Origin of the sequence: Candidatus Enterococcus murrayae (assembly GCF_017315985.1) — a bacterium.
GTDB classification, from domain to species: domain Bacteria; phylum Bacillota; class Bacilli; order Lactobacillales; family Enterococcaceae; genus Enterococcus_A; species Enterococcus_A murrayae.
On sequence record NZ_JAFLVR010000018.1, the window covers coordinates 1 to 57,671 of the forward strand.

General features: G+C 38.3%; 52 protein-coding genes, 1 tRNA gene and 3 riboswitches. Of the genes, 47 read left to right on the plus strand and 6 right to left on the minus strand.

Going from position 1 to position 57,671, the window contains the following annotated elements; all coding sequences use genetic code 11:
* Window positions 1-214 precede the first annotated feature (214 nt).
* The 7 genes from JZO85_RS07345 (at window position 215) to JZO85_RS07375 (ending at window position 7,523) form a co-directional block, all read left to right on the plus strand.
* Window positions 215-952 carry a helix-turn-helix transcriptional regulator gene (locus JZO85_RS07345; protein ID WP_207107857.1) on the plus strand — a complete coding sequence of 246 codons (738 nt, stop codon included), beginning with the start codon at window positions 215-217 and terminating at the stop codon, window positions 950-952.
* Window positions 949-1,389 carry a hypothetical protein gene (locus JZO85_RS07350; protein WP_207107858.1) on the plus strand — a complete coding sequence of 147 codons (441 nt, stop codon included), beginning with the start codon at window positions 949-951 and terminating at the stop codon, window positions 1,387-1,389. Before JZO85_RS07345 ends, JZO85_RS07350 begins: the two co-directional genes overlap by 4 nt.
* Window positions 1,390-2,032: 643 nt before the next feature.
* Complete coding sequence (locus tag JZO85_RS07355; RefSeq protein WP_207107998.1) at window positions 2,033-2,284, plus strand: DNA-binding protein; 252 nt, start codon at window positions 2,033-2,035, stop codon at window positions 2,282-2,284.
* Window positions 2,285-2,391: 107 nt separating this feature from the next.
* On the plus strand, window positions 2,392-3,570 hold the full coding sequence (locus JZO85_RS07360) for a tyrosine-type recombinase/integrase (protein ID WP_207107999.1): 1,179 nt from the start codon (window positions 2,392-2,394) through the stop codon (window positions 3,568-3,570).
* A 357-nt stretch (window positions 3,571-3,927) separates the two neighbouring features.
* The gene (locus JZO85_RS07365; RefSeq protein ID WP_207107859.1) at window positions 3,928-5,457 is read left to right on the plus strand and encodes a hypothetical protein; all 1,530 of its coding nucleotides are present in this window, start codon (window positions 3,928-3,930) and stop codon (window positions 5,455-5,457) included.
* A 535-nt stretch (window positions 5,458-5,992) separates the two neighbouring features.
* Window positions 5,993-6,244, plus strand: coding sequence for a helix-turn-helix domain-containing protein (locus JZO85_RS07370; protein WP_207107860.1), 252 nt, complete (start codon window positions 5,993-5,995; stop codon window positions 6,242-6,244).
* A gap of 46 nt (window positions 6,245-6,290) precedes the next feature.
* Window positions 6,291-7,523, plus strand: a complete 1,233-nt coding sequence (locus JZO85_RS07375) for a tyrosine-type recombinase/integrase (protein WP_207107861.1) — start codon at window positions 6,291-6,293, stop codon at window positions 7,521-7,523.
* A 91-nt stretch (window positions 7,524-7,614) separates the two neighbouring features.
* On the opposite strand, the gene JZO85_RS07380 is transcribed toward JZO85_RS07375, so the two are convergent.
* Window positions 7,615-7,686: transfer RNA gene (locus JZO85_RS07380), tRNA-Arg, on the minus strand.
* Window positions 7,687-7,738: 52 nt separating this feature from the next.
* Between JZO85_RS07380 and rpoN the strand changes: the two genes are divergently transcribed.
* The 7 genes from rpoN (at window position 7,739) to JZO85_RS07415 (ending at window position 15,869) form a co-directional block, all read left to right on the plus strand.
* The gene (rpoN, locus tag JZO85_RS07385; protein WP_207107862.1) at window positions 7,739-9,040 is read left to right on the plus strand and encodes an RNA polymerase factor sigma-54; all 1,302 of its coding nucleotides are present in this window, start codon (window positions 7,739-7,741) and stop codon (window positions 9,038-9,040) included.
* A 177-nt stretch (window positions 9,041-9,217) separates the two neighbouring features.
* Window positions 9,218-10,261, plus strand: coding sequence for a sugar-binding transcriptional regulator (locus JZO85_RS07390; protein WP_207107863.1), 1,044 nt, complete (start codon window positions 9,218-9,220; stop codon window positions 10,259-10,261).
* Window positions 10,262-10,296: 35 nt separating this feature from the next.
* Window positions 10,297-11,298 (plus strand): type I glyceraldehyde-3-phosphate dehydrogenase, encoded by a 1,002-nt coding sequence (gene gap / locus JZO85_RS07395; protein ID WP_207107864.1) that lies wholly within the window; start codon window positions 10,297-10,299, stop codon window positions 11,296-11,298.
* Between the two features lie 150 nt (window positions 11,299-11,448).
* Entirely contained in the window at window positions 11,449-12,639 is a 1,191-nt protein-coding gene (locus JZO85_RS07400; RefSeq protein WP_207107865.1) for a phosphoglycerate kinase, read from the plus strand.
* Between the two features lie 61 nt (window positions 12,640-12,700).
* Window positions 12,701-13,456, plus strand: a complete 756-nt coding sequence (gene tpiA, locus JZO85_RS07405) for a triose-phosphate isomerase (RefSeq protein WP_207107866.1) — start codon at window positions 12,701-12,703, stop codon at window positions 13,454-13,456.
* A 115-nt stretch (window positions 13,457-13,571) separates the two neighbouring features.
* Window positions 13,572-14,885, plus strand: coding sequence for a phosphopyruvate hydratase (gene eno / locus JZO85_RS07410; RefSeq protein WP_088932259.1), 1,314 nt, complete (start codon window positions 13,572-13,574; stop codon window positions 14,883-14,885).
* 282 nt (window positions 14,886-15,167) lie between these two features.
* Window positions 15,168-15,869: a hypothetical protein gene (locus tag JZO85_RS07415; RefSeq protein ID WP_207107867.1), complete on the plus strand. Its 702-nt coding sequence runs from the start codon at window positions 15,168-15,170 to the stop codon at window positions 15,867-15,869.
* 43 nt (window positions 15,870-15,912) lie between these two features.
* On the opposite strand, the gene JZO85_RS07420 is transcribed toward JZO85_RS07415, so the two are convergent.
* The gene (locus tag JZO85_RS07420; protein WP_207107868.1) at window positions 15,913-17,532 is read right to left on the minus strand and encodes a SulP family inorganic anion transporter; all 1,620 of its coding nucleotides are present in this window, start codon (window positions 17,530-17,532) and stop codon (window positions 15,913-15,915) included.
* Window positions 17,533-17,764: 232 nt separating this feature from the next.
* Between JZO85_RS07420 and JZO85_RS07425 the strand changes: the two genes are divergently transcribed.
* From JZO85_RS07425 to JZO85_RS07475, 11 genes are all read left to right on the plus strand, one after another.
* Window positions 17,765-18,214: a YueI family protein gene (locus tag JZO85_RS07425; protein WP_207107869.1), complete on the plus strand. Its 450-nt coding sequence runs from the start codon at window positions 17,765-17,767 to the stop codon at window positions 18,212-18,214.
* A gap of 261 nt (window positions 18,215-18,475) precedes the next feature.
* Window positions 18,476-20,083, plus strand: a complete 1,608-nt coding sequence (pyrG, locus tag JZO85_RS07430; RefSeq protein ID WP_207107870.1) for a CTP synthase — start codon at window positions 18,476-18,478, stop codon at window positions 20,081-20,083.
* Between the two features lie 265 nt (window positions 20,084-20,348).
* Window positions 20,349-21,218 (plus strand): class II fructose-bisphosphate aldolase, encoded by an 870-nt coding sequence (locus tag JZO85_RS07435; protein ID WP_088932264.1) that lies wholly within the window; start codon window positions 20,349-20,351, stop codon window positions 21,216-21,218.
* A gap of 279 nt (window positions 21,219-21,497) precedes the next feature.
* Window positions 21,498-22,769 (plus strand): UDP-N-acetylglucosamine 1-carboxyvinyltransferase, encoded by a 1,272-nt coding sequence (gene murA, locus JZO85_RS07440; RefSeq protein WP_207107871.1) that lies wholly within the window; start codon window positions 21,498-21,500, stop codon window positions 22,767-22,769.
* The gene (gene rho / locus JZO85_RS07445; protein WP_207107872.1) at window positions 22,769-24,064 is read left to right on the plus strand and encodes a transcription termination factor Rho; all 1,296 of its coding nucleotides are present in this window, start codon (window positions 22,769-22,771) and stop codon (window positions 24,062-24,064) included. The genes murA and rho overlap by 1 nt, the downstream gene beginning before the upstream one ends.
* A 94-nt stretch (window positions 24,065-24,158) precedes the next feature.
* A complete protein-coding gene (locus JZO85_RS07450; RefSeq protein WP_207107873.1) occupies window positions 24,159-24,422 on the plus strand; it encodes a type B 50S ribosomal protein L31 in 264 nt (87 codons plus the stop codon).
* A 158-nt stretch (window positions 24,423-24,580) separates the two neighbouring features.
* Window positions 24,581-25,579: a DUF6933 domain-containing protein gene (locus JZO85_RS07455; RefSeq protein ID WP_207107874.1), complete on the plus strand. Its 999-nt coding sequence runs from the start codon at window positions 24,581-24,583 to the stop codon at window positions 25,577-25,579.
* A gap of 224 nt (window positions 25,580-25,803) precedes the next feature.
* Window positions 25,804-27,417, plus strand: coding sequence for a PTS transporter subunit EIIC (locus JZO85_RS07460; RefSeq protein WP_207107875.1), 1,614 nt, complete (start codon window positions 25,804-25,806; stop codon window positions 27,415-27,417).
* A 2-nt stretch (window positions 27,418-27,419) separates the two neighbouring features.
* Complete coding sequence (locus JZO85_RS07465; RefSeq protein ID WP_207107876.1) at window positions 27,420-28,751, plus strand: 6-phospho-alpha-glucosidase; 1,332 nt, start codon at window positions 27,420-27,422, stop codon at window positions 28,749-28,751.
* A gap of 81 nt (window positions 28,752-28,832) precedes the next feature.
* Window positions 28,833-29,732 carry a phosphogluconate dehydrogenase (NAD(+)-dependent, decarboxylating) gene (gene gnd / locus JZO85_RS07470; RefSeq protein WP_207107877.1) on the plus strand — a complete coding sequence of 300 codons (900 nt, stop codon included), beginning with the start codon at window positions 28,833-28,835 and terminating at the stop codon, window positions 29,730-29,732.
* Window positions 29,729-31,105: a gluconokinase gene (locus JZO85_RS07475; RefSeq protein ID WP_207107878.1), complete on the plus strand. Its 1,377-nt coding sequence runs from the start codon at window positions 29,729-29,731 to the stop codon at window positions 31,103-31,105. The genes gnd and JZO85_RS07475 overlap by 4 nt, the downstream gene beginning before the upstream one ends.
* On the opposite strand, the gene JZO85_RS07480 is transcribed toward JZO85_RS07475, so the two are convergent.
* Window positions 31,102-31,827, minus strand: coding sequence for a MurR/RpiR family transcriptional regulator (locus JZO85_RS07480; RefSeq protein WP_207107879.1), 726 nt, complete (start codon window positions 31,825-31,827; stop codon window positions 31,102-31,104). The two genes, JZO85_RS07475 and JZO85_RS07480, sit on opposite strands and share 4 nt — an antisense overlap.
* Before the next feature lie 123 nt (window positions 31,828-31,950).
* Here JZO85_RS07480 and JZO85_RS07485 point away from each other — a divergent pair, with 123 nt between their 5' ends.
* The 8 genes from JZO85_RS07485 to JZO85_RS07520 all read left to right on the plus strand — a co-directional run bounded on the left by JZO85_RS07485 (window position 31,951) and on the right by JZO85_RS07520 (window position 39,644).
* On the plus strand, window positions 31,951-32,418 hold the full coding sequence (locus tag JZO85_RS07485; RefSeq protein WP_207107880.1) for a PTS sugar transporter subunit IIA: 468 nt from the start codon (window positions 31,951-31,953) through the stop codon (window positions 32,416-32,418).
* 157 nt (window positions 32,419-32,575) lie between these two features.
* Window positions 32,576-33,256 carry a response regulator transcription factor gene (locus JZO85_RS07490; protein ID WP_207107881.1) on the plus strand — a complete coding sequence of 227 codons (681 nt, stop codon included), beginning with the start codon at window positions 32,576-32,578 and terminating at the stop codon, window positions 33,254-33,256.
* Window positions 33,249-34,262, plus strand: a complete 1,014-nt coding sequence (locus JZO85_RS07495) for a HAMP domain-containing sensor histidine kinase (protein ID WP_207107882.1) — start codon at window positions 33,249-33,251, stop codon at window positions 34,260-34,262. The genes JZO85_RS07490 and JZO85_RS07495 overlap by 8 nt, the downstream gene beginning before the upstream one ends.
* 272 nt (window positions 34,263-34,534) lie before the next feature.
* Window positions 34,535-35,383, plus strand: a complete 849-nt coding sequence (locus tag JZO85_RS07500) for an ABC transporter ATP-binding protein (RefSeq protein WP_207107883.1) — start codon at window positions 34,535-34,537, stop codon at window positions 35,381-35,383.
* Window positions 35,380-36,375 (plus strand): ABC transporter permease, encoded by a 996-nt coding sequence (locus JZO85_RS07505; protein ID WP_207107884.1) that lies wholly within the window; start codon window positions 35,380-35,382, stop codon window positions 36,373-36,375. The genes JZO85_RS07500 and JZO85_RS07505 overlap by 4 nt, the downstream gene beginning before the upstream one ends.
* A 1-nt stretch (window position 36,376) precedes the next feature.
* Window positions 36,377-37,402, plus strand: a complete 1,026-nt coding sequence (locus JZO85_RS07510) for an ABC transporter permease (RefSeq protein ID WP_207107885.1) — start codon at window positions 36,377-36,379, stop codon at window positions 37,400-37,402.
* Between the two features lie 126 nt (window positions 37,403-37,528).
* The gene (locus tag JZO85_RS07515; RefSeq protein WP_207107886.1) at window positions 37,529-38,371 is read left to right on the plus strand and encodes a sialate O-acetylesterase; all 843 of its coding nucleotides are present in this window, start codon (window positions 37,529-37,531) and stop codon (window positions 38,369-38,371) included.
* A 337-nt stretch (window positions 38,372-38,708) separates the two neighbouring features.
* Window positions 38,709-39,644, plus strand: coding sequence for a phosphotransferase family protein (locus tag JZO85_RS07520; RefSeq protein WP_207107887.1), 936 nt, complete (start codon window positions 38,709-38,711; stop codon window positions 39,642-39,644).
* A 125-nt stretch (window positions 39,645-39,769) separates the two neighbouring features.
* Here JZO85_RS07520 and JZO85_RS07525 read toward each other — a convergent pair whose 3' ends face one another.
* Window positions 39,770-40,492 carry a DUF1003 domain-containing protein gene (locus JZO85_RS07525; RefSeq protein WP_242550266.1) on the minus strand — a complete coding sequence of 241 codons (723 nt, stop codon included), beginning with the start codon at window positions 40,490-40,492 and terminating at the stop codon, window positions 39,770-39,772.
* A gap of 341 nt (window positions 40,493-40,833) precedes the next feature.
* Window positions 40,834-40,938: riboswitch (glycine riboswitch) on the plus strand.
* 1 nt (window position 40,939) lies between these two features.
* Window positions 40,940-41,014: riboswitch (glycine riboswitch) on the plus strand.
* Between the two features lie 90 nt (window positions 41,015-41,104).
* Here JZO85_RS07525 and JZO85_RS07530 point away from each other — a divergent pair.
* From JZO85_RS07530 to JZO85_RS07580, 9 genes are all read left to right on the plus strand, one after another.
* The gene (locus JZO85_RS07530) at window positions 41,105-41,494 is read left to right on the plus strand and encodes a GrdX family protein (RefSeq protein WP_207107888.1); all 390 of its coding nucleotides are present in this window, start codon (window positions 41,105-41,107) and stop codon (window positions 41,492-41,494) included.
* 40 nt (window positions 41,495-41,534) lie between these two features.
* Window positions 41,535-42,821: a glycine/sarcosine/betaine reductase component B subunit gene (locus JZO85_RS07535; RefSeq protein WP_207107889.1), complete on the plus strand. Its 1,287-nt coding sequence runs from the start codon at window positions 41,535-41,537 to the stop codon at window positions 42,819-42,821.
* Window positions 42,822-42,844: 23 nt separating this feature from the next.
* Entirely contained in the window at window positions 42,845-43,318 is a 474-nt protein-coding gene (gene grdA, locus JZO85_RS07545) for a glycine/sarcosine/betaine reductase complex selenoprotein A (RefSeq protein WP_242550267.1), read from the plus strand.
* Between the two features lie 18 nt (window positions 43,319-43,336).
* Complete coding sequence (gene grdB / locus JZO85_RS07550) at window positions 43,337-44,638, plus strand: glycine reductase complex selenoprotein B (RefSeq protein ID WP_242550268.1); 1,302 nt, start codon at window positions 43,337-43,339, stop codon at window positions 44,636-44,638.
* Window positions 44,639-44,699: 61 nt separating this feature from the next.
* Window positions 44,700-45,668, plus strand: a complete 969-nt coding sequence (locus JZO85_RS07560) for an NAD(P)/FAD-dependent oxidoreductase (RefSeq protein WP_207107894.1) — start codon at window positions 44,700-44,702, stop codon at window positions 45,666-45,668.
* A complete protein-coding gene (gene trxA, locus JZO85_RS07565) occupies window positions 45,665-45,988 on the plus strand; it encodes a thioredoxin TrxA (RefSeq protein WP_207107895.1) in 324 nt (107 codons plus the stop codon). The genes JZO85_RS07560 and trxA overlap by 4 nt, the downstream gene beginning before the upstream one ends.
* 12 nt (window positions 45,989-46,000) lie before the next feature.
* Window positions 46,001-47,536 carry a glycine/sarcosine/betaine reductase complex component C subunit beta gene (gene grdC, locus JZO85_RS07570; RefSeq protein WP_207107896.1) on the plus strand — a complete coding sequence of 512 codons (1,536 nt, stop codon included), beginning with the start codon at window positions 46,001-46,003 and terminating at the stop codon, window positions 47,534-47,536.
* Window positions 47,537-47,547: 11 nt separating this feature from the next.
* A complete protein-coding gene (grdD, locus tag JZO85_RS07575; RefSeq protein WP_207107897.1) occupies window positions 47,548-48,705 on the plus strand; it encodes a glycine/sarcosine/betaine reductase complex component C subunit alpha in 1,158 nt (385 codons plus the stop codon).
* 410 nt (window positions 48,706-49,115) lie between these two features.
* Window positions 49,116-51,269: an ATP-binding cassette domain-containing protein gene (locus JZO85_RS07580; protein ID WP_242550269.1), complete on the plus strand. Its 2,154-nt coding sequence runs from the start codon at window positions 49,116-49,118 to the stop codon at window positions 51,267-51,269.
* Window positions 51,270-51,544: 275 nt separating this feature from the next.
* Here JZO85_RS07580 and JZO85_RS07585 read toward each other — a convergent pair whose 3' ends face one another.
* Both JZO85_RS07585 and JZO85_RS07590 read right to left on the minus strand, forming a co-directional pair.
* Window positions 51,545-51,982, minus strand: coding sequence for a VOC family protein (locus JZO85_RS07585; RefSeq protein ID WP_207107898.1), 438 nt, complete (start codon window positions 51,980-51,982; stop codon window positions 51,545-51,547).
* A 21-nt stretch (window positions 51,983-52,003) separates the two neighbouring features.
* Window positions 52,004-52,732, minus strand: coding sequence for a DUF2087 domain-containing protein (locus JZO85_RS07590; protein ID WP_207107899.1), 729 nt, complete (start codon window positions 52,730-52,732; stop codon window positions 52,004-52,006).
* Between the two features lie 142 nt (window positions 52,733-52,874).
* Between JZO85_RS07590 and JZO85_RS07595 the strand changes: the two genes are divergently transcribed.
* From JZO85_RS07595 to JZO85_RS07615, 5 genes are all read left to right on the plus strand, one after another.
* Window positions 52,875-53,783 (plus strand): DUF2268 domain-containing putative Zn-dependent protease, encoded by a 909-nt coding sequence (locus JZO85_RS07595; protein ID WP_207107900.1) that lies wholly within the window; start codon window positions 52,875-52,877, stop codon window positions 53,781-53,783.
* A 63-nt stretch (window positions 53,784-53,846) separates the two neighbouring features.
* Window positions 53,847-53,938, plus strand: a riboswitch (TPP riboswitch).
* A gap of 173 nt (window positions 53,939-54,111) precedes the next feature.
* Complete coding sequence (gene tenA, locus JZO85_RS07600; RefSeq protein ID WP_207107901.1) at window positions 54,112-54,768, plus strand: thiaminase II; 657 nt, start codon at window positions 54,112-54,114, stop codon at window positions 54,766-54,768.
* A 115-nt stretch (window positions 54,769-54,883) separates the two neighbouring features.
* A complete protein-coding gene (gene ilvB, locus JZO85_RS07605; protein ID WP_207107902.1) occupies window positions 54,884-56,563 on the plus strand; it encodes a biosynthetic-type acetolactate synthase large subunit in 1,680 nt (559 codons plus the stop codon).
* The gene (gene ilvN / locus JZO85_RS07610; RefSeq protein ID WP_207107903.1) at window positions 56,556-57,059 is read left to right on the plus strand and encodes an acetolactate synthase small subunit; all 504 of its coding nucleotides are present in this window, start codon (window positions 56,556-56,558) and stop codon (window positions 57,057-57,059) included. Before ilvB ends, ilvN begins: the two co-directional genes overlap by 8 nt.
* Before the next feature lie 11 nt (window positions 57,060-57,070).
* Window positions 57,071-57,643, plus strand: coding sequence for a TetR/AcrR family transcriptional regulator (locus JZO85_RS07615; protein WP_207107904.1), 573 nt, complete (start codon window positions 57,071-57,073; stop codon window positions 57,641-57,643).
* Window positions 57,644-57,671 lie beyond the last annotated feature (28 nt).

Genomic DNA, 57,671 nt, shown 5'->3' on the forward strand with positions numbered 1-57,671 from the left:
TGGTATATGACGCTTACAACCAAACAACTTCTGTTTTATAGTTAGTAAAGATATTCTTGAAACCGATTTCTAAAAATGTTAAGAAAATATTTAAAAATATAGTATTTCTGAATCAACCGCACAGTATTTTTGGATCAACATTATTCAAGACTATTTTAAGTGAATTTTTTACATGATAAAACAGAGTTACAGACAGAAAAGAGAGGTGAGGAAAATGGTTATAGTAAAGACAATTAACTATTTGAATTCAGATAATGAATCTGACCAAACCATTACTCACTCTGGAATTTCTCTGATCATCCAGAAAGAGCAAAGTAAAGTAAATGAAAAACCAACTCTATCGTTTTATTTACATTGTTGGACAAACGAAAAGACAAAGTTGCTGACAAAAAATTCTCAAATATTAGTACTTTGTTTAGACTCTATCTTTCAATGTAAAAACCAAACAGGAAAAAAATTTCAATTACAAGTCACTGAAGGCATTCAACAATTAGCCAATTTACTTTTCGCTTACTATCACTATTTAGTTCAAAGAGGTGTCACTTATCCGGTTGAACAAGGGGTACTAACTTTAGTAGATCTCATTTTAAATATGAATCATGATGTTTTTCAAACGGATAGTGGCGATGATTATGCGGCGGTTATTCAATACATGGAGAAAAACATGAATAAAAGGCTTACAGTGACTGATATTCATAAAGAATTGCATTTGAGTAGAGCGACACTAAACCGATTAAGTAGAAAAAATGCAGATATGTCAGTTATGGAATTGTTTCGAGCATTGAAATTATGCAAAGCAGAACGTTTCTTAAAGGAAACATCATTCTCAATTGCTGAAATCAGTAAAATGTTAGGTTTTAAGGATGATAGTTATTTCAATAAAACCTTCAAAAAGTTTTATGGAATCACTCCATTAGAATTTAGAAGAAAAGCCGGAGGTATCTATCAATGAAACAGAGTGAGAAAGATCAAATTTATCATCAAATGACGATGGTTTTAACTGAAATTCAGCGATTATTGAACATTTATGAAGGATTAAAAGTTCATGTGTTTGAGGAAAGTAACGTTGAGGTATCGATAGAATCAGTCAATACGTCAAAAGAAAACAAGCTTTTTGCGAAAGAAATTGAGAATCAAAAGTATTTCAGTGATCGAAAAATTGGTAGGTCTGGCTATGACTACCAGATTATTGCATTAACAATTGCCTCATTACTAAAAGAAAGTGGTCGACCATTATCATCAAAGGAAATACATGAAGATCTCTCAAAAAAAGGATATGTTCTCACTCGTTCAAATCTAACAAATAATATTCTAAGAAAAATAAACTTGGATAAAAGAATCAATGTCGAAAGAGCTTATCGTGGCTATTGGCAGTACCGACTGATTTAGTAAATCAATTTAGAGCATTTCATTTTTTCCTGAAAGCATCTAAGTTTTGGTTGTTTCCAGGAGTATGTGATTTTACTCTATAAAAATTTCAGTACTTTTGATTTTTGACAAAAAGTACTTTGTTCCTTGAAAACAGAATATTTTTAGCAAATGTGAAGGTACTAGTGTATCTGATCGTGGAACACGGTTTACTGGGACATTAGATACTTAAATTACATGTAAAAAGGGCTTACTTTTAAAACCTTAATGGTAACTATAACCAACTTTACTGTAATCACGTTTGCCAAAAATAAAATACCATTTGTTAGGTACGTTGGTTTTTGAACGAGCTATTACACACTTACGCCATGACGATGATTGATTCATACGAGCGATTTATGAGTGATGTAAAATCTAGATATATTTAGATGCCAAGACTTTCAAAATAATAATGATACTTCTGTAAAGCCCGGCGTAAACTGCGGGGAGGTGGAATTCCTATGTGCCCTAATACTGTATGAGGGAGCCTAACAAATGAAGCTTACTTTTCGTTAACTGACGAAATACTCAATGATACTTACGTAGATTAAAAAAATACAAAACTAAGGAGTGTGAGAAAATCAGTCCAGATAGTAAAGAAACGAAAATTTTGAATAAGCTAATCATGATTTTAGATGATTATACAAAAACGCTCCTGAATATAAATAAATTACCTTTAGTATTAACGAACGAAGATTTAAAGAGACAGTTTCAAGTCAGTGACAGTACGCTAAACAGATTAGTTAAACTATCTGATTTTCCTAACTGTTGGTATGGCATTCGCGGTCACTACTCAAGGGACCAGGTGATCGAATGGTACCAAAAGAATGATTATGAAGATTTCAAAGAAAAAATGCGGTTATTACGTTCTGTATAACCTTCAAAATTGAAAGGAGATGCTCTATAATGGGAAGCATAGAGAATATAGTAAGAATGATTTTGCTTTCCAGCAGTCTCCTTCAAACAGAGGAGGAAACCGTAGTGGTGGAAACAAAGGATCGTTTTAAAAAACATACTAGTGCTACTGGTGTGGTTACCTGGTACTTTCAAGCATTTCGAACAACACGAAGAGGATTCAAAACAAAAAGAGAGGCACAATTAGCATTTCTTGAGTTAAAGAAAAATCGCCAAAACAAAAAGAAGTTTGTTAATTCAAATGAAAAGTTTTCGGTCGTTGCAGATCAATGGTTTAAGTATTACAAATCTTTGAGAGAACAAAAGGCCAGCACCTATGACAAGCGTCAAAACTTGATTGTTGTTCTTAAACGATGGATTGGTGAGAAGAAGCTAGTTGAATTAACACCGGACTTTTTAGAAGAGTTGATGTTTTCTTTGAAGGAAAAAGGGATTGATGGTATTTCTCAAGGGTATTCAAAAAACTCCCTGTATTCATTAAGACAGACGTTGAACATGATTTTCAAATACTGTTTGAAACGAGAAATATTGAATGACAACCCATTGACGAATATTCGAATGCCTAAGTATCAAAAGAGTGTAAGTGAATTAAAAGAAACGTTGAATTCTTTGGATCAGAAATATCTTACGATCGACGAGCTCAGAACATTGTTGAATTATTCTATTATTCATGAAGAGTTACCGCTATCGACACTTTTTCATGTTCTGTTTTATACAGGATGTCGAATAAGTGAGGCACTGGCTTTACAAGTCGAAGATATCGATTTTGAAAACAACGAGATTCTTTTTTACAAACAAACATCTGTAAGAGGGAAGCAAATGGATTTTAAAATCGAAACGACAAAATCGATTAGTTCAGTAAGAAGAGTAGTAGTAACAGATTTAGTGATGGAGAAGCTTCGGCAACTTATTACAGCTCTTGATGGTATGCGTTCACAGTTTGTTTTTCGATCAAAAGAGAATTATCTTTTTGTTTATCTAGCTCCGTTCAAAAGAGGTATCCCATACCGTAGAGACTACGTAAATAATCACATCAAACGTTGTGTTGAACGTTGTGGAATTAACAAACCTTTTCATACACATCTTACCCGACACACGATGGCTAGTTTAGTTGCTGAGCATTGTAGTTGGGAAGTTTTGAAAGGAAGATTTGGGCACGCGGATAAGTCAACTTCGGAGATTTATCGCCATCTTACGTCGGATGAAAAATTGAAACCATTGAAGGCATTTGAAGCGTTAGAAAATTAGAAAAAACCAACGTTTTACTGTCGTCACGATGTAGTCAACACAAAATAAAAGGCTTTATACCAATAAAAAAGTGGCTTTTCATTAGAACAAAGAAATCAAAAATTAAAACGCTAAGCTATCTTTTTTTTTAGATCTTGAGAAAACCCCTACATGTTAATTGTTTTTTTAAGTTCTTTATTCAGATAAAGATTTTCTACTCAATTATTCTAGATTGTATCGTTTTCAGTACCATGGACAACCCGGAAAATTTTTTAAACTCCTAAGTTGATTATTAAAGATAATGTAGGCTTTATATCAAATACGGAGTAATTATTTTTAGTATTTAATTTCTGTAAAACAACAAACTGGAGATTACTGATGAACAATAATTTAGAGATAGTGTTTAATCAATACAATGACTTCTTTCAAACTGGTTCTCATATTAGAACATATCAAACGGCCTTGAGAGTTTTGAAAACTGGTTTTAATAACTTGGAAGATTTTCAAAAAAAAATAAATGAGTATGAAAGCGAAGAATTAAGGCAAAAATTTATAGATGATTATCAAAATCTTAACTCCCTATTAGATTTTGAACAACCGAGGTCAATTTTCTTATCTGTTATCTATATTACTATTGTTCTTGATTCAATTGGTGATGACTTTTTTGTTGAGATTGATATTGAGAGAAGGACACTACTTCAAATTGTTCTCTCAATAGTGATGTATGTTTTATTTTTGCAAAACTACAAGAATAATGAGAAAACACTCTCGAAAAAAGCGAAGAAATCTGTATTTGATAGGGAGGATTATCTTGTAGGTATAGAAGAAATCAAAAAAGTATGTTGGTCAATTCAATATGATGACTTTGAGAAATTTATCGATTTGTTCTCATTTGATTTTGAAAATAAAGGAATAGAGGAATTATATAACGAAAGATTATTCAGATTAGAAAAATTTATTTTCATTTTATCAATTGAGGAGTTTGTTGAGTATATTCTATTTCAAATTGAGTCTATTTATCGTACTCGCAGTATTGAAAAAGAGTTCTCAAAATATCAAAACAGAAAAGGTCTAGGATTCGAAAAATTAGTTTATAATTTATCAGTATCGTCTGGTTTATTTGATGAAATTGCACATTCCGTAAAATATTATCCATTCAAAAATAAGGTTGCTGAAATAGATATTATTATTAAGGATGAAGATTATCTTACTATTATTGAATGTAAATCAGGAACAATAGAACTGAAGAGTTCCTCAAATGATAATGAAGTAAAACAAAAGATAAATAATAAGGTAAAAAAAGCGTATCGAACTCTTGAAAATGCATATGATTATATTTGTTCGAATGAGACGTACAAGTTTATAAACGATACCGTTACTTTTAAAGGGGAAAGTAAGTCTATTGAACCATTATGTCTGCACCTTTCTATGTATCCAATCGATTCTTTATCTTCGAATATCCATGTTCTAAATGATAAATATATTGGTTCAAATAATAATCCAAAGATTACTATGTCTTTTGAACATTTCTTAGCGATTTTAATTGAGTGTAGAATTAGTGATTCTATTTCCATAACTAAATATTTAAAAAAGAGGAAAGAATACATTTTAGCAAATCCAAAAGTTAGTATGGATATTAATGAACTGGATTTGTACGCACAAATAGCTAATGTGAATGGGAAGTCTTTGTTGACGGAATCATCCGAGAAGAGTCTGTTGGATTCTTTTTCAGAAGATGTAAATATATTCACTTCATTTAAGGATGCAAATGGAAATGAGTATCGACCAGCGTATAATATGATAAAGAGTTTGGACAGTGTACTACTACCATGGGTGCTAGATTTTGATTTTGGTTTGAACAAGAGGTTTCTATCTTATTTTAAAAGGTTTATTTTATCTGAACATTAATAGAGTTAATTGGATAGAAAAGGATGAAGTATAATTTGAAGACAGGCGAAAAACTGAGAACGACAAAAAAGTTAGGGAAACTGTTTTAAATGTTAACTCATTGATAATGCTGATTTTTTAATAATTGAATCAAGATTGAAAGCAAACATTTCGAAACTTAATGGTTTCAAAATGTTTGCTTTTAACTATTTATTTAGTGAAGGCGAAAATAATGCCCTTTGCTCCTTGAAAAATGAATATCACACTTTTAAATTAAATGATCTGTCATTTGAGCTATTCTGTAGTTACGCCATGACCTTTGATAGCGACCACTGACTAACATAAAACTTGATTTGGATAATTGAGTTGCAATGACGATGACTGAATATAATGATACTTCCGCAAGGCTCCCGTAGACTGAGGAGAGGTGAAAAACCTATGAGCTTTATCTAAAGCGATTTAAAAGTGAAAAAAGTATTTTTAATTAAAGCAAGTGCTGCAAAATTTAATGATGTCTTATTACTAGTGGTTAGATAATACTAGGTGGTGATAGTTTTTGATTAATAACGTAATAACTAAGCAAGACCTCAATGATTTAAAAGTAAATATTGTTAAGGAAATATTGGTGGCACTCAATTTAAAATTGGAAAACCGATACTTAGCAAAAAAAGAAACGTGTAAATATTTAAAAATCTCAAATAATACACTTGATAAGTGGATTTTACAGGGTTTACCTGTGCTACGAATTAATGGCGTTTTAAGATTTGATCGGGTTGCGATTGATAAGTGGTTAGATGAACGAGTATAATAAGTTCATATCATCTTTGACTCGCAATCGAAGGAGATATCAATTCATGAGTATTTCGAAAACAAAAAATGGCTCATATCGGGTACGAAAAAAATATCCAAAAGATATTGTAAGTCTATTGGAATTGAATAGTGCCTCATATGACAAAATTTTCCCAACAAGAAAGGAAGCAAAACAGGCAGAGATTGATTTTGAAATTAGAGTTGCCTCTTTACGAGAAAATAAAGAAAACCTTCTCAATAAATCTTCAGGAGATATGCTTTTTAAAGTTTTTTTCGAAAATGAATATTGGAGTGACTATAGGGATGGCTTAACTAGTTCTCATCCAACACCTCCTACAGAAGCTACTATTAGAAATACTGAAGATATTTTTCGTTTACACTTACTGCCAATGTTTGGAAAATATTCTCTCAACTATTTGAATGAACATAAGCAATTTGTAGTAAAACAAATGAATAAGAAGGCCAAGCAGTATGCAAATTTCAAATCAGTGAGAAGCTATTTTATTCAGGTAATGGATTTGGCAGAAGAATACGATTATATCGACTATAACCGACTGACAAAGCCACTTAGAAAAATTAAATCTTCAAAAAAAAACCAATTGAAAACATTAAAAAAAGAGGAAGAGAAGTATCTGTGTGAAAGAGACCTCCTATTGTGGTTCGGAGCTGTCGAAAAAGACTACGTTGAAGGGCTTTTGAATATTCAAGAATATACATTGTTTTGGACAACTTTTTTTCTATCAGACCGTAAGTCAGAAAGTTATGCTCTTCAATGGAAGCATATTGATTTAGTTGAAGATCGTATTTATCTTACTCAAGCTCTTGATCGTTATGCAAACGTAAAAGCGACAAAGGGAAATAAAAAGAGTGTGATAATGATTCCTACTCCTTTAAAAAGGATTTTACTGGACTGGAAAAAATATCAGAAAAAAGAGCTTTTTCAATTTGGTATTAAACAGAACGGCGAGCAGTTTCTTTTTACTTATACAAATCGTAAGGGAGAAATTAATCAAAGATTGCACACTGACTATTTAAATCGTCGTATGCAAGTGATCCATAACCGCCATCCAGAACTAACCAAATGTACACCTCACAAATTACGACATACTTCAGCTACACTAGCTAAAATGAAGGGGATGTCTTTAGAAAAGATTTCTGAAGGGCTAACTCATTCAGAAATTGCTACTACTAAAGTATATGTCAATGACAATAGTGTTATTGAATTAACTCCAGCTTCTTTTGCATATGATGAAATAATGAGTGCCGCAGCAAAATAGGTGGGGGAATGGTGGGGAATTTGGTGGGGATTTCAAAAAAACACCTTCCATCAATAGATGAAAAGTGTCATAAACGCTACTATAATAACAATGCGCCCTGAGGGAATCGAACCCCCGTCTCAAGAACCGGAATCTTACGTGATATCCACTACACTAAGGGCGCAAGCACGTTTATTAGTTTAGCATATAATTTTAAAAAAACAAGGGGAAAGTATATGAAGTTTCAACAAGGTTATTCGCAAAAGCAGCAACAAACCCAAAAATTAGCGATGACGCAGGAATTGCAGCAATCGATTCAAATTTTACAATTTAATACTGAAGAGCTGCAGGATTACGTTGAAACGGTCTCTTTAGAGAATCCGCTATTTGAAGTTGTCGCGCCAAAAATTCAAAGTGACCTGATGCAGATGCACAGTGGGGCAGTCAAGGAAGAGTCATTTATCCAAATTGCTGATCATCCAGTCTCTTTGTTTGAACATTTGATTAATCAGGTTCATTTGAATTATAGAGATACCTTTATTCGAGAAATCATGCTGGTTCTGGTTGAGTATGTCGATGTAAATGGGTATTTGAAGGTTGAAGAAGAAAAGATCAAAGAAGAGCTAAATGCTACGGATATTCAATATCTTGATGCGTTGACACTGTTGCAGCAGCTCGATCCACCGGGTGTAGGTGCAAGAAATTTACAGGAGTGCCTGATGCTGCAAACGGAGCAGGATGATTATGCGCCGGAGTTGGCTTATCTTCTATTAGAAGAATCATTTGATGCCATTGCAAAAAGGAAGTTTGAACAAATCGCCAAGGAATATCAAATCAGTTTGGCGCAAGTTCAGCAAATATTAGATTACATCCGAACGTTGAACCCCTTCCCAGGAGCAAGTTTTGGAGGCCAAGACTCGAACTTCATCATTCCTGATCTGACATTAGTGAGAAGAGATGGGGAATTGGTTGTTTTATCAAACAAACGCGGACAATTGCGTTTGAATTTTCAAGAAAATTATTTTAATCGGCTGAAGCAACAGGCCGATGAAGAGACGAAAATTTACTTAAAGGAAAAGCTTCAGCAATTTGAGTGGTTGAATAAGACCCTCGGTCAAAGAAAAGATACGATTTTAGAGGTTGGAAAAATCATCGTTCAACATCAAGCGCATTTCTTTGAAGACAAACAAGGGGCGTTAAAACCGTTGATGTTAAAAGATGTTGCGAAGCAATTAGAGGTTCATGAGTCAACAATCAGTCGAGCAGTGAACGGCAAGTACATCGAGACTGATTTCGGAGTCTTCGAATTACGCGGCTTTTTCGTTAATAAGGTGAATGATGAAGATACCTCTGCTGATGAAGTGAAACAACTGATTGCTTCATTAGTAGAGCAAGAAGATAAACGCAAGCCATTATCCGACCAAAAAATTGTCGAGCTGCTCGCTGAAAAGGACCAGAAAATCTCTCGACGAACAGTAGCGAAGTATCGAGATGCACTAAATATTCCCAGCTCTTCTAAAAGAAAACGTTTTGATTAAGCCGAGTTGAAAAAACTTGGCTTTTTCCTTGCGTAGAAGACTTAAAACTGTTACACTTTGTCATGTAAGAAATTAGCAAATTTCAAATGAATGATTTGGCTTTCTTGCATTTTTTTTAAAATTCATGGGTCGCTAAAAGTCTATGAGGGACTACTTAAGTCCAACGGAGGAATTCCTTTGTTAAGTGAATTAAGAGTACTTGAAGCAATCGCCCCTGATGTGTTAGAGGTTGTAAAAAAAAGATACCGCATTATGCAGAATATTTTTTGGATGCAGCCGATCGGTCGAAGAAACTTAGCTGATTCATTGGGTCTCACTGAGCGTGTGTTACGCAGCGAGACAGATTATCTTAGAGATCAGCGTTTGATAGATGTAACAAAGAGCGGTATGTTGTTAACTGAAAAAGGCGAAGGGCTATTGCAGCATCTCGAATTATTGATGGAGCAATTCACCGGCATGGATCAGTTAGAAAAACAGCTTGCCTCACTTTTTAATATTGAACGTTGCTTGATCGTCTCTGGTAACAGTGATGAGCAGGAGAAGGTAATCGGTGAGTTTGGCGAGTTGGTTGATGAAGCATTGCAGCGTCAGCTACCAGATGGCCGAAACATTATCGCAGTGATGGGCGGGACGACAATGGCCGAAGTTGCCAGACATGTCAGCCCGTTAGAGACAGTGAAACGTCATAATCTTTTTGTTCCAGCTAGAGGCGGTATCGGAGAAGCAGTATCGATCCAAGCCAACTCAGTCAGTGCATTAATGGCTGCAAATGCTCATGGTGAGCATCGTGCCTTATATGTACCGGAACAGCTGAGCGAAGAAGCGTATCACACACTGTTGAAAGAACCTTCGATCAGAAGTGTTTTGGCGATGATCAAAGAGGCAAATTGTGTGGTTCACAGTATCGGTAGAGCTGTACATATGGCAGCTAGACGGAAAATGTCGGAAGAAGAGATTGTTCGTCTAAAACAGAAAAATGCTGTTGCTGAATCGTTTGGTTACTTTTTTGACGAATTCGGAGCGATCGTTCATAAAGTACCGCGTATTGGATTATCATTAGAAGATATCCAAAAAATGCCGACGGTTTTAGCAGTCGCTGGTGGCAAGAGTAAAGTCAAAGCCATTACAGCGTATATGAAAAATGCTCCAAAGCAAACGTGGCTCATCACAGATGAAGCTGCTGCAAATGAGATTTTAAAAGGGAAATCCCCTTTAAAATAAATATATTTTTTGATTCCATAAGGAGGAAATCTTAAATGACAGTAAAAGTTGGAATTAACGGATTTGGACGTATCGGACGCTTAGCATTCCGCCGTATCCAAGATGTAGAAGGATTGGAAGTTGTAGCTATCAACGACTTAACAGACGCTAAAATGTTGGCTCACTTGTTAAAATATGATACAACTCAAGGTCGCTTTAACGGAACTGTTGAAGTTCATGAAGGTTCATTCAACGTGAACGGCAAAGAAGTAAAAGTTCTTGCTAACCGCAACCCTGAAGAATTACCATGGGGAGACCTAGGAGTAGATATCGTATTAGAATGTACTGGATTCTTCACTTCTAAAGCAGCTGCTGAAAAACATTTAACTGCTGGTGCTAAACGTGTTGTTATCTCAGCTCCTGGTGGTAACGATGTTCCAACAATCGTTTACAACACTAACCACGAAACTTTAACTGGTGACGAAACAGTTATCTCTGGTGCTTCATGTACTACTAACTGTTTAGCTCCTATGGCTAAAACTTTAAATGATTCATTTGGCGTTGTTGAAGGATTAATGACAACTATCCACGCTTACACTGGTGACCAAATGACTCTTGATGGACCTCATCCTAAAGGTGACTTCCGTCGTGCACGTGCTGCTGCAGCAAACATCGTGCCTAACTCAACTGGTGCTGCTAAAGCAATCGGTTTAGTTATCCCTGAATTGAACGGTAAATTAGACGGAGCTGCTCAACGTGTTCCTGTTGCAACTGGTTCATTAACTGAATTAGTTACTGTTCTTAACAAAAAAGTTACTGTTGATGAAGTAAATGCAGCTATGAAAGCAGCTGAAACTGAATCATTCGGTTACAACACTGACGAAATCGTTTCTTCAGATATCGTAGGTATGACTTACGGTTCATTATTTGACGAAACTCAAACTAAAGTTATGACTGTTGGCGAACAACAATTAGTTAAAACTGTTGCTTGGTACGACAACGAAATGTCTTACACTGCACAATTAGTTCGTACTTTAGAATACTTCGCTAAACTTTAAGATTTATTCTAAACGAAAACAAATTGTCTGAAAAAAGGCGGGGAAGCAACGCGCTTCTCCGTTTTTTTCGTAAGTTTATCATTGGCTCTTTTATTGGAAAGAGTTGTATAATAGAAAAGATTTAAAAAAATTATTTGGAGGTTTTCTTTCATGGCAAAAATGACAGTTAAAGATCTTGACTTGAAAGACAAGAAAGTTTTAGTTCGTGTGGACTTCAACGTTCCTGTTAAAGATGGCGTGATTACTGATGACACTCGTATTAAAGCGGCGTTACCAACAATCAACTACATTTTAGAACAAGGCGGAAAAGCAATTTTGTTCTCTCACTTAGGTCGTGTGAAAACAGAAGAAGATAAAGCAGGCAAATCATTAAAACCTGTAGCTGTTCGCTTGAGCGAATTATTAGGTAAAGATGTAACATTTGTACCTGAAACTCGTGGTTCTGAATTAGAAGCAGCAATCGCAGACATGAAAGACGGCGACGTAGTTGTTTTTGAAAACACTCGTTATGAAGATATCGACGGCAAAAAAGAAAGCGGCAATGACGCTGAACTTGGTAAATACTGGGCTTCATTAGGCGATGTATTCGTTAATGATGCATTCGGTACTGCGCACCGTGCTCACGCTTCAAACGTAGGGATCGCTTCTACTGGAATTCCAACTGTTGCTGGATTCTTAATGGAAAAAGAAATCAAATTCATCGGCGAAGCTGTTGAAGAACCTAAACGTCCGATGATCGCAATCTTAGGCGGCGCAAAAGTTTCTGACAAAATCGGCGTAATCAAAAACTTGATTCCTAAAGCTGACAAAATCTTGATCGGCGGCGGAATGACTTATACATTCTACAAAGCTAAAGGTATGGAAATCGGCAACTCATTGGTAGAAGCTGATAAAGTTGACTTAGCAAAAGAATTGATTGAAGCAGCTGGCGACAAATTAGTTTTACCAGTTGATTCAATCACAGCGGCTGAATTCTCAAATGATGTTCCAACTGAAGAACATACTGGTGATGTTCCTGCAGGACAAATGGGACTTGATATTGGACCAGAATCAATCGCTTTATTCGCTCAAACATTAGAAGGTGCGAAAACAGTTGTATGGAACGGACCTATGGGTGTGTTCGAAATGAGCAACTTCGCAAATGGTACAATCGGCGTTTGTGAAGCTATCGCAAATCTTAAAGACGCTACGACAATCATCGGTGGTGGGGATTCTGCAGCAGCAGCTGAACAACTTGGCTTTGCTGACAAATTCACTCACATTTCAACTGGTGGCGGCGCAAGTCTTGAATTATTAGAAGGTAAAGAATTACCAGGTCTTGCTGCAATCAACGACAAATAAGAAAAGTGAAATGAGCTCTTACAGCTCGTGAAGCTAGACAATTAAAAAGGAGTTTATTTAAATGCGTAAACCAATTATTGCTGGTAACTGGAAAATGAACTTAACTGCTTCAGAAGCAAAAGACTTTGCAGAAGCAGTAAAAACTAAAATTCCTGCAAACGATAAAGTAGATTCAGTGATCGGATCACCTGCTTTATTCTTACAAGAATTAGTTGAAGCAGCAAAAGGCACTGAATTAAAAATCTCTGCTCAAAACTGCTACTGGGAAAATGCTGGAGCCTTCACTGGTGAAACTTCACCTGCTGCTTTAGCCGATCTTGGTGTAGACTATGTAATCATCGGTCATTCAGAACGCCGTGAATACTTCCACGAAACAGACGAAGAAATCAACAAAAAAGCCAAAGCAATCTTTGCTAACGGTATGTTGCCAATCCTTTGCTGTGGTGAGTCTTTAGAAACTTATGAAGCAGGCAAAACTGCTGAGTGGATCGAAGGACAAATCAAAGCTGGTTTAGCTGATCTTTCTGCTGAGCAAGTATCAAGCATGGTTATTGCTTATGAACCAATCTGGGCGATCGGTACTGGTAAATCTGCTGACGCGCAAATCGCTGACGAAATCTGTGGCGTTGTTCGTTCAACAGTCGAAGGTATCTACGGCAAAGAAGTTTCTGAAGCTGTTCGTATTCAATACGGCGGTTCAGTGAAGCCTGAAAACATTGCTGAATATATGGCTAAAGAAAACGTTGATGGTGCTTTAGTCGGCGGAGCTAGCTTAAAAGCTGATTCATTCTTAGCTTTATTAGAAGGCGCAAAATAATTTTTTAGAAAATTACGGTTTTTGTTTGCAACTACCGACGATTTTCACTACTATTGGTTATAAGGGTTTTTAATAACCCCTATTTACAAAAACAAATTTAAAGGAGAGACAAAACATGTCAATTATCTCAGACGTATACGCACGCGAAGTCCTAGACTCACGTGGTAACCCAACAATCGAAGTAGAAGTTTATACAGAAGACGGCGCATTCGGCCGCGGTATGGTTCCTTCAGGTGCTTCAACAGGTGAATACGAAGCCGTTGAATTACGTGATGGCGACAAAGCTCGTTACGGCGGTAAAGGTGTTACTAAAGCAGTTGATAATGTAAACAACATTATTGCTGAAGCAATAATCGGCTACGACGTACGCGACCAAGCTGCTATCGATGCTGCAATGATCGAATTAGATGGCACTCCTAACAAAGGTAAATTAGGTGCGAACGCTATTCTTGGTGTTTCTATCGCTGTTGCTCGTGCAGCTGCTGACTTCTTAGAAATCCCATTGTACAACTACCTTGGCGGATTCAACACAAAAGTTTTGCCTACTCCTATGATGAATATCATCAATGGTGGATCACATGCTGATAACTCTATTGACTTCCAAGAATTTATGATCATGCCTGTTGGCGCTCCTACTTTCAAAGAAGCTTTACGTTATGGTGCAGAAGTATTCCACGCTTTGGCTTCTATCTTAAAAGCTAAAGGCTTAGCTACTTCAGTTGGTGACGAAGGCGGATTCGCTCCTAACCTTGGTTCTAACGAAGAAGGTTTCGAAGTTATCATCGAAGCTATCGAAAAAGCTGGCTATGTACCTGGTAAAGACATCGTTCTTGCTATGGACGCTGCTTCTTCAGAATTCTACGACAAAGAAAAAGGTGTTTACGTTTTAGCTGACTCAGGCGAAGGCGAAAAAACAACTGAAGAAATGATCGCATTCTACGAAGAATTATGCGCGAAATACCCAATCATCTCTATTGAAGATGGCTTAGACGAAAACGATTGGGAAGGTACTAAGAAATTAACTGAAGCTTTAGGCGATAAAGTTCAATTAGTTGGTGACGACTTGTTCGTTACAAACACTGAAAAATTAGCGAAAGCTATTGATTTAGGTGTTGCTAACTCTATCCTTATCAAAGTTAACCAAATCGGTACTTTAACTGAAACATTCAACGCTATCGAAATGGCTAAAGAAGCTGGTTACACAGCAGTTGTTTCTCACCGTTCAGGTGAAACAGAAGATTCTACAATCTCTGATATCGCTGTTGCAACTAACGCTGGCCAAATCAAAACTGGTTCTCTTTCACGTACTGACCGTATTGCTAAATACAATCAATTATTACGTATCGAAGACCAATTGGGTGATGTTGCAGAATACAAAGGAATCAAATCTTTCTACAACTTAAAAAACAACCCATTTATCGGTAAATAATAGAGACAGACTTAGTTGTCTACTCTTCTGATATGTTACCCCTGACTAGGATTTAAGGACTTTCCTTATCCTGGTCAGGGGTATTTTTTATGGAAAAGGAAAAGAACCGATTTAGTCTAGCTTAGTCGTTATTGCTAAAACTTCAAATGTCGCGAAGTAAAATAAGTTACTTTGGGGGCTAGACGATGTGTCCTGTTATGTGTTTATAATAGAAGCAAGGAACAATTATCCGTCGTAAAGAGATTGGGAATCTATTTTTACGTTATATTTTTGGAGGGATTTATGAAAAAGATTGTTGGAATAGCAGTGGTATCTGCAAGTGTATTTATGTTAGCTGGTTGCAGCACAGAGAAGGAACAAAAAAGGGAAGCGACTATCTCACAGTCGTCTTCAGAGGAAAAAAAGAAACTTGAGATTATCTGCTTCAAAACGTTTGAAACAGATGAGTTGGGTAAAGCAATCATTACTGGAACAACCGAGCCGGATGCGATCGTTTCTATTGAAAATCAAAAAGAAACCGCAGATGAACATGGCTTGTTTCGCATAGAGTATCAATTATCCGAACCAAAGACTAAAGAATTGACATTGACAGCTAAAATAAAGAATGAAGAGACTGAGAAAAAGATTCAAATTGAGCCGTCATTAAGCTATCAGCGATCTAAAGAGAGTTCCTCAACGGTTGCTGTAGCAGAAACACAACCGTCTAGCGAAACTACTCAACCACAAACAACCCCATCGACATCGGCTGAGCAGCCGAAGAAGGACGATCAGGTCGGACAGGTTTTAGTTACGCCAAATGGTGAAGCGGTCACGGTCTTGCGTGTCCTGCCAAATGGAGAGAGAGTCGTTAGTGAGGAAACGTCTCAAGCGGATCTGAATAATGATGGTATCCTGACCTATGAAGAACTCGTTCAAGCAGAGAATGATTTAAACAAGCAAACAGAGGAAATAAGACGTAGACAACTTGAGGAACGAGAACAATAGTATTAAAAAAAGCTGTGAGAGCATTCTCACAGCTTTTTTTGAGCTAATAGTCCTGATGCAATGCATGAAGAGCGTGTGCGACAGTAGGGTGTTGATCGGGACAATCTGTCTGTTCATCCCAAAGTTGATTGAACTGCTTTTCTACCTCTGGCTGCATGGAGGTAAAAATCAATTTTTGATTATTGATTGCAGCGGTTGAGAAATAGTCAGCAAAGATATCCCTTGCAGTTAAATCAATACTTGGAACACCACGCAGAGAAAAGATGATCCCTTCTTTATCTACAGCCTTATCCAGTTCTCTTTTCAGCTGATTAGAAGACATAAAGAATAGTGGTCCAGTAATATAAATGACGACCCAATTAGAACCTACATCAGAATGTGACATTCCCATTCTCTGCCAGTCAATGCTTTCCGTAATAATGGAAATTTTCGCACTCTTGCTGATGAAGAAAACACAGCCGAAGAGGACTCCAATGACAATTGCGATACTCAAATCAAAAATAATCGTACTGAGCATGGTCACGAAAAACAAAAGAATTGCTGTTAGGTTTTTTTGCTGAATCATGGTTTTTATCGTTGTCCATTCATGCATACGCCAGCTTGTTACAAGCAACACACCAGCCAATGCAGTCATAGGAATCTGGGACATGATTGGTGCAAAAATAATCATGGATAAAAATAAAAAGAGAGCGTGAAAAATCCCGGCCAGTCGTGTTTGGGCACCGGATTTTATTGCTACACTGGTTCTGGCAATTGCAGCGGTTGCGGGAATCCCTCCAAAAAAAGGTAAAATCATATTGCCTATTCCTTGAGCAATCAATTCTTGATTGCTGTCAAGTTCTTTGCCAGTCATCCTTCCTGCAGCGGCACCGCAAAGCAGGCTTTCAATCATTCCTAGCATGGCAATGCTAACAGCAGGGAACAATAATTGCTTAATTAATGGAAGATTAAGCGTTGCTAAGTGTAGTCGTTCGCTGGTTAATAAGGAGGTTGGAATTTTCCCGACTTTCGCAACAGGCAGATTGAAGACAATGGTGACTAACGTGGCTAGAATAATTGCAACTAATGAAGGGGGTAAAATTTGACTCCATTTTTTTGGATAGAAAATCAATAGGGATAAAACGAATAGACCTAACAAAAGTGTTGGAAAATCAGGCGTGAAAGCATGACGGTAACTCATTAACTTTGCTAACGCACTTTCTCCAGCAGAAGTCGTACCGAAAAAGTTGTCGATTTGACCTAGAGCGATAATAATAGCGATACCGGAAGTAAAGCCTGTAATAACAGGTGATGGGATAAATGAGGTAAGACCTCCAAGCTTAAATAATCCGGCAATCAATAAAATGATCCCTGCGATGAATGTAGCGACTAAGACACCAGCCAACCCCTGACTGGCGATAATACCAGTTAGAATAGCTGCCATTGCACCAGTAGGTCCCGAGATCTGATAGAAACCGCCTGAAAGACTGCCAATAACGACACCTGCAATGATAGCTGTGATCATTCCGGCTGCTGCATCGGCTCCACTAGAGACGCCAAAAGCTAAGGCTAAAGGCAATGCGACTGCAGCAACAGTTAGCCCTGCCAATAAATCCTTTTGAAGTTTTCCCTTGGAGTAATGTCTAAACTCCTGTTGTAATAAACCCATGTAATGCTTGATCATAAAACACTCCTTTATAAAAAAATACGACAAAAGTCCGCAGGTAAACGGACTTTTTGAATAATAATTAAAATCATCTTTTACTATAGAATAGAACGAATAAAAGTACAATGGTTTTCTAATGATTTTCATGAAACAAGTGATTTATCGCTATTTTTTTGCAGAGTTTCAGCATTTTTTTCACTCTTTTGATATACTATATTTGAATGAAACATACTTATAAGGAAGTGAAAATATGGCAAACGACGAATTGCAGCAGCATTTAGATAAAGGAAGGTACGGTTCGCCGCGGATCAATCCAGATGAGCAACGGAAATATTTAGGGACTTTTCGAGAACGCTGCTTTGTAAGTATGACAGTGCGAGAGATGAGCAGTAAACAAGACCGCGAACATTTGATTGAAGAAATCAAAAAGCATCCTGAAGGCAAGCTGTTGATTAATGGGGAAGTGAGCGAAAGTCTACAAAAGGACTTCATTGGTCTGGCTTCAAAAAATGCAACGGATTTTACTATCGTAAATGATGCAAAAGTAGAATCAGAGGACAGCATTGGCGTATTATTAGTAACAGATCATGCGGTAAATGAAGAAATCATTGATATTGAAGAAAAATATTCATCAAATCAAGCGGAGGACAATACAGAGCCAAAGAAGAAGAGAAGCTTTTTTAGCAAATTATTTGATTAAGGAAAATTAAGCAACTATTAATTACAGTTGACATTTTTCCAAAGTGTGAGTATTATACTGCTTGGGCACCCTTTTAGTAAGGGTCAAGTGTTTAGTGAATTCACAGCTCCCTATTCAAGTTGGATAGGGAGCTTTCTTTGTTTGGTTCTACGGATGATTTTTTTCGCTTATTATCAAAAAAGCTGAGAGAGTTCGTTTTGCCTTTCAAAGTGTATTTTCTAAACGTTTCCTGCAAACTAGTATGAAGGAGTTTTTTCATTTATGACAAAGTATATTTTTGTAACTGGCGGCGTAGTTTCATCAATTGGCAAAGGGATCGTGGCAGCATCATTGGGTCGTTTGCTTAAAAATCGGGGATTGAAAGTTACTATCCAAAAATTCGATCCATACATTAATGTCGATCCAGGTACGATGAGTCCTTACCAACACGGAGAAGTTTTTGTAACGGATGATGGTGCTGAAACGGACTTGGACTTGGGTCATTATGAACGTTTTATCGACATCAACTTGAATCAATACTCCAACGTAACGACAGGAAAAATCTATTCAGAGGTTATTCGTAAAGAACGTAAAGGTGAATACTTAGGAGCGACAGTTCAAGTGATTCCCCACATCACAAATGAAATCAAATCAAAAATCATGCGTGCTGCTAAGATGACTGATTCCGACGTCATTATCACAGAAGTCGGCGGAACTGTAGGGGATATTGAATCTCTACCATTTTTGGAAGCTTTACGCCAAATGAAAGCAGAGGTTGGTGCGGACAATGTGATGTATATCCATACAACATTGATTCCTTACTTGAAAGCTGCTGGTGAAATGAAAACCAAACCAACACAGCATAGCGTGAAGGAATTACGTGGTTTGGGTATTCAGCCAAATATCTTGGTGGTTCGTACAGAGCAGCCAGTTTCTCAAGGAACCAAAAATAAATTGGCACAATTTTGTGATGTAGAACCAGAAGCAGTGATCGAATCTCGTGATGTTGAAACTCTTTACTCTATTCCATTAGCATTACAAGCACAGGGAATGGACCAAATTGTTTGTGATCATTTGAAATTAGATGTACCAAGTGCAGACATGACTGAGTGGCGTGCACTTGAAGAAAAAGTGTTGAATCTTAAAAAGAAAGTCAAGATTGCGTTAGTAGGGAAATATGTCGAATTGCCAGATGCTTACATTTCTGTAGTTGAAGCGTTGAAACATTCTGGGTTTGCATTTGATTCAGATATCGAAATTGAGTGGATTCAATCACAGGAAGTCACTCGCGAGAATGTTGCGGAAGTACTAGGCGATGCTGACGGCATTCTAGTTCCTGGCGGTTTTGGTGATCGCGGGATTGAAGGGAAGATCGAAGCGATCCGCTATGCTCGTGAAAACGATGTGCCATTCTTAGGTATTTGTTTAGGAATGCAGATGGCCTGCGTGGAGTTTGCCCGCAACGTTGCTGGACTTGAAGACGCGAATTCAGCTGAAACGGTACCAGATACAGCGAATAACATCATTGACTTGATGGCCGACCAAGAGAACGTGGAAAATTTAGGTGGTACTTTGCGTCTTGGTTTATATCCATGCAAATTGAAAAAAGGCAGCAAAACAGCGGCTGCTTACAATAACGAAGAAGTGATCCAAGAACGTCACCGTCATCGTTATGAATTCAACAATCAATACCGCCAATTGTTTGAAGAAAAAGGACTGGTCTTCTCAGGTGTTTCTCCAGATAATCGTTTAGTAGAAATCGTTGAGATTCCTGAAAACAAATTCTTTGTAGGATGTCAGTTCCATCCAGAATTGATTTCACGTCCTAACCGTCCGCAACCATTGATCAAAGGTTTTGTTGGAGCGGCATTGGAAAATAAAGAAGCATAATAATTTAAACTACTGGAAGATGCGAGCATCTTCCAGTTTTTGTGCTCTGGTATGAATAAAAGATCGAACGCTCTGTTGATTTTTTCTTCGTTTTTTGTGAAAAATGTTTCGCTTTCTGCACTAGTAGTAAAAAAAACCAAAAAAGTTGAAATGTAAAGGTTTTATCGAAAGGTTAGCAGTAGCAAAGATGGGAAAACTTTGATAGAATTAACACGTTAGTTAAGCATGGCTTAACCAAATAGTAAAACACTAGGAGGAATTTTTTATGCCAGTAGTATCAGGAGCAGAATTCTTGAAAGCAGCACGTAAAGGCGGATATGCAGTTGGTGGTTTCAACACAAACAACTTAGAATGGACGCAAGCAATTCTAAAAGCTGCAGAAGCTAAAAAAGCACCAGTTCTTATCCAAACTTCAATGGGCGCTGCAAAATACATGGGTGGATATAAAGTTGCTAAAGATATCGTCTGTAACTTAGTTGATTCAATGGGTATCACTGTACCAGTTGCAATCCACTTAGACCATGGTGACTATGAAGCTGCTTTAGAATGTATCGAAGTTGGCTACACTTCAATCATGTTTGATGGTTCTCATCTTCCTTTTGAAGAAAACTTGAAACTTGCTAAAGACGTTGTTGAAAAAGCTCACGCTAAAGGTATCTCTGTAGAATGTGAAGTTGGTTCTATCGGTGGGGAAGAAGACGGAATCATCGGTGCTGGTGAATTAGCTGACATCGACGAATGTGTTCAAATGGTTGCTACAGGTATCGACTACCTAGCATGCGGAATTGGTAACATTCACGGCGTATACCCTGAAAACTGGAAAGGTTTAGCATTTGACCACTTACAAGCAATTGCTGATGCTGTAGGTTCTGATGTTCCTTTAGTATTACACGGTGGTTCAGGTATTCCTCAAGAACAAATCCAAAAAGCAATCTCAATGGGTGTTTCTAAAGTTAACGTTAACACTGAATTCCAATTATCATTTGCTAAAGCAACTCGTGAATATATCGAAGCTGGCAAAGATAAAGAAGGAAAAGGCTTTGACCCTCGTAAATTGTTAGCACCAGGTGTTGCTGCAATCGTTAAAGATGCTGAAGAACACATTGACTGGTTCGGTTCAGCAAACAAAGCTTAATTGATTTTTTAAGTCTCGGAGCGTATGCTCCGAGCTTTTTTTGACTCAAATTTAAGATCTTTAAAAAATCCATAAATATTACAAAAAAATGAATAATTTTTGCTGTTTAAGCGCATAAAACTTTGAATTTTTTCACCTACTAACCAAAAAAACTTCTAGCATGAAAAACCTGATTATTTTCTGCAATGATTTGAGAATGCTTCCTTTTTATACAAGCAATAATATGCTAGAATGGATAATGGTCTATAAACTTCAAAATAATTAATTAGGTGAAAATAAATGAGAAAAATTGAAATCCATGGCGGAAAGTCATTATCAGGTAATATTACAATCAGCGGCGCGAAAAACAGTGCAGTCGCATTGATCCCAGCAGCAATCATGGCGGATTCGCCAGTAATTTTAGAAGGTGTTCCCGATATTCAAGATGTTCACTCCTTGATCGAGATTTTGGAGATCATGGGTGCAGAAGTGTCTTTTGAAGATAATCGAATGGTGATTGATCCGAGTAAGGTTGTATCAATCCCAATGCCAAGTGGAAAAATAAATTCATTGCGCGCTTCTTACTATTTTATGGGCGCTTTATTAGGTAAGTTCGGTGAAGCAGTCGTTGGTTTGCCTGGCGGTTGTTTCTTAGGTCCACGTCCCATCGATTTGCATATCAAGGGATTTGAGAGCTTAGGCGCTGATGTTTCGAATGAACATGGCGTAATTTATTTACGTACAGAAGAAGAAGGTTTAACCGGTGATCGCATTTTCATGGATGTGGTTTCTATTGGTGCGACAATTAACGTGATGCTGGCAGCAGTCAAAGCAAAAGGCAAAACGATTATTGAAAATGCGGCTAAAGAACCAGAAATCATTGATGTAGCAACCTTATTGAATAATATGGGCGCGAAGATCCGCGGTGCAGGTACTGATGAAATTCGGATCGAAGGGGTTGAAGAATTACACGGCTGTGTTCATTCAATCATTCCTGATCGGATTGAAGCAGGGACTTATTTAGCATTGGCTGCGGCGATGGGGGAAGGCGTGACTGTTCATAATGTCATTTATGAACATATCGAAAGCTTTATCGCAAAGTTAGAGGAAATCGGTGTAGAGATGAATATCTCGGAAGATAGTATCGAAGTCTTGCCTTCAAAGAATTTGAAGGCTGTCGATGTGACGACTTCACCATATCCTGGATTCGCGACGGATTTACAACAACCATTAACACCATTATTATTAAAGGCACAAGGAACTGCTGAGATAATTGACACGATCTATTCAAAACGAGTTAATCATATCCCAGAGTTGGTACGAATGGGCGCGGATGCTCGCGTAGAAGGAAATTTAATTGTCCTAAACGGCCAAAGCAAACTGCATGGTGCTGAAGTAGTCGCTTCTGATTTACGGGCTGGGGCTTGTTTAGTTATCGCTGGATTGATGGCTGAAGGGAAAACAACGATTTTTAACGTGGAATACATTTTACGCGGATATGATCATATTATTGAAAAACTGACGGCTCTTGGTGCTACTATCGAAATGATTGATGAGGAAGAGGCGGAATAATGAGCGATTATTTAACAATGGCGGAGCTTGAGAACAAGACGCTAAAAGAGATTTATGCTTATGCAAAGGATTTTAAAATACCATATTACAGTCAAATGAATAAAAAGGAACTGTCATTAGCTGTTATTCGGGCACAGGCAGAAAAGCAAGGCTTCTTTTATATGGAAGGGGTCTTGGATATCGTTGGACAAGACGGCTACGGTTTTTTACGACCAATCAATTATGGGTCAAGCGCAGAGGATATTTATATTTCTTCTTCACAAATCCGCCGTTTTGGACTTAGAAATGGAGATAAGGTCGCTGGAAAGGCTAGACCTCCAAAAGAATCTGAGCGTTACTATGGCTTGATGCATGTGGAGAGTGTGAATGGTAAAGACCCAGAGGAAGCCAAAGAACGCCCCCATTTTCCAGCACTGACTGCTCTTTATCCTGACAAACAATTAATTTTAGAAACAACGCCTGGAAGATTATCTACACGAATGATCGATATTTTCTCACCTGTTGGTTTTGGTCAACGTGGGTTGATTGTTGCACCGCCAAAAGCCGGTAAAACAACGATTCTGAAAGAGATCGCTAATGGCATTACTGATAATCATCCCGATGTTGAATTGATTGTTCTTCTGATCGATGAACGACCAGAAGAAGTGACAGACTTAGAACGCAGCGTCAAGGGCGATGTGGTTTATTCGACATTTGATCAACAGCCGCAAAACCATACGCGGGTGTCTGAGCTGGTACTTGAACGTGCGATGCGTCTAGTCGAAGATAAGCGGGATGTCGTGATTCTAATGGATAGTATCACTCGTTTGGCTCGTGCCTATAACCTAGTCGTTCCACCTAGTGGTCGGACATTAAGTGGTGGTATTGACCCAGCCGCTCTTTACAAGCCTAAGAAATTCTTTGGTGCGGCTCGAAATATCGAAGAAGGCGGCAGCTTGACGATTTTAGCCACAGCTTTAGTTGATACTGGCAGCCGGATGGATGATGTCATCTATGAAGAATTCAAGGGAACTGGGAACTTAGAATTACAATTATCTCGTGAATTATCTGAACGTCGGATCTTCCCAGCGATCGATATCAAGAAGTCTGGCACGCGTAAAGAAGAATTGCTAATGAGTCCAGATCGTCTTGAGGAAATCTTCAAACTTCGCAATAATATGACTGGCGACTCTCTAGAATATACATCACAATTCATCAATTTCTTGAGGAAGACAAAGAATAACGACGGCGTTTTCAAAGCTTTTAAAGATGTTTCCTTCGGTGGAAAAACGCCAAGAAGAAATCAAAAAAGATAATTGCATTGTCGAATCATTCATGATAGTATATTCATGTTGTAAATAAATAACTCTGAACCAGCAAATGATTCAGGGCAAAGGAGCGAAAAAAACTATGAAACAAGGAATTCATCCAGAATATCATCCAGTTGTATTTATGGACTCAACTACAGGTTTCAAATTCTTGTCAGGTTCTACTAAATCTTCACAAGAAACAGTTGAATGGGAAGACGGAAATACTTACCCAGTAATCCGTGTCGAAGTTACTTCAGACTCTCATCCTTTCTATACTGGACGTCAAAAATTCACACAAGCAGACGGACGTGTCGATCGTTTCAACAAAAAATACGGTCTCAAAGACGACAACGCTGCGGAATAAGAAAAATTCTGTTCAAACAGACTTTAACGAGTTTCCTTTATTGGAAGCTCGTTTTTTTATTCAGAAATTTCGAATGGTCGAGTTACCTCTATGTATGTTTCTTTGCTATACTATTATTGTCTTGAGAAAAATAAAAACGATTGAGTGAGGGATAGAAAATGATCATCAATCCATCGAAAAAAGCATTACCTTTATTTAATTATTTACCTAAAGCAGCTGATAAAAAGTTGGCAAGAAGCTTTTCCGATAGCAACCCACTTTTTTCTTGGCATGCGAATTACTTCAATGTAAAAAGAAAAAAAATTTTGTTATTGGTCAATGATTTGACGTATTTTCCGATTGTTTTGGTAGGAATCGATGCTAAAAATAAAAAGCAGTTGAATGAGATTATTCGGACTGCAATAAAAGAAGTATTCCAGGCCGCGAAAATTCCGCAGCAAAAAATAATTGACTATCTTGATTTGGCTGGCGAAATAGAGGTAAGCGCTGGATATAATCGCGTCATTACTGGGATCATCAATAATATGATTACTTCACTGGAGTACCATGAAAGGTTCAATTTGGATGTACTTATTGATATTAAGCTCAGTATTGATTTAGCGGATAGTGTGTTTAAAGAATCCTTTCCTTTAGATGAATTAAGAAAAGTTTTTAAAGAACCTCTAGTTCTCCATGATATCTCGCAGGAGGATTTAGAAGAAAATGTCGTAAAAAGAGACTGGAAATCTTTAGCTGATTGTAAAGCAGGTGATTTATCGGAGAAAGAAATAGATGAAGCATTGGCAAATAATCAACGGATTTTAAAAGCTTTTCAGCAGTATCTTGAACAACATGAAAAAGTGACTAAGAAAACGGTAAATAGACAGCTATCAACTATTGAATATTATTTAAGTGGCTATCTAATTTTTTATGGTTTTAATCAGGCAATATCCACTTTTGCAATTATTAGTGATTTTTTCAGTTGGGGAGCTCGTAAAAATCTGTGGATCAGTGAAAGTGCAGTAAAGAAGGCGGGCTCTTCAATGAAAAAATTCTATCAATTTTTGATAGCAGCCGGCGAAGTGAAGGAATCGGATATGCCAGAGATTCGAGAGCAAATTGAAATGGGTGTCGATGATGGCAGTATGACACTGATGATGATGGCTGATTGGTATTAATGTATAAACCAAGCATAAGGAGAAAATCAACTTCTTCTTATGCTTATTTTGTTTTGCTTTATACTAAGTGATTTAAGAGTATTTCTTTTAGATAGTTGAAACAGTTCTTACCTCTATGAAACATATTCCAAATCATGAAACGAGTTTAGTTGTAAGCGGTATCTATTTATTTTTGTAATTGTGCCACGTATACTAATCACATCATAAACAAAGGAGATAAAAAGATGAAAGCGAAAATCATGGATAGCATGCAAAAATTTTCGAAGGCAATGTTTGTTCCTGTACTAATCTTGCCGATAGCGGGTATCTTGATCGCAATTGGTAACGTTTTTACTAATCCGCGGCTGATTGAAACGTTTGGCTTCTTGGACAATCCAATCACGATGGGCTTTGGTAGTATTTTGTCTGCGGCATTACTACCAGTCTTAACGAATTTAGGAGTTATTTTCTGTGTTGGAATTGCTCTAGGGTTAGCGAATAAGAAAAAAGCGGAAGCGGCCTTCACTGCTTTACTCGGATATTTAGTTTTCCTATACGCAATGAACAAATTTATGGAACTAAGAGATATGTTGGTGGCACCTGAACAATTGCAGGGGTCTGGTCAAACCTTAGTCTTAGGTGTCCAAGTATTGGATATGGGTGTTTTTCTTGGAATCATTCTTGGAATTGTTGTAGCAGTGATCCACAATCGTTTTATCGATACCACCTTTAACAATGCTTTCCAAGTATATGGTGGTGCACGTTTTGTTTTTATCGTTTTGATTCCAGTCTTAGTACTGGCAGCGATTGGCCTTTCCTTTATTTGGCCTGTTATTCAGCAGGGCATTGATGGATTAGGCGGCGTTATTCAAAAGACGGGTAATTTTGGAATATTCCTCTACGGTTCGTTGGAGCGTCTATTGATTCCGACTGGGTTGCATCATCTGATCTATACACCATTCCTATATACCTCTCTTGGTGGTGTGGCAGATGTCGGTGGGCAAGTCTTTGAAGGTGCAAGGAATATTTATTTTGCTGAAATTGCTGATCCTGCGGTCAAAGTACTTTCGCAAAGTGTGATTTGGGATGCAAGGGGAATATCAAAAATGTTTGGTTTGATCGGTGCCTGTTTAGCGATGTATCAAACGGCTAAGCCAGAAAATAAATTCAAGGTAAAAGCCATCTTGATTCCAGCAGTAGTAACATCATTTATCGCTGGTGTAACTGAACCAATTGAATTTTCATTTATGTTTGTAGCGCCGGCATTATTCGTCATCCATTCAGCATTAAGCGGGTTGAGTATGGTTGCACTGAATATTTTGGGGTCGCGAGCGATTGGTCCGAATGGGTTTATCGACTTTCTGCTATATAATATTCCTCTGGGAACCGAAAAGACTCGTTGGCCGATTTATCTCTTAGTGGGCATCGCATTCTTCTTTATTTACTATTTCATTTTCCGCTTCTTGATCGTCAAGTTCAATTTTAAAACGGTTGGTCGTGAAGATAATGATCAAGAAACGAAGCTTTATTCGAAAAAAGAATACAATGAGAAGAAATCAGGTGTACCAGATGCTGGTGTCATGGCAACGCCAATCACTGATGATGAATTCTCAAAACAAATCGTTGTGGGGTTAGGCGGTGCTGAAAATATCAAGACAATCGATAATTGTTATACGCGTTTACGCTTGAAGTTGGCAGATCCAGCTTTGGTGAATGAGGGATTGCTCAAAGATCAGACACAAGCAAAAGGTGTTATCAGTAATGGAGAAAATGTGCATGTAGTTTACGGACTGACCGTACCCCAAGTCCGAGAAAAGCTCGAAAAATATTTAGGTAGAGACAGTGGAGGAGACGAATAGTGATGAAGAAATTTTCAGTAGTAATTGCCGGTGGAGGGAGTACCTTTACTCCTGGGATCGTTATGATGATGTTGGATAATTTGGACCGTTTTCCATTAAGAACGTTAAAGCTATACGACAATGATGGGGACCGACAAGGAATTTTAGGCGAGGCCCTAGAGATTTTGTTGAAGGAACAAGCCCCTGAGATTGATTTTATCTATACGACAGACCCAGAAACGGCCTTTACGGATGTTGATTTTTGTATGGCGCATATTCGTGTAGGAAAATATGCGATGCGTGAGAAGGATGAAAAGGTTCCTTTGCGCCACGGAGTCTTTGGTCAAGAGACTTGTGGTCCTGGTGGGATCGCCTATGGTATGCGTAGTATTACGGGAATGCTGGAGATTATCGATTACATGGAAAAATATTCCCCTGAATGCTGGATGTTGAATTATTCTAATCCTGCAGCGATCGTGGCAGAGGCTTGTCGAGTACTGCGGCCAGATTCAAAAGTTTTGAATATTTGTGATATGCCTGTAGGGACCTTACGCCGCATGTCGCAGATTGTAGGAAAAACACCGGAAGAATTAGAGGTTCGCTATTTTGGCTTAAATCATTTTGGTTGGTGGACGAGTGTCAAAGATAAAGCAGGTCATGAATACATTGATCAAATTCGTAACTATGTCTCTGAACATGGCTATTTGACTCAAATCGAAGTCGATACTCAGCATACAGATCCAAGCTGGCAGGAAACACATAAGAAAGCAAAAGATATTTTAGCGGTAACGCCGGAATACTTGCCAAATACGTACTTGAAATATTACTTGTATCCGGATTATGTTTTTGAACACATGAAGGATCATCCAGAATTTACGCGGGCAAATGAAGTAATGCAGGGACGAGAAAAGAACGTTTTTGATCACGCGCGTCAAATTATTGCGAATGGTTCTGCAGAGGGCATTGCTTTTGAAATAGACGCGCATGCTACATTTATTGTTGATTTAGCGCGGGCGATCGCTTTTAATACGCATGAACGCATGGTGATGATCGTCGAAAACAATGGTGCAATCGCTAATTTTCCTGACGATGCAATGGTGGAGGTTCCATGTATTGTTGGAACAGATGGCCCCGAAGCTTTAGCTCAAGGAAAAATTCCAGCTTTTCAGCAAGCGCTGATGTTCCAGCAAGTTACTGTTGAAAAATTAGTTGTCGAAGCATATGTGGAAAAAAGTTATCAAAAAATGTGGCAGGCTTTGACCTTATCTAAAACAGTGCCAAGTGCACAGGTCGCTAAGGAACTATTGGATGACTTAATTATCGAAAATGGAGATACTTGGCCAGAATTACATTAAATTTTAAAGGACATAACAGCAGCGATTCAATGAATAGGTGTTGTTATGTTCCTTTTTTCAAAAATAGTAGGAGGAATGATGATGGAGATCGCAATGATCGGTTTAGGAAAAATGGGCATGGGGATTGCTGAGAATTTATTAAGGCATCGGTATCAGGTAAAGGGCTTTGATATTGATCCTAACGTTGGTAACGCTTTATTAGAAATGGGCGGGGACTTTTATCCTGATATCGATAGCCTGTTAGCAAACAAAATGGACAGACAGATCGTCTGGCTGATGCTTCCAGCAGGAGATTTAACTAATAATACGGTCATGGATACAGCTAATAAGTTAAGTGAAGGCGATATTCTGATTGAAGCTGGAAACTCTCATTATCAAGATAGTCTAAACAACTACGAATATTGTCAGGCAAAGGGAATTCATTTCATTGATGTGGGAACATCAGGTGGTGTGGAGGGAGCTAGGCATGGTGCTTGTATGATGATAGGAGGTGAGCAGTCGATTTTTAATAATTTAAGATCGTTGTTTACTGATTTGTGTGTTGAAAATGGGTTCATTCATACTGGACCGGCAGGCAGCGGCCATTACCTTAAGATGGTTCATAATGGTATTGAATACGGGATGATGCAATCGATTGGTGAAGGTTTTAATTTATTGCATCATAGTCCTTACGACTACAAAATGGCTGAAGTGGCTCACGTTTTTAATCATGGGTCAGTGATTCGTTCTTGGCTGATGGCACTAGTGGAAAAAATCTATCAAGAACATGGCGAAATGACTGAAGTAGCAGGGATTATCCCTTCTTCAGGTGAAGGAAAATGGACAGTTGAGGAAGCGTTGCGATTAAGAGTGAACCTACCGGTGATTACTCAATCGCTTATGACGCGCTTTGCTTCAGAGGATTGTGATAAGATAAGTGAGAAACTTGTCGCATTATTGCGCAATCAGTTCGGCGGACATGCCATTGTAAAGGATGAATGATTTTGTCAGTATTTTTAGGAATAGATGTTGGTACAACAGCGATTAAATTAGGAGTGATTCAGAAGAATGAGCTGCTTTATTCGAGTGAGCTGCCGCTGCAAACTTATGGAGATGATCAGATTAAGTATCAAAATGGGACTGTGCTTTTAACGATTTTGCAAGCAGGGATTCTAGCGATACCTGAAAAAATACGTCAGCAAGTCACATTGATTAGCTTCAGTACGGCGATGCACAGCATAATGCCTGCTGATGGCAGAAATCAACTCTTTTTATGGTCGGATCTTCAAGCCGCGGAAAGTATTGAAGGATTTAAGCAAACGGATTTAGCCTCGCATTTCTATGAAATTTCGGGTACACCGATTCACGCGATGTCGACTTTTGCGAAGCTATTGTATTTTCAAGAATCAACAAGTTATCCAAAAGACATGCATTGGTATGGAATCAAAGAATTGCTGATGGAGTACTTTACTGGAAAACCGATCATTGATTATGCTACAGCGTCTGCCACAGGACTTTTTGATTTGCGAAAAAAACAGTGGAGTGGAGAAATTCTTGATTTTTTAGGCATTAAGGAAGAGCAATTAGCGGAGCTGGCTGATACTAATCAAGAGTATAGAATGCTGCCTAATAGATGTGATTTGTTTGGATTTTCCAATAATTCTCGTGTCGTTATTGGTGCCAGTGATGGTACGTTGGCTGCTTATGCCAGCTATTATTCGACCGGCAGAACTGCAAGTTTGACGATTGGAACAAGTGCAGCAGTTCGTCAAACGACCAAAACTATTCAATTGGATCAGAAGAAACAAAATTTTTGTTACTATTTAAAGAACGATCTGCTGATAAGCGGCGCACCTTCAAATAATGGGGGAGTCATTTTAGCTTGGGCAGCGAACTATTTCGCCGAAAATCCAGCGAAATTTTATGAACGAATACCAGAGTTACTGGCAGAAACTGAAGTGGGAGCCAATGGATTACGCTTTTGGCCTTATTTAAATGGAGAACGAGCACCTTATTGGAATAATGATTTAAAAGGGGGATTTTATGATTTGACACTACAGCATACCAAAAATGATATGCTGCGAAGTGTGATTGAAGGGGTGTTGCTGAATATTCGTCAATTAGTAGAGCTGGTTGCTAAAGATCAAGAGCTTTCAGTTAGCGGAGGCTTTTTCCAAACAGCGGCGTTAGGACAACTCGCTGCAGATGTTTTTGGTGTGAAATGTTACTATGCCCAGCAAAACGAACCAATTTTTGGTTTGTACTATTTATTGGAGCAGCCGAAATTAACGATAGAAGAGAGTCAGCAAGTCTTTATTCCCGATCCAATCAAGCATGCTGCCTATAAACAGATTGCACAAGACTATTTTAACTAGTTTGTCTTAGTGAATTCTTGGACGATGTATTCCATCAGCAGCAATAATTTACCAAAAAAGCTATTGTATTTGATATTTTGACTATCTAGCGGCCGCTCATCAGTGACTTCAAAAATGATTGACGCGGCTTCTGTTGCCCGTGATTGACTATTTCCAGTAAATAGAATAGTTGGTATCCCATGGTCCTTCGAAAAATGCATTTTTTCAACGACCTTTTGGGTCTCGCCAGATTTAGAAATAACAATCAGCATACTGATATTATCAATATTATTATTGATGATCCCTGATGAATCGGCCGCATTGACAAATAACGTTTTGATACCATTGACTAATAGTTTCTTATAGAGGTATTCTGCAATCATGCTCGAAAATCCGGTTGCGTAAATCGTGATAAACTTTTCTTGGTTTTTCTGATAGATTTGCTTCATAGCTTGAATAGAAGGCGCGATTTTATCTGTAGGAATTGAAATATCGACTGTTGCCTCGACGAATTGATTCTGTGGTCGGTATTGATTTTTTAAAAAGTAAAATAGCTCTAAATATCCGGAAAAATCCATTTTTTGGGCCAAGCGCACGATTGTCGCTGGAGAAGTATAGAGTGTGGCGGCGATTTTTCTAAGTGAAACGCCCTCCAATTCGTTTACATGAGCGGCTAAGTAAGTCAAGATCGAAAGGTCATTGTCGGATAATTGTTTTCCTTTAGTAACCAATTCTAGATCCATTCCCACACCTCCTAATAAAATAATGAAATCCTTACTTTCGTATTATACACTAACAGTAAAAGAAATAAGATCATTCGTAGGATGAAGAAAAATTTTAAAACAATACAGAGAGGAGCGCAACAAATGTTTGGATTATTCAAAAGCAAAATTAACGAAATCATGACACCGGTAAATGGAATGGTAGTTGACTTGAAAGAAGTGAACGATCCCGTTTTTAGTGGAAAAATGATGGGTGAAGGCTTCGCAGTCAAACCGTCCGATGGAAAAATCTGTGCCCCAGTAAAAGGAAGGATCAAATCTATTTTTCCAACGCTGCATGCACTGACGATGGAAACCGAAGATGGATTAGATGTATTGATCCATATTGGATTGGATACTGTAGAATTGAATGGCGGTGGCTTCAGTTCAATCATTCAAGAAGGGCAGAAAGTAAAGGCAGGTGATCCATTAGTTCAAGTGGATTTAGCATTTTTAGCAAAAAATGACAAAGATGATATTGTGATCGTGGTTTTACCAGAAATGAAAGACAAAAAATTAGCGATCAATTTGGGAACTAGACAAGTTGGAGAAATTGCTGCCACCCTTGAGTGATTTTTTTAGAACTCCTTTTCATAAGGAGTTTTTTTTATAATTTTTTGTCGTTGGTTTCTGTTAAGTGAAAAGACCTTCTTACTTAGAAATTCTTTGTGATAAAATAAATTGAAGATACGGTTTCTTAAAATCGCAGGTTTCGGAGGAGTGATTGCCAATGGCAACGATATTGATCGCAGAAGATGAAAAACAAATCCAAACAATTCTTGCCGATTATGCTAAGAAGAACAATCATTCGGTTCTTTTAGCTGATGACGGAGTAGAGGCATTGATGGCACTAAAAAATAATGTGGTTGATCTAATGATTTTGGATATCATGATGCCAACAGTGGATGGCTACCTCGTATGTAAACAGGCTCGCGAGATCAGTGATCTGCCGATTATTTTTCTAACTGCAAAGGTTGATGAATCAGATAAGCTATACGGTTATCAATTAGGGGCGGATGATTATGTGACGAAACCATTTAGTCCCAACGTTCTGATGGCAAAGGTAAGAGCGCTATTAAATAGAACTGGACGTGGAGAAGAGATAGGAAATTTATTTAAGGCAGGACAAATCATCCTTGATCCTTTGGCTCGTGAGGTAAGGGTTGAAGGGCGATCGATTGAATTGACCCATACTGAATATGAGCTTCTATTGCTATTCATGCAAAATCCTAAACAGGTTTTCTCTAGGGAACAACTGCTTAATCGAGTTTGGGGATATGATTTCGAGGGGACCACCCGGACTGTAGATGTCCACGTTAAGAATCTTCGACAAAAGCTTGGTACACAGGGACAAGCTATTGTGACATTGATTCGATCTGGCTACAAATTCGAGGTGAATAGTGATGGCTGAACAAACTAGAAGAAATAAATGGTATTCTATCTATTTAATAAATAAAAAGGTATTCTTTTTATCAAAACTAGTGATTGGCGGTTGTCTTTTGTCGTATATTATTTCCTCTGCTTTTGGCGGGTGGATGAGAGATATTATTTTTGTTGTATTACTAATTGCTTTGATAGTAAGCTGGGACGCGATATTACGTAAAGTCGTTTCGCGCCCAGTCCATGAAATAAGTGAAGCAGCTCAGCGAATGGCGGACTTAGATTTTTCACAGCCATGTAAAATCCACACGAATGATGAACTGGGAACATTAGCGAATAATTTGAATAAAACTGCTCGCAATCTAACGCACGCGCTTGAACAGCGTAAAGATTTAGCAGACACGTTGTCACATGAGCTAAAGACACCACTCGGAGTGATCCGTGCCTATTCTGAAGGATTAGGCGAGGCCACGCCAGAGCAAGAGGAAAGCTACCGGCAAACAATCATTGAAGAAACAGAGAAAATGGCAGAAATGATAAATGACTTGTTAGATTTATCTGCATTAGAAGCTGGATCTACGAGTCTATCTGTTGAATCGTTTGATTTAGTAGAATTAGTAGAAGCGATTGCTGGTCGAGAATTTATCGATAGTAGGACAACCTATTTTGAACTAAGCTACTCGCTTCCGGAGCAGCCAATTTTTGTCATCGCTGATCAAAAACGAATGAGACAAGTTCTCCACAATTTTATGAGTAATGCAAAAAAATTTGTGACGGATTCCGGCAAAATCCACATTGAACTGACAACCTTAAAAGACAACGCTCATTTTTTAATTTATAATGATGGCCCGAATGTTTCTAGTGACAGTTGGAATAAATTTCAGCGCAGCAAAGGCGGGGAAAATAAGAGCGGATCAGGATTGGGACTGACTATTGCTGCGCAAATACTTACCATGCATCAAGCTGATTTTGGTTTCAATAATCGGACTGCTGGTGTGGAATTCTATTTTTCACTTCCTATAGATAATAAGCAATAATTTAAGGAAAGTCGTACTTTAATCAGGTACGGCTTTTTACATTGCCTTCATCCCATCTTTACAGCAGCTTTACAAGAGAGTCGTACAGTTAGAACTATAAAAGCGATCAATCAGACTGGGGGAATTACGATGTTTCTAGGATTAGCTTGGTATTGGTGGATAATTTTTACCGTCATCTTTTTGCTTTCACTGCCCTTAAAGATCAAGTTCATAAATTGGTGGTCAGGAAGACAGAAAAAGGGAAATCAGAATGATAGGTGGGGAGACGAATAATGATTGAAGTAAAAGAGCTGACTTTTTCGTATGGAAAAAATAAACAAACGCTTCATGGCTTGGATTTTAAAGTAGGTGAAGGAGAAATTTTTGGTTTTTTAGGCCCGAATGGTTCAGGAAAATCAACGACTCAAAAAATACTTAGTGGTATTTTGAAAAATTATGGCGGAGAGGTGTCTCTATTTGGTCAAGATATGGCCTACCGAACAAACAAGAAATTTTTTCAACGAATCGGAGTGCTTTTCGAATTTCCCTATTTATACGCTAACTTAAGTGCGTTAGATAATCTAAACTATTTTTCTTCATTTTATCCAAAGGATCAAATACAAGACATATCGGCATTGCTAGAACGTTTAGAATTCAAAAAAGACTATCTGCACAAGCCTGTCTCCTCGTACTCTAAAGGAATGCGGCAACGGGTAAGTATGGCCAGAGCGTTGATGACTAGTCCGGACCTTTTGTTTTTAGATGAACCAACGAGCGGCTTGGATCCATCTGGTGCAGTACTATTTCGAAATATTATAGAGGAGGAGCGGAAAAAAGGAACAACCGTTTTTCTTACTACCCATAATATGATGGATGCTGAGCTTCTCTGTGACCGAGTGGCTTTCGTTGTGGAGGGGAGTATCGCGGTGATAGATGCACCAAAGCATTTGAAAGAGCATAACAGTAAACATCAGGTAACGATAGAGTATACATTGGACAAGAAAAGAAAGAGTAAAACGCTCAAAATAAATACATTAGATCAGAGTCTGAATTTTCCTCATGATCAAATCCTGAGTATTCATTCTCAAGAACCGACGATGGAAGAAATCTTTATCCAGTATACAGGAAGGCGGTTATCATGATGATCAGTTCTCTTTTCACACTGCTGAAAAAAGATTTCAAAATGATGCTATCTGGCAAATTTTTTCTATTAGCTTTGGGGTCCTTACTGTTGTATTCCTGCTATATTCAATTTGTATATGTCAACCTTGATCAAAAAGCCTATCCTGTTTTTCTTTATGATCCAAATAACAAAATTTCTGCGCCCTCTAAAAAAGTGACGGAGGTCAAAAGTTTAGAGGAGTTGAAGAAGCAAACAACTGAGGGAGAGGCAATAGGAGTGAATGCTGCAGGTTCGAAGCCTCTGCTAATAATGGATTCATCAGGCAGAGCTCGCATTGATACTATTCGAGCGGCATATGCTTTAGCACTGCTGACTGATGAAAAGCCTCCTGCAGTACAAGAAATTGGGCGTAACAATAAAGACATGAAAAATCGGCGAGAAATAACCAGCGAGTTTCTATTTTTTGAGTTAGCTGCAGTCGGTTTTTTAGGAATTGCTTCGATCATCTTTAAGGAAAAGCATATGGGGGTCATTCGAATCCATGGCGTGATGCCAATCTCAAAAAGCTTGTTCATTTTATCTAAATTGTTCCTGTTCCTTGCAGCTGACAATCTGTTTGCTTATTTGCTGACAGTGATCAACCTTGGTCATTTGGAGGGCTTTGGAGTAATTCCAGCCGTTTTACTCCAAACAACGATTATGTCGCTAATTATGACTCTCATTGGAATTATTTGTGCGATTCGCTTACCAGACTTCAAGCAATTTTCTTTATTGTATTTAGTCCTTGCTGTTTTTGTTACAACACCTGTTTTTTTAGCCGGACAAACAGGAATGACATGGAATTGGATTCATTACCATCCGCTGTATCACTTATTTATGGCTATGAAGAATGCCTATTTTCAAGTGACTGCAGCAAGTAATATCTATTATGGCGTTTGTTTGCTTATTATAATTTTGCTGTTTCTGTTGGCAAGAAAAGTACTATCACAGGAAATGGTTAAGGAGGGGTAGAATGAAAGGGATGATTTATCAGTTAAAAAATATTCGGAGGGATAAACTGTGTCTCTTGACCTTTCTGCTGCCCATAATTTTCGGATTTGCTGTGAACAGCTTTTCAGACGTTAATTTCTCTACTGTTGGGGAGACTTCATTCGGAATTGTTGAAGGGAGTTTAACTAAGGAAATGGCAGAATGGTTAGATAAAATTGGTACTGTCGCTATATATAAGGATCGCACTGCTTTAGATAATGCAGTGAAGGATCCGGCAACTCAATTAATTGGGGTTACACTTGAAGAAGACGAAATCAAGACAATCCTTTCTGGAGATGAATGGACATTGTATAAGGAGCTAGCGGCTCATTTATCACAAATGTATTCTGAGAGTAAGAATTCTGCTATCTCGACTGCCACTATTCGCCCAGCATCGGGAGACACGGAATGGATAAAATCATTATTGATCGTAATTACGATGGTGACTGCTATGTTCATGGGCTGTACCTTCAATGCGATGAGTATCATTGGAGAAAAAGAGGACGGTATCTCACAGATTAACAAAATACTACCAATAAGCAAAACTGAATATCTCAAACAAAAAATTTTCATAGGTTTCTGCGGTGCAACAGTCTCTACGATTATCACAGCGTTTATTTGCATTCGAGGTGAGGTTAAAAATATTTTACCGCTATTCGTGCTAATCGTTCTATCCGCTTTTGTCGCTGCCCTATTAGGATTATTTATCGGCCAGTTTTCAACTAATATGATGGCTGGCATTGCCTATATTAAGATAGTAATGATTTTGTTTATTGCTCCTCCGATCCTCTTCTATCTAATGACGTCAGAAAAAAGTAGTTTTAGAACTGTTTCGTATCTTATACCTTCGAGTGCGACATTTTATGGACTAACAGATTTGATAAACGGGGAAACAAAATCGATGAGCATATATGTCGTGGTTTTGTTCTTACATTGTCTATTTGGGCTAGTGCTCTATTTGAGAATCAGCGAACGGAAAAAAAAGATGAAAGAAGGAACGAATCTCTGAAAATCTAAAATCATGACTGGTTGGACTTCTCCGATTAATTTCAATCTCTATTGGAAGAACTAATTATTGACGCTATAGGCTAATTAGACTATAGTATGCGAAGTGTTGAAATTAAGGAGAAGAATAATGAAGTCTTTTTTATTGATTGGTCAGTCGAATATGGCTGGACGTGGTTATTTAAATGATGCTCCAGCAATTTATAATGAAAATATTGAGGTTTTGCGTAATGGCCGGTGGCAGATGATGGCAGAACCACTTCATAATGACCGCGAAGTAGCAGGCATCGGCCCAGCAGCCTCTTTTGCGGCAGCCTGGGCACAGGATCATCAAGCTGAAAAGCTGGGTTTGATCCCTTGTGCTGAAGGTGGCAGCTCGATTGATGAGTGGGCAGAGGATCAGGTGTTGGCCAGACATGCACTTAGTGAGGCAAAATTTGCGATGGAAACTAGCGAATTAATTGGAATACTATGGCATCAAGGAGAAAATGACAGTTTAAACGGGCAATATAAGGATTACGCAGAAAAACTGAAAGCAGTTTTTGGTCATTTTCGACAAGCGCTTAGCTTACCAGAATTGCCGATCATTGTTGGTGAACTGCCAGACTTTCTTGGAAAAAGCGGCTTTGGACAAAGTGCAATAGAGTTTAAAGAGATCAATCGTGAGATCCAGACGGTTGTGAAGGGGACTAAAAATTCTTATTTGGTAAGCGCTGAAAATCTGGCTTCGAATCCAGACGGTATCCATATTAATGCTGAATCACAAAGACAGTTTGGGATTCGATACTATGAAGCATTTAAAAAAAGGATTAATGTTGCTCATGCTTTAGGAAATGAAGATGAACAGCTTAGCAGGATTTATGGTCGAGAAACAACGACAAATGAAAAAATCTATTTATTAAGTCGCGATTTTGCTCTGGGCAAGCTGGATTATCAAACGTTCATGAAAAAATTTGCTGAAATAACTAAGTAAAAGAAAGACAGCCAAATATTGAGGAAAAACCTCTTCATTGGTCGTGTATGACAATCGCCAAAGTATGTGAATGATGAGATATACAAAACGTCATCATAAAGTCAACTTAAGATGGTTCCAAGAACGATTAGCTGAATATTGGGAGCAGCTCACAAGAACATTTTTGTGAGCTTTTTTATGAGCTCTGTATAACTCAAGGTAGCCGCCATAAAATTTTCCATGTATGATTGGTTAATGAATACTGGCATTAAAAGAATGATTCTCGAGTTCTTCAGTTTAGAAGATTATTATATTTGCCATTTAGGAATTGATCAACAAATGAAAAAAGAGGTGACCAATGAATAAAGTAGAAGTGATGAAACAGATCAAACAAGAATATCCTGAATTAATCATCGAAGACTTGAGATATTTAGGAACTGGTTTTGACAGCGAGGCCTTTTTGCTTAATGACGCTTATGTTTTTAAGTTTCCTCGCCACACTAGAGCAGCAAAGAATCTTTATAAGGAAGCTCTCGTATTGAGAGAAATAAAAGATCAAGTCCCGTTAAAGGTTCCTGAGATTTGTTATGTTGGAAAGTCTGAGCAGCCGAATCAACTGAAGTTTATAGCTCAAGAAAAAATCGAAGGGGTCCCTTTAGATGCGGAGATTTTGGCAACTCTCACGGATGATCGGAAAGAGGAGATGGCTAAAGAGCTGGCAGCCTTTTTTAAAGCATTGCACAGGATTGAATGGAGGACACAAGTCAATGATCTTGAAGTAAACAAAAATACGAAAGCTGCCTATGAGTATGAAGTCATCAAAGAAGCCGCGTATCCACTTTTAAATGAGTCTGTTAAACAAGAAATAGACGAAGTTTATGACAAATTGTTGAAGCAAGAGTTTCACTACACCAAATGCCTGATCCATAATGATTTTGGTGCGGGTAATGTTTACTATGATCGAGTTTCTGATAAAATTTGTGGTCTGATCGACTTTGGTGATATCGCGCTTTATGATCTTGATATGGAGTTTGTTTGTTTGATGTATGATTATGAGGAAGGTTTTGATCAAGAGTTTGTTGGAAGAATACTGGATTATTATGGTATGGATTTAAAGGATATAGAAAACAAATTAGCTTTCACTAAATTTTACAATCAACTGGAAAATGTTTATTTAGGTAAAGAATTTGGAATGACTGATCTTTTTGAAGATAGCGTTGCTGAAATTAAGACTGGGTTGAAGGGATTTAAAGAGAATATTTTATTGGAAGATAAAACAATGTATTATCTTTAAAAAGAACTCGCAGTCACTATAATGTGACTTATATCATTGCTAAAAAAAATTAATTGCCAGGTTGCTTTTTTCTAAATGCCCGATAAATTTCTGTGACATAAGAATTTATCGGGCTATTTGACTAACTAAGTATTGCTTTTATCTTTTTGCAGAATCATTTGGTTCTGTCGAGTGAGTTCCTGCAAAAGTTCAATTTGTAACTGTTGCAGCTCAATCAGATGCTGCCATTTTAAATCCATCAAATAATCTATTTTTTCATGAAGCAGATGAATTTCGACTTCTGATTTTATATTTACCTCATAGTCATTATCCGCCTCGACGCGATCACGCTCAGTCTGGCGATTTTGACTCATTAGTATGATTGGCGCTTGAATGGCAGCCAAACATGATAAGGCCAAGTTCAACAATATATAAGGAAACTTATCAAATGGTCCGAAAAATAAGGGAAAGGTATTTAATGTAATCCAAGCTGCCAAGACGAGGATAAAGATAATTATAAAAGTCCAGCTTCCGCCAAACTTTGCGATACCATCTGCTACTTTCTGACCAAAAGTTTCTTTTGTTTTTAATGAATCATTGACATTCTTTATGTGAACTTGTTGTGTACGAATCTTATCCTTCAATTCATGATCGAATTGCTTTGAGGTGACGCTCTCATTTTTTAGCAATTCGTTGATATGTTGAGAACGAAAATCTAACAACATTATATAAGAAATAGTGGATTTTATTGTCAGGTTTGTGTCCATTCTCAAAATAAATTTCTGAAGCTCCTGATCTAGCTCAGAAATGTTGAAAACTTGCTCTGATCGCTCGTTTATCAAAAAATCACCTGCTTTTCTTTTAATCATAGCACGCTGCTGGATACTTCTGATTGAGAAATGCTTACAAAACGAAGAAAAGAAAAATTCGATCAAAACCTCTTTGAAAAAGATTTTTTCTTTTTTGATTACTTGAAGCAACCAAAATCAATGTTTATTTAGTTGATAGTTTTTTAGGTTCATCAATTATTTGTTGGCGTAAGCTCAAAAGACGATCGGGCTATCAGAGCAATATGATAAATAGAGGAAGCAGCATTTTTTACTTTGTGAGAAGTTTGCCATTTAACCTAGAAATATTTAAAGGTCGGGTTGTAATTCTTTAGGTAGCTTGTTACTATCTAATTGAAAGAAAGCGTTTCCGAATAAATCAAAAGAAAATTGCGGGAGAGTGCAATTTTATTGCCACCGAAGGTATAAATTGTAAAATTTGCTGATTTTACAATGAACATCTCAGGTAACCGGACCGTAATTGGATGATACTCTGGAGAGCAGAAATGCGCCGAAGGAGCAATCCCCTGCAAGGGGAGAATCTCTCAGGCTAGTAACAGAGGACAATGGCACAGTGTGTTGTTGTCTTCTTTTTTATGGTTTCTAAAGATAATCATGTGAATAAAAACACAATTGAAAAAGGCGGTTGGTGAAATGATCGTTATAACAAACAATCCAATGGTGAAAGAAAAACTAGGACAAATTGGTGTCATGCTTTTTTTAGAAGATGCGGAATATGGAGATGTGTTAAATGTGGTTAAGAAGCAAATTATCGATGACCATATTTGTCTGTTGTCACATCCATTGAGCGGCAGTATTAAACCAAATGAGACGTATTATAAAACGATCTTTGCTTCAGAGACCAATTCTCAATATATCGATATTGAGAGTTTAGAATATATTGAATCAGCGATAGCTGTCTACAAAAAGTTTATCAAAAATAAGCAGCGCCCTAATTGGTCCTTAGCAGTGCTCGAAGATTTTGCTTTTGTAGATTTTTATATCGCGCAAAGTACGTTGGAGAGAATGGGGGTGGGTCAATAATATCCAGCGACTTACAAATAATCAGAACTGAGGTGAATAAATGAAACTAGAAATTGGAAACATCGAAATCAAAGAAGTTGTTTTAGGCGAAGAAGAGAAAATCGACAACGGCACACTATATCTCGATCCGAAAAAAATCAAGGAATTGGTTTTAGCAGATGATCGGTTAGCTGATTGTCAGATTGAAATCGCCAAACCAGGGGATAGTGTTCGCATTACGCCTGTTAAAGATGTGATTGAGCCGAGATGCAAGGTTGAGTCCACAGCAGGCATTTTCCCAGGAGTTATCAATAAAGTTGATGTGGTCGGCAATGGACGTACTCATGTTTTGAAAGGGTGCGGTATCATGACCGTTGGGAAAATCGTCGGTTTTCAAGAGGGAATTGTGGACATGCAGGGACCTGGATCTGAGCTGACACCATTTTCCCAATTGATCGAAATTTGTTTAGTCCTAAAACCACAAAAAGGGTTAGATCCTCATTTGTATGAAGAGGCGGCTCGTTTCGCAGGACTAAAAACTGCGGATTACATTGGCAAGCTAGGTGAAAAAGTTAAACCTGATACAATCGAAACGTTTGAGACATTACCGTTGCTGCAACAAATTCAACAATATCCTGATTTGCCAAAAGTTGGTTATGTTTACATGCTGCAAACACAAGGATTACTGCACGATACGTATGTTTATGGAACAGACGCAAAGCATATAGTGCCAACGATTCTTTATCCAACAGAAGTTATGGACGGTGCCATAATCAGTGGAAACTGTGTATCTGCTTGCGACAAGAATACAACCTATCATCATTTAAATAATCCGGTGATTTCAGATTTGTATAAGAAGCATGGAAAAGAAATCAACTTCTTAGGTGTAGTAATAACCAATGAAACAGTTTATCTCAAGGATAAGCATCGTTCCAGTGATTTTGTCGCGAAATTGTGTGAATATCTTGGACTGGATGGGGTTATTATTTCTCAGGAAGGCTTTGGAAATCCTGATACAGATTTGATCATGAACTGTAAGAAAGTCGAAGAAAAAGGAATCAAAACAGTAATTGTAACAGATGAGTATGCTGGAAGAGACGGTGCTAGCCAGTCGTTGGCAGATGCAGATAAATTAGCAACTGCAGTTGTAACTGGTGGAAATGCAAATGAAACGATCCAATTACCTAAAATGGATCGATTGATCGGTCAATTCGATTATATCGATGTAATCGCAGGCGGCTTTGATGGCAGCTTGAAAGACGACGGCACGATTGAAGTTGAAATCCAGGCAATTACCGGTGCGACTAATGAACTAGGTTTTAACAAAATGTCTGCAAAGGGCATTTAAATAATAATAGGGAGGAAATACTAATGACTTTAAATTTAAAGAATAAAAAAGTCTTAGTGATTGGCGACCGTGACGGTATTCCAGGGCAAGCAATCGAGGCTTGTATTGAAGGTACCGGAGCTGACGTAATATTCTCATCAACAGAATGTTTCGTCTGAACGGCCGCTGGGGCAATGGACTTAGAAAATCAACGTAGAGTAAAAGAGGCAGCAGAAAACTTCGGAGCAGAGAACGTAATCGTTTTGATCGGAGCTGCTGAAGGAGAGGCGGCTGGATTAGCTGCTGAAACTGTAACAAATGGTGACCCTACGTATGCCGGTCCATTAACCAATGAACAGCTAGGCTTAGCTGTATATCACGCTGTAGAGCCAGAATTTAAAGAAGTTGTTGACCCAAATGTTTTTGAAGAGCAAATCGGTATGATGGAAATGGTTTTAGATGTTGATGACATCATTGAAGAAGTGTCGGAAATGAGGAATCAATACGCTAAATACTAATCAGTAAAGGAGCGTCTTATGACTAAGTTTAAAGTTGTTCACTACATCAACCAGTTTTATGCTGGGATTGGTGGTGAAGAAAAGGCGGATATCCAACCATTCTCAGAAGCGAAAGTAGTCGGACCAGGACTTGCTTTTATGAACTCATTTGGCGATGAAGCAGAAATCGTCGGCACGGTTGTGTGCGGCGACAGTTTCTTTAATGAGAATTTGGATAGTGCTAAAAAGGATGTATTAGAACGCATCAAACAATTTGAACCAGATATCGTTATTGCCGGACCAGCCTTTAATGCCGGTCGCTATGGAATTGCTTGTGGAGAAGTTGCTCAATCAGTTATGACTGAGCTGGACATTCCATCTGTGACCGGAATGTATGAAGAAAACCCTGGAGTTGAAATGTATAAAAAGGGTGCTTATATCGTGCCAACTAGAAATAGTGCGGCAGGTATGAGAAAAGCAGTACCTGTTATTGCGAGTCTTGCGTTGAAATTGTTGAGAAAGGAACAAGTTTCACCAGAAGAAGACAGTTACTTTGTTCGTTATCGAAAGAATTTTCAGGATGAAAAACGCGGTTCTGCTAGAGCAGTAGATATGCTGATCCGCAAGTTGCAGGATCAAGAATTTACGACTGAGTATCCGATGCCAGAATTTGATAACGTCGCGCCAGCCACCGCGATAAGTGACTTGAGAAAAGCGAAGATTGCGCTTGTGACTTCTGGTGGGATTGTTCCTAAAGGTAATCCAGATCGAATAGAATCGAGCAGTGCCTCGAAGTACGGAACGTATTCCATTGAGAACGTTGATACTTTGACTGCAGATTGTTACGAAACGGCTCACGGTGGGTATGACCCTGTTTATGCAAACCAAGATCCAAACCGAGTATTGCCATTAGATATAGTAAGAGAACTAGAAAAAGAAGGTATGATCGGCAGTCTGCATAATTATTTTTATACGACAGTAGGAAATGGAACAGCTGTTGCGAACGCGAAAAAATATGCAGCTGAGATTGCACAGAAATTATTAGCAGATGGTGTTGACGCCGTTATTTTGACGTCCACCTGAGGCACCTGCACACGTTGCGGGGCAACGATGGTCAAAGAAATTGAAAAAACAGGTTTGCCTGTGGTTCACATTTGTACGGTAGTTCCAATCTCGCAAACAGTAGGAGCGAATAGAATTGTACCAGCTATCGCTATTCCTCATCCATTAGGAAATCCAAATACAAGCCAGATGGAAGAGCAAAAGCTTCGCCGAGAAATCGTTAAAAAAGCTTTGAAGGCGATGACAATACCTGTGGAGGAACAAACAGTATTCGAATAATTGTTAGCTGCCTGAGGGAGCATCCCTCAGGCAGCCGATTGAGATGAAAGGAGCTTGCTAAATGTATGATGTGATCATTATTGGTGGCGGTCCTGCAGGACTCACAGCAGCTTTATATAATGCGAGAGCCCGTCTTAAAGTCTTACTATTAGAAAAAACAAAGTTAGGCGGACAAATTGTATCGACACATGAAATTGCAAATTTTCCTGGTTCAATCAAATCGACTGGAGAAGAAACTTCAGGACCTGAGCTGATTAAACGCATGACAGAACAGGCACAGCAGTTTGGTGCGGAAATTCAATTGCGTAAAGAAGTGACTGATTTGGATTTTGAAGAAGGCATTAAGAAAATTACGTGCAAAGATGGCAGTATTTATAAAGCTCACGCAGTTATTTGTGCAAATGGCGCTTTTCCAAGGGAAATCGGTTGTACTGGCGAACGTGAGTTGGCTGGGAAGGGTGTTTCATACTGTGCTACCTGTGATGGGGCCTTTTTTGAAGATATGGAAGTATTTGTGATTGGCGGCGGAAATTCAGCAGTAGAGGAAGCAATGTTTATCACAACGTTCGCTCGTAAAGTGACTATTATTCAAAATTTGAGTAATCTCACCGCTGATGCGATAGCTGTCGAACAGGCGAAAGACAACGAAAAAATCGAGTATATTTTCGACTCAATTGTGGAAAGTATTGAGGGTGAGGGCATCGTGGAAGCAATGACGATCCGAAATACGAAAACTGGTGAATTGACTCGCTTTGAAGCGGACGAAGATGATGGGCTATTTGGTATCTTTGTCTTTATCGGCAATGTGCCAAGCACGAAACTTTATGAAGGAAAAATCCCATTAAGTGATTACGGTTATATGATCACGGATGAAGCGATGAGTACACGAGTACCAGGTGTTTTCGCAGCTGGAGATATGCGGCCGAAAGTCCTGCGTCAAGTCGTGACGGCAACTGGTGATGGTGCGATAGCAGCATTTTCAGCACAAAAATATGTCGAGAAGATCAAAAGGGAGGCGGCAGTAACATGATTGAATTAACTATAGATAATTTTGACACAGAAGTATTGACGCAAGATACCCCAGTCTTAGTAGATTGGTGGGGAGAAACCTGTGAAAACTGTCTAGCTCTGATGCCAGATGTAGAAGCTTTATATACTCAATACGGAGACAGAATCCGTTTTACGAAATTTAATACTTCACAGAAGAAAGTTCGCCGCTTTTGTATTCAACATAAAATTCTAGGCTTACCAGTTATTTCGATTTATCAAAATGGCGAAAAAGTCGATGAAGTAGCTAAGGATGATTGTACTAAAGAAGCAATTGAAGAAATGATTCAGAAATATGTTTAAGGTGGGATGTTTATGAACTATTCGACTTTACGAGGGGCAAGTTATGTACTGATCCACACGCCTGATATGATCGAACATAACGGAACTACTCAAACAATTGAAAAGATTACGACATCAGACAGTCCATATTTAGCGAATCTTTATGACAACATTCGTCGCTACGATGAAGTAGTAAACTATGCGCCAAATCAAACGTTTATCGGAAACCTAAGCTATCAGGAGCTGAAGCAAATTCCTCAGCCATGGGTCAATCAACCATTTGAAGGGAAACGCGAAGGTAAATTTGGTGAAATTATGCCGGAGTTAGAGTTTTATGGGTTGCTTCAAATCGCTGATGTGTTTGAATTGGTTCATTTGGAAGAAAATTTTGCATTAACCGTTCGTGAGGCTTTGAACAGTCATCCCTTGTTTAAAGCCGATGTGGAAAAAATCAAAGATGGTAAAAAAATTGATTGGATCGAAAAGGATATAGCAGAAAATCATGCAGAAGGATTGTACTATGAGCGTGAATTAGTTGGTTGTGTAAGTCCGGCTCACCAGATTGATACAAATTTGAACGCTCATGTGATGTTAGAAAATTTGGTAGTGAAAGCCAGCGGAGTGCTGGCTTTGCGTCAATTGATCGATAAGCATCGGATTGATCCTAAAGAAATTGATTATGTAATTGAATGTAGTGAAGAGGCATGTGGAGATATGAATCAGCGTGGCGGAGGCAACTTTGCAAAATCAATCGCTGAACTTTGCGGATGCGATCATGCAACGGGAGCAGATATGCGTAGTTTTTGTGCAGGACCAACTCATGCATTGATCACAGCAGCATCTTTGGTGGCGGCAGGCACTCACAAAAATGTAGTAATTGTTGCAGGCGGTGCCACTGCCAAATTAGGAATGAATGGGAAGTCACATATTGGCAAAGATTTCCCAATTTTAGAAGATGTTTTAGGTGGTTTTGCGACCTTGATCGGTGAAAATGATGGTGTTCATCCAATTTTGCGACACGATTTGACTGGCAAGCACGAGGTCGGCAGCGGATCAAGTCCACAAGCGGTGACGACGGCTTTAATCGCTAGCATTTTAGAGAAAGCGCAACTAACCATCAAAGATATCGATGTGTATTCTGTCGAAATGCAAAATCCGGATATCACAAAACCAGCAGGAGCAGGGGATGTACCGTTAGCCAATCTGAAAATGATTGGAGCCATTGGTGTATTACGCAAAGACATCGAGAAGAAAGAACTGAAAGACTTTGTTGAGGAGAAGGCTCTTGTAGGATGGGCACCGACACAAGGACACATTCCAAGTGGAATCCCATATTTAGGTTTTGCAACAGAAGATTTAATAGCGGGTGATAAAAAGCGTGCTATGATTGTTGGAAAAGGCTCTCTATTTCTGGGCCGGATGACTAATCTATTTGATGGTGTGTCAATTTTAATTGAACGAAACAGCGGCAAAACTGCTGAAGGGAATCAGCAAGATTTAGAAGAACTGGTGAAACGTGAAGTTGCGCAGGCCCTAAGAAGCTTTGCGGCCAATTTTTCAATAGAGTAGAGGTGAGGGCTATGTCTGATCAAGTGAAGCAAACAGTCAAAAAAGTTTTTGAGGATTTAGCAACTAGTTTGGAAACTGGACGAATGGAAGCAAAAATCAAGATCGGATTGACCATTGATGGTAGTGAATTAGGCCTTGATGTAATGAAGCAGGCTGCACTTGCTATTAAGCAAAAGAATCTTTTTGATTTAGTTTTGATCGGCAGTGATGTTGAGTGGGCGGCAGACTTTGAACATTTCTCAACCACAGATTGTCAAAAAGAAGCAGCTGAGTTGATGGAAGAGCTGTTAGACAGTGGTAAAATTCAAGGCTGTGTGACGTTGCATTATAATTTTCCTATCGGAGTTTCTACTGTTGGTAAAGTCATAACACCTGCGTTGGGACGTGAAATGTATATTGCGACTACAACTGGTACAGCCAGCGGTGTTCGCAATGAAGCGATGGTTTTAAACACTATCAATGGGATCATAGCCGCGAAGTCCTGTGGGATAAAACAGCCAACCGTTGGTATTTTAAATGTTGAAGGAGCAAAAATAGTTGAACGATCATTACTTGCTTTGCAGGAAAATGGTTATGAGCTTGCTTTCGGTGAAAGTAAACGAGAAGATGGTGGGAAGGTTTTACGAGGAAACGATCTATTGCTAGGCAGTGCTGATGTCGTGGTATGTGATAGTTTGACTGGCAATATTTTGATGAAGCTTTTTTCAGCCTATTCCAGTGGAGGCACCTATGAGACCTTGGGAGCTGGTTATGGTCCAGGGATCGGTCGTAATTATGCTCGCAATATTTGTATTATTTCTCGGGCTAGTGGTGCACCAGTGGTCGTAAAGGCATTGGAATACGCGTATGAACTGGCGAAGGGGAAGTTAGCGAAAATTAGTCAAACTGAGTATCAAAAAGCAGATCAAGCTGGCTTGAAACAAATTTGCGGTGAACTAGTTTCAGCACCATCAGTGAAGACGAAGGAAATTGAACCGCCCGTTAAGGAAATCGTTACGAGTGAAATTGCAGGAATCGAGATCATGGAATTAGAGGATGCGGTGAAAGCTTTGTGGGCAGTAGATATTTATGCTGAAAGCGGAATGGGATGTACCGGACCGATTATTTTAATTAATGAAAAAAATGAATCAGCTGCACAAGAGGAATTAAAGAAAGCTAATTATTTGTAAGGCAAAACCAGCTCATCAAATGGGCTGGTTTTTTCAAATTATCAATATAGAATAACATTGTTTGTAATCAAGACATGGGCTGCGACAAAAAGTAGTAGAAATGAGACGAGAGCACGTAAAATAATTCTGTCATTTTCAAAAAAAGAACAAGGAAATGTCCTATCGTTCAGTACAATCCCCTAAGAATGCAGCATTTTTTAAAGAAGAGGAAGAGGTGAAAAGAAAAGTTTCATCTCTTCCTTGACTCTCCAGTTGCGGCAGACTTTAGACTGGATAGATAAGGGGGGATATACGATGAAGCCATTAAGATTAATTGGTCTCACACAAATAATTTACAGCATCTCTCACTAGAGATTCAGAAGAACCAGATCATTGTATTTACGGGGGTGTCAGGTTCAGGAAAGTCCAGCTTGGTTTTTGATACGATCGCTGCGGAAGCACAGCGACAAATGAATGCGAACTACTCTGCATTCGTAAGAAATCGGATGCCTAAATTCCTCCAGCCTAAAGCGGAACGAATTGAAAATCTTAACCCAGCAATCGTCATTGATCAAACACCACTCGGTGGAAATCAACGGTCTACGGTTGGAACCATCACTGAGATTTATTCATTGTTGCGCCTATTATATTCAAGGATAGGAAAACCACATATTGGTTCTGCTAGTCAATTTTCCTTCAATCATCCTCAGGGAATGTGTCAGAAGTGCTCCGGACTAGGACGTGTTAATCAGATCAACATTGATAAATTGATTGATCAGGAGAAATCATGGAATCAGGGAGCCGTCTTGGATACTAGATATGCGGTTGGTAATTGGTATTGGAAGCAATATGCTGCAGCAGATTTCTTTGATAATGATAAGCCATTGAAGGAATTGACCACTGCCCAGTGGAATCAATTGATTTATGGGCATCCTGAAAAAGAGGTAACACCTATCAATCCGAAATTAGAAGGAATTTGTCGAAATTATGAACGAATTATTTTAAAACGGGACTTATCTGGACATAGTAAAATGTACGAGGAAAAACTAAAAGAACTATTGTATGAAGCGCCGTGTCCTGATTGTGAAGGTCGTCGATTAAACCAACAAACGTTATCAGTAAAAATTAATAATTATTCTATTGCTGATTGTGTAGCGCTGGATATGAATGAGCTACTTGAGTTCTTGAATCGATTAGCTTATCCCGAAGTACATGAAGTCATCTATGAAATCAAGGACCAGGTTCAACGTCTAATTGATATTGGGTTAGATTATTTACAGTTGGACCGAAAGACACCAACCTTATCGGGTGGAGAGGCACAACGTGTAAAGTTGGTAAAGCATATGGGAAGTGCATTGAATGGCATGTTTTATATTTTTGATGAACCAAGTACGGGCATGCATGCGCGCGATGTTTCGCGAATCAATCAACTTCTGCAAGATTTACGAGATAAAGAAAATACGGTCTTTGTTGTGGAACATGACCCAGATGTGATTGCGATCGCTGATGAAGTGATCGATATTGGACCGCTAGCAGGGAAACAAGGCGGTGAAATTATTTTTCGAGGAACTTATCCAGAACTTCTTCAATCAGATAGTATTACAGGAAAGGAAATTTGTCAGACGCTGCCGATCAATACACAGCCGCGCAGGTGGCATGAAAAGATGACAATTAAGAATGCAACCTTGCATAATCTAAAAAATGTGACGGTGGAAATACCTAAACATATTCTAACTGTCGTTACTGGTGTAGCAGGTTCAGGTAAATCAACTTTGATTACTAAAGTTCTACCGGAACAATTTCCAAATGAACTATCGATCATCAACCAATCTCCGATCAAAGCAACCAATCGTGCGACTCCAGCAACGTACCTTGGGATCTATGATGAGATTCGCCGCAGTTTTTCTAAGGCGAATAACGTCCCAGTGGGGATGTTCAGCTTCAACTCAACGGGAGCCTGTCCAACTTGTCATGGGAAAGGAGAAACAACTGTCGAGTTAGTTTTTATGGATCCGATCGTAAATGAATGTGAGGATTGCGGAGGACATCGTTTTTCAGCTGAAGCGTTGAGTTATCGATTGAAGGGATGTACGATTCTGGATGTATTAAATATGACGCCGAAAGAGCTGCAGCACTTTTATCAAAATATCGGCAGCAAAAAAATGAATGAGAAACTGCAAGCGATGATTGATACAGGATTGACTTATCTACCGGTTGGACGAAACTTGGCTACACTTTCAGGAGGTGAACGTCAGCGGTTAAAACTGACTAAAGCTATCACACAAAAGGAATCTGTCTTTGTGCTTGATGAACCAACGACAGGATTACATCTATCAGATATTAAAAAACTGAATGAGCTATTTCAACGGATGGTAGATAAAGGAAATACTTTAATAATCATCGAACACCACAGCGAAATCATCAAACAAGCTGATTGGATAATTGATATCGGACCGGACGGCGGCGTGAAGGGCGGCAACGTTGTGTTCAAAGGTATACCTGAAGACTTATTAGAAAGCGGTACGATTACTGGAGAGTATTTAAAGAAAAGTAGTCAAGTACTCGAAAACTCGATCTACAATTGATTCAGCAGTCGCTTTTCACATTACTCATGTGAAAAATATCCAAAAATGGAAATAAGGCAGACTTGATTTGTCTCCAAAAAAATGGTTTAGCGAAGGATTAGAGACTTAACGGAAAGTACTATAATTAAACAAAAGACTTTTCCGAGAAACACTTAACAAAAGTAAAGCGAACGTTCATAATTCTTTCGATTACGATAGTATATGAACGTTCGACTTTTCATTTTTAAAGCTTCATCCAAAAAAGTAGTTAGTCTTTTTGGACGGCTAGTCGACTTTTAAAAATGATCATCATTATTCACGATCTCATATTTGATTCCATCTGGATCATTAAAGAAGAGCGCATAATAATTTGGCCCATGCTGTGGAAAGATTTGTGGTTCATCCAAAATTTTGGCTCCAAGTTCCAACACTGTTTTATAGATTCGATCTACTTCATTTCTAGATGAAGCTCTAAATGCAATATGGTGAACAGCACCAGGCTTTCTTCGATGGATTGTTTCTTCTTCATATTGTTTTAATGCGGAACAGATGCCAAAATCATAAGATTTATCGAGATATTCGATGACATCCATATCCATCTCTTCCAAATAGACTTTGATTTTCTTATTTAAATCAAAACCTAGAGCTTCCATCAGCCCATCATAAAAAGATTCCACTTCATTGATATCCTTCACCGTAACTTGCAAATGATCTATTTTCATTGGCAATCCCATTCAATCGCTCCTTTCAAAAAACTATATCTTCCAATACGTTGTTCCATCCACCGTACGACCCAAAATGCCATACTCAATGAGGTAGCGCCTGATCGTCACATAATCTTCGAACATCTTCGAAATAATCGTGTTGACTTCTTTTTCCGTATATTGTTTTTCAGATGTAAAGTTTTCAGCTAACTTTTGGAGCAGAATGATTCGCTTTTTTTCCTTTGTCGGAATTTGGTTCGCTTTTCCGTTTTTATCAAGGAAGACATCAAAGACTTTCTCGCGCTCTTTTTTAGTAGAGACAAACCGTTCATCTGAATCAATTAATGAGTTTGCGATAAGTTCACTATGCTCCTTTTCATCAATCGACTCTAACAATGCCAGAAGGATTTTCGCCTGACGTTTCTTTTCTTTAAATTTGAAGCGATGATTTCTCACTGCGGAAGTCGTGATACCTAGCTGATTTGCTATTTCTTGATCGTTAATTCCTGTAGAAAATAGCAATAAAAAATTTTTTTGTGTATCACTCAAACCAGTTTGATTTTTATCGAGATTTAACAAAGCGTTAAAAGAACCATTGTGCTCATGTTTCATATGGTAGATCATAGCTCCTTCTGCTCGAGCGAACTGACTGTTTGAGTCACTGATCGGATAAACGAAACGATCATCAAACGTTTGATCACAATACAGGCAGTGAAAGAGAAATTCTCCATTTTTTGAATATCCCTTTTTTATTTCTTCAATAGTCAATTCGTGTTCCATAATATCACCTCTTGCGATAATGCTAACATAAAATAAAATCGTTTGCAAATACGATTGCATAAATGATTTTTCAGAGGATGTCTATTTTTATTGACCTTCACGCAACGTCAAGCATTATGATAAGAAGTAAGGAGGGATCTAAATGAGTGAGTTTAAAGTTACGATTGTTGATTCATTGTCTTTTTATGATAGATGTCTGCAGGAGACTGTTGATGAACAGGCATTTCGCTATGAAATAATGAAGCCATTCGAAGAAATGTGGCACTATCTGAATGCACCACTTGTTTCTAAAAAGCCCGGGGGCTATGATGTGCTGATGGCTTCAGAAATGTTAGGTATTTGGACACCGCGAAAAAGTGTCGATTTAATTAAATCAAGGTTAGAGCAGCTGAAGGAATCCAATATTTTTAATGAGTGTACTCAAGTCATTGCTGAAAGTACTCGACTTTTCAATGAAATTGGCTACCAGATTCCATTCGAAGAATTGATCGTGAATATTCTACTGGGCGATCCGGAGAATGGCATATTGATGGCTAGTGAGGGTTACAGTGGGTTCGGTGGAATACCGGGATATATTTTTTTGATTGTCGTGCCAAACGACTTTAATCAGGTACGACTGAAGTCGGCTTTGGCGCATGAGTTTAATCACAATATTCGTTTCACTTATGAACCATTTAATCATGGCGATGTGAGTGTTGAGGATTATTTGGTGATTGAAGGTTTAGCAGAGGTTTTCGCTGAAAAGCTTTACGGTGTCGAGTATCGCGGCCCATGGGTGAAGGAGTATGATAAAGAAGAATTGGAATATACGATTGAAGTGATGAAGGATGGTCGTGATGTTCGCGGATTTGATCAAGTCTGCGCTTACATGTACGGTGATGAAGTTGCAAGAGAGCAGGGATATCAACCTATAGGGCTTTCAAGAAATGCCGGTTATACAATTGGCTATCATTTAATAAAAGATTATCTAAAAAAAACTGGAAAGACAATCGCAGAGGCTACTCTGACCCCTAGCTCGACGATCGTAGAAGAATCGAGAATATTTGATTAATTATTGAATAGAGTAAAATTGTAATCGTTTTTCTCAAAAAGGTATGCTATACTTTTAACAATCGAATGACACTAGGGGTGCTTTTACAGCTGAGATTATACCCATTGAACCTGAAACAGTTAGGACTGGCGCAGGGAATGTGCGATATTTTGGAAATTTGTACCCGACCTTTTTTTGGTCGGGTTTTCTTGAGTGTACCTTTCAAGCATAGAAGCCTCCTTTTCATTCTTACGTGAATAAAGGAGGTTTTTTATGTCGAATTAAGGAAGTATTGCAGTTTGTATTTTTGATCAAATGTACACCATTATTTACAGAAAAGGAGAAACGAATGACTTTTACAGAGTTAGCAAGAAAAAAGGCTGCCTCATTTTGGCAAGGAAGTTTTGAGCATCCGTTTATTCAATCACTAGCATCAGGAGATTTAGCTCCAGAAGTTTTTCGCTACTATTTGCTGCAAGATCGCTATTATCTTGAACATTTTAGCAAATTATATGATTATATTGCCGAGCAAACAGATGATGAAGAGGTACAGGCTCAGCTAAAAGAGAATGCTGAAAATCTTAAACTAGGCGAGTTGGCTATACGTGAAGAATTTTTTACTGAATTAGCTATTACTGAGGAAGAGATAGTAGAGACGCCGATTGCACCGACTGCTTACAATTATGTTTCTCATATGTATCGTCAACTAATTGATGGGACACCAAAGACGGCCTATGCAGGAATGCTGCCATGTGCGTGGCTGTATCAAGAAATTGGTGTTCGTCTGATTGAGAGTGGCTCTCCTCATCCTTTATATCAACGTTGGATTGAAACCTATGCGGGTGAAGACGCGGCCAAAGAAATAAAAAAAGAGCGTGCACTTTTAGATCGTCTTTACGAAGATAGTACAGAGGAAGAGCGACATCAAATGATTGAGGCTTTCGTAATCAGCAGTAAAATGGAGTATGCATTTTGGGACATGGCTACAAATTTAGAAAAATGGTAATTCAAAAGGACCGTTCACTTGTGGACGATCCTTTTCTTTTGAAAACGGTTGACAGCGAACATCATACTTGTGTTAAAATGCAAGTTAACACTTGCATAATTAGGAGGCGGTTAAAATGATTTCGGGAGCTGAATTGGTTGTAAAAGCATTAGTTAAAGAGAAAGTTGAAGTTTGTTTTGCTTATCCGGGAGGTCAAGCGATTGATTTGTTTGATGCTCTTTATCAGAAAGAGGAATTTCGAATTGTCCTGCCACGTCATGAACAAGGATTGATTCATGCGGCAGACGGCTATGCTCGTTCTACAGGGAAAGTCGGTGTTTGTTTGGTTACTAGCGGTCCAGGGGCAACTAATTTAATTACTGGTATCGCTACAGCAGGTTATGATTCTTCTCCATTAGTCTGTATTACAGGACAAGTTTCAACACATTTGATTGGAAAGGACGCTTTTCAAGAAGTTGATATGGTAGGAATTAGTCGGTCAATAGCAAAATATGCGGTAACAGTCAAAAAAAGAGAGGAACTGGGAACGATCATGAAGAAGGCATTTATGATCGCGCAAACAGGAAAGCCAGGTGTTGTAGTAGTAGACATACCTAAAAACATTCAGCAAGAACCTGGTTCTGATAATTATCCAGAAACTGTATCGATTCGTGGCGGAGAAAAAAGACAAGTTCCACCAATTGAAAAAATAAATGAAACAGCTAAGGCTTTGAACAATGCAGAAAAACCAATTTTATTAATTGGTGGAGGCGTTCATCGAGGAAACGCGCATAAAGAATTACTTGATTTTGTTGAAAAAACAAATACTCCTGTTGTTTCAACTATTATGGGAAAAGGCGCGTTGCCAAGTAATCACAGGAACTATATTGGCAATGTAGGCATTCATGGCAGCTATGCGGCGAATCAAACGCTCATAAACAGCGATGTGATTTTTGCAATAGGGACACGTTTGAATGATCGAGTAACAGGAAATGCAACAGCGTTCTGCCCACTTGCTAAGTTGATTCATTTAGATATTGATCCTGCAATAATCAATAAAAATATTGATACTTATTTAGGACTTATTGGAGAGGTTAAAGAAATTTTGCCTAAGGTTACAAGTTTAGTTAGTCCGAAGCTCCAGTGTGAACGGCTTCAAGAAATAAAAAAAATGGATACTGCTTTCCCAATTCATATGACAGAAGTTGGATTAACTCCAGAAGCTATCATAAAAAAAATCAATAAACATTTTACTAACGCAATTGTCGTTACTGATGTGGGACAAAATCAACTTTGGACGACTCAATTTCTTGAAGTTACAAAGGAAAGGCAATTACTGACATCAGGTGGTTTGGGCACAATGGGCTTTGGTTTTCCTGCCTCAATCGGTGCAAAATTGGGAAACCCAGATAAGGATGTTTTAACAATCACCGGAGATGGCGGGTTTCAAATGAATCTGCAGGAACTCGCTACAGTAATGCTAGAAAAAATTCCGATCATCATTTGCATTTTCAATAATGGCTGCCTAGGTAACGTCCGGCAGTGGCAGGAAATGTTTTATGAAGAGCGCTATTCTCATACGATTCTAAAAGAGAAAAACACACCGTACATTCCTGATTTTTTAGCATTGGCACGCAGTTATGGGATTGACGGTATGAGAATAACGACTGAGGAAGAAATAGATGAAGCATTTAAACATGTGAGACAACTCCCAAACGAGACATTTGTACTCGAATTTATACTAGAAGCAGAGCAAAAAGTTATGCCGATTGTTGCACCAGGTCAAAGTTTAAAGGAAATGATCGTTTATGAATAAAACAGAGCAAAAATGGCTAAGTGTTTATGTTGAGAATGAAGCAGGGGTATTGGCGAAGGTATCTGGCTTATTTTCAGGAAAATTATATAATTTAAATAGTTTGACGGTCGGAGAAACCGAGACTGTGGACACTTCACGAATGACAATCAGTCTCTACAGTGATGATCGAACTTTTGAACAGATAAAACATCAATTAAGCAATATGGTTGAAGTGATTCAAGTGATTGACTACAGCAATATTTCGATTCATGCAAAAGAAGTCATGTATGTAAAACTGAAGTATAATAAAGAGATGGATCAGTTATTAGTAAATCTGAAGGAGCGGCTAGTGTTCGAAGTGATTGATCAGACAGAAAATGAGCTGCTGATTGAAAGCATCAACTGTGAGAAGAAAAATAATGAGCTTGTTGACTCTCTACGACAATCCGTTGTTATAGAGGAAATGGAAGTAATTCGCGGAGGAAGCGTAGCCATCTCAAGTCTTTCAAAGGAGTAAAGGACAGTAAAATGAAAAAAACTCGAGCCAATATTATGGCGGCAACAAAACAACTGATCATTAAAAAAGGCTACAGTGATATGACTACGAAAGACATTGCAAGAGAAGCGCAAGTGAATGAGGCGACAGTATTTCGCCAATTTGGTAGTAAAAAAAAGTTGTTGTTTGCAACATTGGAAGAAGCGGATTGGATTCCCTCAGTAAACAATGATAGTTTCAAACAGTTTCAATGGAACATTACGAAGGATTTGCGCCTGATCATGGAAAATTATTTTGAGCAAGTAACACCAGAAATTGTGCGTTTTTCAATGGGACTTAGATCACAAGAAATTTATCAAGAAACACTGCCATATATCCAAAAAATTCCAAGCGCCTTTACAGAGCTGATACAAGATTATTTAAATAAAATGAAGGAAAGAGGAGAGCTGAAAATTGGAAATCCGAAAGAATCGGCGGAAGTCATCTTTTCTAGTATGATCGGTTTTGCTTTTTTACACGCATATTCTAGTGAGGATCAGTACAAAATAGATAAAGACGCTTTTGTATCTCATGCAATCAACTGTTTTGTGAAGGGATTAAACTAAAAACTTGGAGACACTTTTCGATTTATAG

Coding starts and splice junctions, on each gene's coding strand:
- JZO85_RS07345 (WP_207107857.1), top strand. CDS start 215: ATGGTTATAGTAAAGACAATTAACTATTTGAATTCAGATAATGAATCT.
- JZO85_RS07350 (WP_207107858.1), top strand. CDS start 949: ATGAAACAGAGTGAGAAAGATCAAATTTATCATCAAATGACGATGGTT.
- JZO85_RS07355 (WP_207107998.1), top strand. CDS start 2,033: ATGATTTTAGATGATTATACAAAAACGCTCCTGAATATAAATAAATTA.
- JZO85_RS07365 (WP_207107859.1), top strand. CDS start 3,928: ATGAACAATAATTTAGAGATAGTGTTTAATCAATACAATGACTTCTTT.
- JZO85_RS07375 (WP_207107861.1), top strand. CDS start 6,291: ATGAGTATTTCGAAAACAAAAAATGGCTCATATCGGGTACGAAAAAAA.
- rpoN (WP_207107862.1), top strand. CDS start 7,739: ATGAAGTTTCAACAAGGTTATTCGCAAAAGCAGCAACAAACCCAAAAA.
- gap (WP_207107864.1), top strand. CDS start 10,297: ATGACAGTAAAAGTTGGAATTAACGGATTTGGACGTATCGGACGCTTA.
- JZO85_RS07400 (WP_207107865.1), top strand. CDS start 11,449: ATGGCAAAAATGACAGTTAAAGATCTTGACTTGAAAGACAAGAAAGTT.
- tpiA (WP_207107866.1), top strand. CDS start 12,701: ATGCGTAAACCAATTATTGCTGGTAACTGGAAAATGAACTTAACTGCT.
- eno (WP_088932259.1), top strand. CDS start 13,572: ATGTCAATTATCTCAGACGTATACGCACGCGAAGTCCTAGACTCACGT.
- JZO85_RS07415 (WP_207107867.1), top strand. CDS start 15,168: ATGAAAAAGATTGTTGGAATAGCAGTGGTATCTGCAAGTGTATTTATG.
- JZO85_RS07420 (WP_207107868.1), bottom strand. CDS start 17,532: ATGATCAAGCATTACATGGGTTTATTACAACAGGAGTTTAGACATTAC.
- JZO85_RS07425 (WP_207107869.1), top strand. CDS start 17,765: ATGGCAAACGACGAATTGCAGCAGCATTTAGATAAAGGAAGGTACGGT.
- pyrG (WP_207107870.1), top strand. CDS start 18,476: ATGACAAAGTATATTTTTGTAACTGGCGGCGTAGTTTCATCAATTGGC.
- JZO85_RS07435 (WP_088932264.1), top strand. CDS start 20,349: ATGCCAGTAGTATCAGGAGCAGAATTCTTGAAAGCAGCACGTAAAGGC.
- murA (WP_207107871.1), top strand. CDS start 21,498: ATGAGAAAAATTGAAATCCATGGCGGAAAGTCATTATCAGGTAATATT.
- rho (WP_207107872.1), top strand. CDS start 22,769: ATGAGCGATTATTTAACAATGGCGGAGCTTGAGAACAAGACGCTAAAA.
- JZO85_RS07450 (WP_207107873.1), top strand. CDS start 24,159: ATGAAACAAGGAATTCATCCAGAATATCATCCAGTTGTATTTATGGAC.
- JZO85_RS07455 (WP_207107874.1), top strand. CDS start 24,581: ATGATCATCAATCCATCGAAAAAAGCATTACCTTTATTTAATTATTTA.
- JZO85_RS07460 (WP_207107875.1), top strand. CDS start 25,804: ATGAAAGCGAAAATCATGGATAGCATGCAAAAATTTTCGAAGGCAATG.
- JZO85_RS07465 (WP_207107876.1), top strand. CDS start 27,420: ATGAAGAAATTTTCAGTAGTAATTGCCGGTGGAGGGAGTACCTTTACT.
- gnd (WP_207107877.1), top strand. CDS start 28,833: ATGGAGATCGCAATGATCGGTTTAGGAAAAATGGGCATGGGGATTGCT.
- JZO85_RS07475 (WP_207107878.1), top strand. CDS start 29,729: ATGATTTTGTCAGTATTTTTAGGAATAGATGTTGGTACAACAGCGATT.
- JZO85_RS07480 (WP_207107879.1), bottom strand. CDS start 31,827: ATGGATCTAGAATTGGTTACTAAAGGAAAACAATTATCCGACAATGAC.
- JZO85_RS07485 (WP_207107880.1), top strand. CDS start 31,951: ATGTTTGGATTATTCAAAAGCAAAATTAACGAAATCATGACACCGGTA.
- JZO85_RS07490 (WP_207107881.1), top strand. CDS start 32,576: ATGGCAACGATATTGATCGCAGAAGATGAAAAACAAATCCAAACAATT.
- JZO85_RS07495 (WP_207107882.1), top strand. CDS start 33,249: ATGGCTGAACAAACTAGAAGAAATAAATGGTATTCTATCTATTTAATA.
- JZO85_RS07500 (WP_207107883.1), top strand. CDS start 34,535: ATGATTGAAGTAAAAGAGCTGACTTTTTCGTATGGAAAAAATAAACAA.
- JZO85_RS07505 (WP_207107884.1), top strand. CDS start 35,380: ATGATGATCAGTTCTCTTTTCACACTGCTGAAAAAAGATTTCAAAATG.
- JZO85_RS07510 (WP_207107885.1), top strand. CDS start 36,377: ATGAAAGGGATGATTTATCAGTTAAAAAATATTCGGAGGGATAAACTG.
- JZO85_RS07515 (WP_207107886.1), top strand. CDS start 37,529: ATGAAGTCTTTTTTATTGATTGGTCAGTCGAATATGGCTGGACGTGGT.
- JZO85_RS07520 (WP_207107887.1), top strand. CDS start 38,709: ATGAATAAAGTAGAAGTGATGAAACAGATCAAACAAGAATATCCTGAA.
- JZO85_RS07525 (WP_242550266.1), bottom strand. CDS start 40,492: ATGATTAAAAGAAAAGCAGGTGATTTTTTGATAAACGAGCGATCAGAG.
- JZO85_RS07530 (WP_207107888.1), top strand. CDS start 41,105: ATGATCGTTATAACAAACAATCCAATGGTGAAAGAAAAACTAGGACAA.
- JZO85_RS07535 (WP_207107889.1), top strand. CDS start 41,535: ATGAAACTAGAAATTGGAAACATCGAAATCAAAGAAGTTGTTTTAGGC.
- JZO85_RS07560 (WP_207107894.1), top strand. CDS start 44,700: ATGTATGATGTGATCATTATTGGTGGCGGTCCTGCAGGACTCACAGCA.
- trxA (WP_207107895.1), top strand. CDS start 45,665: ATGATTGAATTAACTATAGATAATTTTGACACAGAAGTATTGACGCAA.
- grdC (WP_207107896.1), top strand. CDS start 46,001: ATGAACTATTCGACTTTACGAGGGGCAAGTTATGTACTGATCCACACG.
- grdD (WP_207107897.1), top strand. CDS start 47,548: ATGTCTGATCAAGTGAAGCAAACAGTCAAAAAAGTTTTTGAGGATTTA.
- JZO85_RS07585 (WP_207107898.1), bottom strand. CDS start 51,982: ATGGGATTGCCAATGAAAATAGATCATTTGCAAGTTACGGTGAAGGAT.
- JZO85_RS07590 (WP_207107899.1), bottom strand. CDS start 52,732: ATGGAACACGAATTGACTATTGAAGAAATAAAAAAGGGATATTCAAAA.
- JZO85_RS07595 (WP_207107900.1), top strand. CDS start 52,875: ATGAGTGAGTTTAAAGTTACGATTGTTGATTCATTGTCTTTTTATGAT.
- tenA (WP_207107901.1), top strand. CDS start 54,112: ATGACTTTTACAGAGTTAGCAAGAAAAAAGGCTGCCTCATTTTGGCAA.
- ilvB (WP_207107902.1), top strand. CDS start 54,884: ATGATTTCGGGAGCTGAATTGGTTGTAAAAGCATTAGTTAAAGAGAAA.
- ilvN (WP_207107903.1), top strand. CDS start 56,556: ATGAATAAAACAGAGCAAAAATGGCTAAGTGTTTATGTTGAGAATGAA.
- JZO85_RS07615 (WP_207107904.1), top strand. CDS start 57,071: ATGAAAAAAACTCGAGCCAATATTATGGCGGCAACAAAACAACTGATC.